Source organism: Martinezella lusitana (genome assembly GCF_010668395.1).
GTDB classification, from domain to species: domain Bacteria; phylum Pseudomonadota; class Alphaproteobacteria; order Rhizobiales; family Rhizobiaceae; genus Rhizobium; species Rhizobium lusitanum_A.
Genome location: NZ_WUEY01000013.1, coordinates 113,993 through 170,250, shown reverse-complemented (window position 1 = coordinate 170,250; position 56,258 = coordinate 113,993). Strand labels below are relative to the sequence as shown.

Sequence of the window (56,258 nt, the reverse complement as noted above, 5' to 3'; positions counted from 1 at the left end):
CTCCTTGTGTTTCCAAAAGAGGAGGCATCGGCCTTCGACCGAAGCCATGAACAATCAAGTAGGGCGGCAATACGGATGCTTGCAGAGCAGAAACTACTATTTGTGCTGGTAGAAAATAGCCTTTTTTAGGCTGGATGCATATATTTTCCGTTACATGCGGCTGTTCGATCCAAGGAGTGCCGCCGCTATTTCGGTTTCCGGCCTTTCGGTATGGCGGACATGCCGGTAAAGCCGCGCTCGCGAGCCCATATCACGGCAGCGGAACGCCGGTTCACGCCGATCTTTGCATAGAGCGACGCGACATGATTACGGATGGTGTTTCTGGAAAGATGCAGCGTCTCACTCATCTCGGCATCGCTTTGGCCACGGCAGATCAAGGCAAGAATTTCCCTCTCGCGGTCGCTGAGGTCGAGAAGCTGGGCGGACGGCACCTTGCCGTCGGATACCTGCCGCAAGGTCGCAAGCCGATCGACGATGGAACGACTGAACCACGAGGTATCGGCCATCACGCTCTCGATCGCTTCGACGAGCTCGGCCTCGCTGCGCATGCGCTCCGTGACATCCTGCAGTGACCATATGACACACTGCTGATCATTGATTTCGACGCGCTCGGCGGAGACGAGGCAATCCGCGTTCCCACCGTTCTTCTGCTTCATCCGCATGGCCTCATCGCGAAGCGGCGTATTGTCGATCAGCTTTCGTTCCATCGCTCGCCGGGCGGCGACATCGCCCCACAGCCGCAATTCGCTGGCTGTCTTTCCGACAATTTCTTCAAGGCTGTAGCCCGAAAGTACGACAAAGGCGTCATTGACCTCGGTAAAGACGAAATCATCCAGACGGGAAATGGCGGCTGGCGCCGGCGACAGCCGGAACGACTTGGAGAAGCGTTCCTCGCTTTGCCTGAGCGCATTCTGTGCCTTTCGCCGCGCATCGAGATCGGCAAAGGTAAAAAGCATACAAGGCTCCTCGCCGACGGCGATCGGCTCACCGGCGATGATGACGAGCCGGTCGCCACCGGCGGGAAGCGGAATCAGCGCCTCGCGCTGACGGATCAACCGACCTTCCGCGAGCTTTGCCAGCGCGTCTTCGCCGCTATCGCAATTGGCGAAAAGCCCTATGTCGTCGACGGTCTTTCCGATCACGTCTTCCTTGGCATAGTTCGTCATCTCGACGAAACCCTGATTGACCCGGATGAAGCGAAGGTCGTCGAGGCGGCAGATCAGACCGGGTGCAGGATTGGCGTTGAACGCCCGCTCGAAGCGCTCCTCGGCCTCAAATAGCGGCGTCTCGTCCCGAATGATGAGCGCAAGCACGTCCAGACGGGCGCCGGCATCGGCGATGATGAGGCTGCGAACGGTATGAACCCAGATGAGATCGAGATCGGCGGCGGGCGATATTTCGACCGTTACCTCATCGACGGTCTCGCCCTTCAGCAGGCGTTCGATGGGATACTCCCCTTCGGCGAGCAGATGGTTGTTGCGGTAACGAAGCGTGAAAGCCTGCCGATAGCCGGCGGCATCGCCCCCCAGCTCTTCGATCGTCGAAATCCGGTGCATCCGCAGCGCAGCGCTGTTCGCCCAGGAGATCGTGCCATCCGGATCGAGCAGGACGATACCGTCGCTCAGTCCTGAAACGAGCTCGCGCAAGACGTTCCGATTCACATTCAGCGGCTGTAACCCGTCACTCATATGCTGCCTCATTCAACCCTGGCAGCTTAGATAGGAGTGCGGGCCGAGAAAAGAAGCCATGCAACCGCCAGCGGAGCCGGCATCGGCAGGGATCAGAGCTCGCGGTTCAGTCTACACAGCTCAAAGGCGCGGCGTTCCGCAGAAGCAGCGGCAGGGAAAGAGAAGGGTTGGGTATGGTGAGTGCGTCGAGCGTCTCCGTCTGTTCGGGAGAAAGCTGAACCTGGAGCGCGCCGATATCTTCGTCAAGTTGCTCCAGCGTATGCACGCCAATGATCGTTGACGATACCGCCAGCCGCGCCATCGCCCAGGCAAGAGCCACGCGGGCAGTCGTCGTGCCAAGTTCGGCTGCGACGCGGAACAGGGCATCGACGATTTCGAGATCCTGCTCGTCTGGCCGTTGCGCCAGCTGCGCCGCATGACCGGCCCTGTTGTTGGCGCGCGTATATTGCCCGCTGATGAGGCCGCCGCTCAACGGCGAATGTGCGACGACGCCAAGCCCCAATCCTCGCGCCATCGGAACGAGTTCGACCTCGAAGAGCCGGGCCGCCAGGGAATATTCGATCTGCAGGCCGATGAACGGAGCCCAGCCATTGCATTGCGCAAGCATGTGCGCATGCGCGACCTTCCAGGCCGGCGTGTCGGCAATGCCGAAATAGCGCAGTTTTCCCGATTGGGTGAGATCGTGAAGGGCGCCCAGCACTTCTTCAAGGGGAGCCTGAATATCCCAGTTGTCCAGCCAGTAGACATCGAGATAATCGGTACGCAGGCGCCGCAGAGTCTGCTCGACATCGGCCGTCAAGGCACTGCGACTGAACTCCTGCCCATGCCGGTCGATGCCGAACTTGGCGGCGATCACAAGCCGATCGCGTTGATGGGACCGCTGCGCAAAATAGTTGCCGACAACCGTCTGCCCACCCGCTTTCAGGTCTCCACTGCCGGTATCGAGATAATTGCCGCCAAGTTCGAGATAGCGGTCCAGAATTGCCGCATGCCTGTTTTCACGCAAATACCAGCTGGAATCCGCATCGAAGGTCATCGTTCCGAGCGCAAGCGGACTGACGCGCAACTCCGAACGACCGAGTGCGGCATAGTCATCAAGGTGCATGCATGGTCCCCCGACCGGCTTACGTCCACATATATCCTATCTCATATGTAAGTTCGTCAAACAAAGGAATTAGGCGCGGATTCACGATTTTAGAATTCGTGATTTCGGATAATGGCTCCGTCACCGGCCAGCCTGACGCTTTCGATCGCATCCTGTCGCATACCATTCATGATGGACAGAGATGATGACGAACACGATTGCCTGTCTTAACGTTGCGGCCGGCGTCGGATAGATTCTCTCCCGATGATCAATCGGCGTGCAAGAGCGCTCCACGACATAAAAGGCGGACGAAACATGAAGACCATTGGCTATGCGTGCACCTCGGCGGAGACTCCGCTGGAGCCCTACTCTTTCGAACGGCGCGCACCGCGCCCGAACGACGTGGTGATGGAGATCGTCTATGCCGGAATCTGCCACTCGGACGTCCACATGGCGCACAACGATTGGGGTTTTTCGAGCTACCCCCTGGTCCCGGGCCATGAAATCGTCGGCCGAGTGATCGAGGTCGGCAGCGATGTCACCAAATTCAGGATCGGCGACCACGGTGCGGTCGGCTGCATGGTCGACAGCTGCCAGCATTGCGATCAGTGCCGGCGCGGCGAGGAGCAGTTCTGCCGCGAAGGCAATACGGGCACCTACAGCGTTCCCGATCGGATCGACGGATCGATCACGAAAGGCGGCTACTCGAAGCATATCGTCGTGCGCGAGGAGTTCGTCTGCACCGTGCCCGAGGGTATGGATCTCTCGCGCACCGCTCCGATCCTTTGCGCCGGCATCACCACTTATTCGCCGCTTCGCACCTGGAATGTCGGTCCGCATAGCCGCGTCGGCGTCATCGGTATGGGCGGCCTCGGTCACATGGCCGTCAAGCTGGCAGCTGCCATGGGCGCCAAAGTGACGATGATCTCGCGCTCGCCGGACAAGGAAAAGATTGCCCGCGAAATCGGCGCCGACGACTTCCTGATCTCAACCCATGCTGCGGCCATGAATGCCGCTGCCAACGCCTTCGACCTGATCATCGACACGGTTCCCGTCAAGCATGATCTCGATGCCTACATGCCTCTGCTGGATATCGACGGTACGCTGGTCGTGGTCGGGCAGGTCGGCCCCTGGGGCGAAGTGAACGGCCTTCCTTTCCTTATCGGCCGGCGCCGAGTTGCCGGATCGCCGATCGGCGGAATGCGCGAAACGCAGGAAGTGATCGATTTCTGCGCACGCAAGGGCATTCTTCCCGAATGCCGGATCATCCGCCCGGAAGAGATCAACGACGCTTTCGCGACACTGCAGCGCGCGGACATTCCCTATCGCTTCGTGATCGATATGGCCTCGCTTTCGGTGCCGGGAGCAGCCTGAGCGAGCAGGGAGGCGGCTTATCAAACCAAGCCTCTCACGGCGCTTCTTTGCCGCCGGCGGACGAGCAGGTTCGCCGTTCAGACAATTCGGGAGGGCCAGGGATTGCGACCCTCCCGCAGCCATGAAAGCGTATCGGTCCAGAAGCTGTCTGTGTAACGGTCGTGGAACAGGCCGAAATGGCCGATCGCACCACGGCCGAAATCAGCTGGGTGCAGCAGTACCGACGTGCGCTGCGCACCGGTATAGTAATCGAGCGCGCGACGAATGGCCGGCAGCGTGCCCAGTTCATCGTCGGAAACCGCGACTGCGAGAATGCGTGCCCTGGCAGCCGCCATGCGCCTCAGTGCGTCCTTCCTCTCGCTTCTCGGATGGCTGCGTTCAAACCGCGGCCCGCGAAAGCTCCATTCGTTCGCCACGCCGGACGGCAGATCTTCCAGCCAGCCGAGCCGGCGGCCCGGAAAATAGCCACAGGCCGCCGTCAGCGCCGGCATGGCGACATGCCATTTGAGAAACAAGGCAGCCCGCCGACGCGGCTTGTAGTCGCCCCACCAGGCATATTGAGCTCCGACCGTTAGCATCCTGTCGATCTCAGGCGCGCTTTCGGCCAGTCCCGGCAGGAAGCCGCCGATGCTATGGCCCACCACCATGAGCGGACCGCTACGCCGATCGGCCGCCAACCACCGTAACGCCGCCTCGAAATCCTGTTCGCCCCAATCCCGCCAGCGATATCCGGACCCGCGCAGCTGCTGCGGACGCGATCGGCCGATGCCGCGATAATCGAAGGTCAGGACGTCAAATCCATGTCGCGCCAGAAACTGCGCATAACGGTGATAGTAGCGCGCAAGAACGCCCGTAGCGGGATTGATGATCACACTGCCTTCCGGCCTCTTGGTCTCCGCCGGCCAAAGATGGCCGCCGAGAACGACGCCATCCCGGCAACGAATGGAAATCGCCAGGCTGCTTGTGTTCGAAGATGAAAAGGGTTGCTCGGTCATGGCCGACAAGATGAGACGACGGCCTCATTGTGTATACTCACTACCCGGTATACATTGAGCCATGAAAGACAGCTCGCAGCCGACACGCGAACGCATTCTCCAGGCCGCCGGAAAACTCTTCCGGCAGGATGGAATCCGCGCGATCAGCGTCGACGCCATCGCCGAAAAGGCAGGCCTCACCAAGCGGACCCTCTACTATCATTTCCGCAGCAAGGACGACCTGATCGCTGCCCATCTGCAAGCCCGCGACGAACCGAACCTCTCCCTCTTCAAGCGTTGGTTCGATGAGACGGAAGGCGATGCTGCCGAGAAAGTTGCCGGCATCTTTCGCCATCTGGCGCAATCGGCGCGGAACGCCAAATGGAAGGGCTGCGGCTTCCTGCGAACCTCGGTGGAACTCGTCAACCTTCCCGGCCATCCGGCCCTGGTCACAGCCCGAGCCCACAAGAAGCGTGTGGAAGACTGGCTGGGGTCGGTCTTCATGAAAGCGGGAGCGGATGGCGATGCCTCGTTACTTGCGCGCCAGGTCATGTTGCTTCTCGACGGCGCCTTTGCGGTCGTCCTGCTCCATCGCGACCCGAGCTATATGGAAACTGCAGCGGAAGCGGCGGCTGATCTTATTAGAGGCCGCCTCCCCGGCTCAAACGACCCTGGATCGAGAGCCGCAGGCCGGACGACCTGATCGCAGACAAGCCCGAATGTTCCCCAACCCACTGCACATGCGACAGATCGCGAGCTTTCACTCGCAATAGCAAGAGTGCCGGGACAGTTCAGCGTAGACCGGTGTGGGCTGCTGATCCCGCTTCGCTGGAAATTGCCTCTCGTACGGCCAACTCGGCCATGGCAAGAGCGGCCTCGCGCGTCCGGGCCGCGGCGATGAAACGGCCGTTGTGGCAAAAGCTTGCGCCCTCCACGCCACAAGCCGCCTCCAGATCGCCATTGGTCAGACCGGCCCAGGCCATTGGCAGATCGGCGCGAAGCTCAAACCCCTCCTCCGCGCGCCGGATGCCGGTCAGGCACCAATCCTTTTCGCGCGGATGAACGACAAACAGCAGGTGATCAGCGCCCGCCTTCATGATGGCGGGACGGAACGGCATTCCCATCGGCAGCTCCAGAACTCGCCCCTTGCCCGTCTCCACGATTGCCTGGTGTACAAGTGCCTCGGCCCGCAATTTTGCAGCGCTTTGCCCTATCCTTGCCTCGACGAAACTACGGGCGATGGCAAGCGCTGCGTGGAAACAGCGATCGTCGGCCTCAGGGTCCGTCTCATCGAAGACCGGTTTTAAGGTTTCCAGCAGCGCCGACAGCGTGAGCCCGGCCAGCGGCCCTGCAATCGAGGGACTAAGCGCACCATTGTCCACCAGATCGATTGGCAGCACAAAACTCGTGTCGAAAGAAACGTGAACCGTATCTATATGGGCTTCCGGAAGGCCGAGCGCGGCAAGATAATCACGACCATAATGTCTCCAGATCAATCCGAACGAGCTGTACGGCTGGCCATCGTCCCGTAGCGGCGCCCCGCGCTGATGGTGATCGAATATCCGCTCAGCTGCGTCATATTTCCCGCCGACATCATAGATGATCCGATCTGCGCCGGCCGTGATCCATTCCGGAGCCCTGCTGCGGACGAGGCGGGCCTGCGGGAAAAGCCGGGTCAGGATGACGCTCGACAGCAATTCGTCCGCATGGAAGCCACCGGAATGGGTGACGAGGAAATCTGGAATCATGACGGCATCACCTTTTTGTTCACGAAGAGCCCTCTTGGGCTCGGCACCCAGATAGCGGCTGATCGAACGTATCTCAACCCGCCATTCGTTTTGGGGCGAGTACCCGCAGCCTCAACGACCACCGCAGCCTTATGGACCGGAGATCTTCGACGATCCCGTCGGAACCGTGTAGGAATAGTGGCTGGCTATCCTTGGCCATACTTATACGGTTCGCGGACTGTGCCTTGGGATGAACCTCTGGTCACAGGCTCGGCTTCTTCACCGGCCGCCATTGCGCAATTTGACGACAGCGGACGCATCATTCCAAAGTCCCGGCCAACGTCGTGACGAGCAGCTCTTGCCGAAGCCGGTTTGTCAGAGCAGATTGCAACGACAACGGAGATGAACGCATGACTCAGGACGATACTTCGGGCGTTGGTGCGGGGGGTATCGCTCCTCGCTGGACATCCAGTGCGAAGAGCGGGGTGGGCACGGCGCTCTCGCCGGCGTGCCGCATTTGGTTCACACTCAGCCACGGCATCCTCAATGAAGTTTATTTTCCGCGCGTCGATTGCGCCTGCACACGCGACCTCGGTTTGATCGTTACCGGTCCGGATGGCTATTTTTCCGAGGAAAAGCGTGATGCCGAAAGCGTCGTCACAACCGTCGAAGATGGCGTTCCGGCCTATCGGCTCGTCAATACGGCAATCGACGGGCGCTACCGCATCATCAAGCGCATTATCGTCGATCCGGCGCGGAACAGCCTGCTTCAGCAAATATCGTTCGAAGCGCTGCACGGGTCGGTTCACGACTATCGGCTATATGTGCTGGCCGCTCCGCATCTGGTCAATGCCGGCAGCGGCAATACGGGCTGGGTCGGGGATTACAAAGGCACGCCGATGCTTTTTGCGACCGGCAAGGGTGGCATCTCGCTGGCGCTCGCCGTCAGCGGCGGATGGCGATCGGCCTCGGCTGGCTATGTCGGCATTTCCGATGGCTGGCGTCAGTTGCAGGATACCGGAGAATTGGACCCGCGCATCACCCATGCCGCCGACGGCAACGTCGCACTGACCGGTGAAATCGACCTTGCTGCCGGAAGCGACACCGTGCTTCTGTCGCTTGGCTTTGGAAACCGTCCCGAAGAGGCGGCCTACAACGCACTCGCCAGTCTGCAAGCCGGATACAAGGATGCCGAGCGCAGCTATGTCGCCGACTGGCGGAGATGGCAGAGCACTCTGCTGCCGCTGGATGAACCAAGGGCGCCGCCACCCGAACTCAATCGCTATCGGATATCGACGGCCGTTCTTGCAACGCACCGGCCTCTGTCCTTCGAGGGGCCGGCAGTCGCCTCGCTCTCCATTCCCTGGGGCTTTGCCAAGGGCGACGAGGATCTCGGAGGCTATCACCTGGTGTGGCCGCGCGATCTCGTCGAGACGGCTGGCGGATTTCTTGCGGCCGGCGCACCGCAGGACGCACTTCGCATTCTTGCCTATCTACGCGCGATCCAGGAGGCGGACGGACATTGGCCGCAGAACGCCTGGCTCGACGGCGAGCCCTACTGGACCGGCATACAGATGGACGAATGCGCCTTTCCCATCCTGCTTGCCGACGCACTCCGTCGCGAAGGAGCCCTCACCGGGGATGCGCTCTTGTCCTACGTTTCGATGATCGAGAGAGCGGCGTGCTATGTGGTTGTCAACGGCCCCGTCACCGGCGAGGACCGCTGGGAAGAGGATGGCGGCTTTTCTCCCTTCACGCTCGCCGTCGAGATCGCCGCGCTGCTCGCCGCCGCCGATATTCTGGAAATTGCCGGCCACGATCACAATGCCGACTATCTCAGGCAGACGGCGGATGCCTGGAACGACCAGATAGAGCGCTGGACCTATGTCGACGCCGATGCTGCCAGCGCCGACCTTGGGGTCAACGGCTATTATGTGCGCATCGCCCCGCCCGATATCGCCGATGGCGCATCACCCGCCGACGGTTTCGTGCCGATCAAGAACCGACCGCCTGCTGATTCCTATCTGCCGACGGCCCGCGTCGTCAGCCCGGATGCCCTGGCGCTGGTTCGGTTCGGATTGCGCGCCGCCAACGATCCGCGCATCGTCGACACGGTGAGAATCATCGACGCGCAGCTCAAATGCGACCTGCCGCAGGGGCCGCTCTGGTATCGCTATACGGGCGACGGATATGGCGAACATGAGGACGGCAGCGCATTCGACGGCACCGGCATCGGTCGGCCGTGGCCGCTGCTCGCCGGCGAACGGGCCCATTACGAACTTGCTGCCGGCAGGCCGAAAGCGGCCATGGCATTGCTCAATGCTCTTGAAGGATCGGCTGGCCCGGGTGGCCTTTTGCCCGAACAGGTCTGGGATAAGCCCGACATGCCGGAGCGGGGCCTTGTTTTCGGCGAGCCCTCCGGCAGCGCCATGCCGCTTGTCTGGGCCCATGCCGAACATATCAAGCTGCTGCGTTCGCTGAGAGACAATGCCGTTTTCGACATGCCTCCGCAGGGTGTCGAACGCTATATCAAAAACAAGACAACGGCGCCCTTCGTGCTCTGGCGCTTCAACAACAAGACTTCGCAGGTTCTCGTCGGCAAGCGTCTCAGGATCGAGGTAATGGCGAAGGCCGTCGTCCGCTGGAGCTCCGACGGGTGGACGAGCGAAAGCGATATCGAAACGCGCAAAAACGGCTTCGGCATCGACGTTGCGGAGCTTGCGACGGAACGGCTGCCCAAGGGGGCCTTGGTCACCTTCACATTTTATTGGCCCGATACCGACCATTGGGAGGGGGTAGATTTCTCCGTGGCCGTGGCCGACGGCGCTCGCTAGACCTTACTGACAACAGACGCACCTGGAGGAGAGATCCATCGTGAATACAAGGCCAAAAACTCCGAAGCAACCGACGTCCAAAGCGTCGAAAGATCTCGTGGTACTGGCAATCGATCTTGGCGGTTCGCACGTCAAAGTCCGCCTGAGTTCGGGCAGCGACCGGAGAGCAGCCGTCTCGGGCGTGGCGATGTCGGCCCAGCAGATGGTCGAAACGGTCAAAAAGCTTGCAGGCGACTGGCAGTACGACGTCATCGGCATGGGGTATCCCGGGCCAGTTGCCGGCAATAAGCCGGCGCTGGAACCGCACAACCTTGGCCCCGGCTGGAAAGACTTCGATTTTTCGGCCGCTTTCGGCAAGCCCGTCAGGCTTGTCAACGATGCCGTCATGCAGGCAATCGGCAGCTATAACGGCGGGAATATGTTGTTTCTCGGGCTCGGCACCGGGCTGGGTTCGGCAATGATCGTCAATCACGTATGTTTGCCGATGGAACTCGCGCATCTGCCCTACAAGAAGAATGAAACCTTCGAGGACTTCGTCGGCGAGCGCGGGCTCGACAAGTACGGGAAAAAGAAATGGCGCAAATCGGTCGAGAAGGTCGTGGGCAGGTTGCAAGCGGCGCTCCTGCCGCATGAAACCGTCATTGGTGGCGGCAACCTCGAAAAACTCGAGACGCTCCCTCAAGGCTGCCGCGCCGGTGACAACGAGAATGCCTTTCTCGGAGGTTTTCGCCTGTGGACGGATGAAAGCTTGAGTTTCTAGATGCAATGAACGGCCGGGCGATGGCGGCGGCGTGCCGCTCCCATCGCGATCCGGGCTATGTGGAAATTGCCGTGGATGCAGCGGCCGATCTTATCGGAGATGGCCTCGCCGGCCTACGCAAACTTGGGCCAAAAGGCTGCAGCTACTTGACTGGAGAGAGACCATAGAGGCCATCCGGCCCGACAATCGCTTGCGGACTCATCTTTGCGTCGCCGCCCTCGCCCTTGTCCATCTGCTGCTTGAGCGCGCGTGTCACCTTGTCATTGCGTTCGGGATCCCTGGCGCTGTTGATCACATCTTCCAGTGACAGACCGAGTTTATCCAGACCGAGATCGTGCTCAATCCTGTTGACCTCGGAAGGCTCCAGCTCGTGATAGGCCTTTTGCATGGCCTTCGCAAAATCGTGCACCGAACTGTAGTCTTCGTGATCGACGCCCAGCGCCTTGCCTGTGCGATAGATGAGATCGAGCTTCATCGCTGTGAGATCGGCTTTGCCGTCTGTGCCGAAAAATGCCTCGGAGACTTTCGATTGCGCCGGCGTCGGCTGCTTTGATGCTGCTATCTTGTCAGCCTGGCCGCTTGCCGCGGCAATAAGATTGTCGGCCCTGGATTTTGGTTGTTGCGGTGCTGCAGTGCTAATGGCATTCAGCCCCCGCAGGATGGTTAGCGCCACCGAAGATATGTTGGAAACGGATGTCATCGCGAATCCTCGCGCGCTTCGGCTTCTCTTTCATGAAAGCCTGACGCAAAGCTCTATGCCTCATGCGATAGTCGACACAAGATCACTACCAAGGGTTGGTTAAGGCTTATATAACTCAGGATATAAATGGCAAAGAAAACTTTGCCATAAGTTGCATCGCTTCGCCAAGGTCATTTAAGCCCCCGGTCGATGCCCAAGCCGACGGTCGGCGCATCAACGCTCAGCAAAAGCCCTGCGACAGGTTTACCACCCTCGCGATGCGATCAATGATATTTCAAACGCTCCCGCCCCAGGATGGCAGGGGCGTCGACACCGGCGATCGGCTGGGAAAGATCTCGCGAAATGTCGCCGGCAAGCTGCAAGTCGATATAGCGCGCGCAGCAGACACGCAGGAACGACGTGAAATTGCCGAGATCGTGGCCGGCGTCGATCGATTCATGGTGCAGCTTTGTAATCAGCTGCACCACGTTCATGCGGTCGCGCCGTGCGATTTCCTCCAGCTTCGACCAGAAAAAGTTCTCCAGCCTCACGCTGGTCACCATGCCGTCGATGCGCAGGGAACGCGTGGTGCTTTCCCAGAGCCTGGCATCGGCCTTGATGAACAATTCGCACATGCGCGTTCCCTTTCTTCTGGTTCAGGCGGCGTTTGCCTGCGACAACGCGTTGGCGTCAAGCACGGCCATGAACTGGCGCAACCATGACGGATGCGCCGGCCAGGCCGGTGCGGTTACGAGCTTGCCGTCCGCGACGGCGTCGTTGATGGCGATATCGGCGTAAGTGCCGCCTGCAAGCTCCACTTCGGGCCGGCAGGCGGGATAGGCCGAGCAGGTGCGCCCCTTGAGAACGCCCGCAGCGGCGAGCAATTGCGCGCCGTGGCAAATAGCGGCAACCGGCTTGTCCGCCTCGAAGAAATGCTGCACCGCCTTGATGACGTCGGGGTTCAGACGGAGATATTCCGGCGCACGGCCGCCCGGAACGACGAGCGCATCGTAATCCTCGGCACGGATGCTGGCAAACGTTGCGTTCAACGCAAAATTATGGCCGCGCTTTTCGGAATAGGTCTGGTCGCCTTCGAAGTCGTGAATGGCCGTCGCCACCGTCTCACCGGCATTCTTGCCGGGGCAAACGGCATGCACCGTATAGCCGCAGGCAAGCAGCGTCTGAAACGGCACCATGGTTTCGTAGTCTTCGGTGAAATCACCGGTAATCATCAGGATCTTTGCTGCTGGCATGTCTTCCTCCCTAAAAACCAACGTCTGCACTTTAGCAAAGCATCGCAACGCGCGGGTATTAGGCGAATACTACACGCCGTTTACAACGTGATTTATGGCGCCGGCGGCCGGCGAATATCCGGAACGGCACAAGCCTCGCCGCCGCCAAAGAGGCGGGAGCGGGTAAGAAAACGCTTCTCCCGCCCATTGTCGAGGGAAAACATGCCGCCGCGGCCGGGAACGACGTCGATGATAAGCTGGGTATGTTTCCAGGCCTCGAACTGGCTGCCGCTGATATAGACGGGCACGCCGCCGATCTCCCCGAGCTTGACGTCGTTGTCGCCGACCATGAATTCGTTCGTCGGATAGCACATCGGCGAAGAGCCGTCGCAGCAGCCGCCCGACTGGTGGAAAAGGATGTCGGGATGGTCCTGCTGTATCTCGCGGATCAGCTCGAGCGCCTTGTCGGTCGCCAACACCCGCGGCTCTAAGCCATTGTCGTCCATGACCATCCTCCAATCGTCTCAGTGCAAATGCTTGAAGGCCCCCAGCTTCCGCTGGGAGCCTCATTGGCTTTGTTGGGAGGTCTCAGAAGAAACCGAGCGCCTTCGGGCTGTAGCTCACCAGCATGTTCTTGGTCTGCTGGTAGTGATCGAGCATCATCTTGTGGTTCTCGCGACCGATGCCGGATTGCTTGTAGCCGCCGAAGGCCGCATGCGCCGGATAGGCATGGTAGCAATTGGTCCAGACACGGCCGGCCTGGATCTCGCGGCCGAAGCGATAGGCGCGGTTGCCGTCGCGGGTCCACACGCCGGCGCCGAGACCGTAAAGCGTGTCGTTGGCGATTTCGAGCGCTTCCTTCTCATCCTTGAAGGTCGTCACCGACACGACCGGGCCGAAGATCTCCTCCTGGAAGATGCGCATCTTGTTGTGGCCCTTGAAGATGGTCGGCTTGATGTAATAGCCGCTCGCCAGCTCCCCACCGAGATCGGCGCGTGCGCCGCCCGTCAGGACTTCGGCACCTTCCTGTCTGCCAATATCGAGATAGGAGAGGATCTTCTCCATCTGCTCGCTCGACGCCTGGGCGCCGATCATGGTCGCGGAATCCAGCGGGTTGCCCTGCTTGATCGCTTCCACGCGCTTGATGGCCCTTTCCATGAAGCGGTCGTAGACCGATTCCTGGATCAATGCGCGGCTGGGGCATGTGCAGACTTCGCCCTGGTTCAGCGCGAACATCGCAAAGCCTTCGAGTGCCTTGTCAAAGAAATCATCGTCCTCGGCCGCGACATCGGCAAAGAAGATGTTCGGCGACTTGCCGCCGAGCTCGAGCGTGACGGGGATAAGGTTCTGGCTGGCATACTGCATGATCAGCCGGCCAGTCGTCGTCTCGCCGGTAAACGCGATCTTGGCGATACGCGGGCTGGTCGCCAGCGGCTTGCCGGCCTCCAGGCCGAAGCCATTGACGATGTTGAGAACGCCCGGCGGCAAGAGATCACCAACCAGCTCGGCCCAGACCAGAAGCGAGGCCGGCGTCTGCTCGGCTGGCTTGATGACGACGCAATTGCCGGCGGCGAGTGCCGGGGCAAGTTTCCAGGCCGCCATCAGGATCGGGAAGTTCCACGGAATGATCTGGCCGACGACCCCGAGCGGCTCATGGAAGTGATAGGCGACGGTATCGTGGTCGATCTCGCCGATCGAACCTTCCTGGGCGCGGATGCAGGAAGCAAAATAACGGAAATGATCGATGGCCAGCGGAATGTCGGCAGCCATGGTTTCGCGGATCGGCTTGCCGTTGTCCCAGCTTTCCGCCTGCGCCAGCACCTCGAGCTTGTCTTCCATGCGCTGGGCGATCTTCATCAGGATGTTGGAGCGATCGGTCGTCGACGTCTTGCCCCACTTGTCCTTTGCCGCATGGGCGGCATCGAGAGCGGCATTGATATCCTTCTCGTCGGAGCGCGGAATTTCGCAGATCTTGCCGCCTGTGATCGGCGTCAGGTTGTCGAAATACTTGCCGCCGATCGGGTCGCGCCACTCGCCACCGATATAGTTGCCATATTTCAGCTTGAACGGAGATTCGACGATCTTCTGATGCAGCATGCCATCCTCCCTTGGTCGGCAGGTCCGGTAAATGAACCCAATGAGAGAAGTGTGCGTGCATATGCCTTCGGGCGGTAGGGTCGGCGCCTCATGCTGCAGCGCACAGTGTCGCAACCATGCGACATCTGCTCGACCGAATGTGTCCCTGGCGGCAATTCAGTGCAGATTGAGCCGCTTCATCTTCCGATGCAGCGTCGAACGGCTCATGCCGAGCGCGGTCGCTGCCTGAGAGACATTGCCGTTGGCGCGCGAAAGGGCCCGCAGCAGCGCCGCGCGTTCGACCTCGAGAAGATCCTCGCTCGCAGCCCCCTGCTCGCGCAGAACATCGGAAGCGGGAATTCCAGCGGCAATGCGATGATCGTCGAGCCTCAGCGCAAGACGAGCCGCTCGCGTTGCGCCGAGCACGAGGTCGTTGCGGTCGACTGCCAGCAGCGCGGAAGTGGACGCCGTATCCGTCGGAACCATGACGAAACGGGCACCGGCAAAGGCACTGCGGAACAGATTGAGCTCGATGCGCACCGCCGCGTCACGCACCGTCTGCGACAGGATCATCAATGTCGCGTCGTTGACATCCTCGCGGCAGGTGGAAATGTCGAGCGCGCCGGCAAGCTGGCCACGATGATCGCGGATCGGGGCCGTGGTGCAGCTCAGGTCGATATTGGAGCTGAAGAAATGCTGGTCGCGAAAGATCGCGACGGCCCGCTCGTCGGCAAGCGCGGTGCCGATACCATTGGTGCCGATGCTGGCTTCGGTCCACACCGAACCCGTCCACAGACCAAGGTCGTGAAACTCCTTGTCGTCGGCGATCGCGCCACGCCGCTCGAGCGCAATGCCGTCACGATCGGTCAGCAACAGGCAGCAGCCGGCCTTCCCGACCGCAAGGAACAGACGATCCAGCTCGTTCGAGGCTTCGGCAACCAGTCGTTGCGACCGTTCAAGCGCCGCCTGGAATTCCTGCCCCGTCAGCCGCATGGGCAAACGCTTGTCCTCCGGCGCAAGGCGATGCATCGTCATGCAGCGTCTCCACGAGGCGACGACGGGCGAACTTGCCGCCGCAGATTGCGCCGACGCATAGACCTGATCCGCATGCGCGGAATATTCGTGCATTAGGCTCCTCCCACGGAACGCTGCTGCAATTGTCGCTAAAAAAGCCGGCTGTGGCAATCCTCCCAGCGCCTTTCGCCCGAGAATACCGGATTCCGCCATTATCCCATTGGCGATAAAGTCTTTTTCGGCGCCGCCCATCCCACCGCTCCTGCCACAGCCGCAGCATTTCGGAAAATGAATCCGCGCCCACCAATGTCGAACGCCGCGGGCGGTGGAAATTGCGGGCGGGCCAACGCCAAAAATCGCCGGGTTTGCAGCCTTTCAGGCGGCTGTCAGCGAGTCGCTGTAGCAGCCTTGCCTCAAGGAAATGAAGAGAAAATCCGTGTTCGCAAACACCGGCTTCATGGATGAGTGATCGACGGCAACGGAAAGTCGGCTTTATGCGGGCATGGCGGCGAGGCCAAAGGGCTGTGAAAAAAGCGCTGGAGCGATCTGCCGACACCGGTTGCAGACGCGTGGTCGCCGGACTTCGCTGCGTCTTCAACGCGCCTGTGGTTGCGCCTCCGGCAAATCGCGCATTTCTCGAGCGGCCACTGGCCGTCATCGCCATTTTCCTCGTCCTGTCATTGTTCGTCATGTGGACAGCCGATTATCCGCTGGGCATCTGGATGACGTCGTTTCCTCAGCAGTTGCGTGGCATGGCCAAATGGATCAGCAGTCTCGGCACCGGGCTGCTTGAGCTCACATTCAGCGGCGCCCTGCTGATATTCGCCATCCTCGCACCGGCGCAAACGTTGCGGAAATCGATACGCACAGGCACGGATCTCATCGCTGCCGCAGCGGCGTTCATCTTCGTGGCGGTTGCCGGCGGCGGCATTGTCGATTCACTTGCCAAGAACGTCATCGGCCGCGCCAGGCCGGAGCTCCTGCAGACGAACGGCGCCTTCTCCTTTCGACCTTTCGCCTTTCACTCCGACTTCGCATCGTTTCCTTCCGGACATTCGGCCACGGCAGGCGCCATGGCCATGTCGCTGGCACTCGTCTTTCCCCGCCTCCGCCCGGTATTCATGCCCGTCGGTGTGTTGATCTGCCTGTCGCGTCAGTGGGTAGGCGCTCATTGGGCGAGCGACACGCTGATGGGCTGGGGCATCGGCGTGGCCTTCGCACTATGGCTGGCGCATATCTTTGCCGGGCGTCGCCTTCTCTTTGCCTATGGCGCCGACGGTCGCCTGTGCCCGGGAGAGCAATACAAAACGCTCCTGGCCGTTCTGCGTGCCTTGGCACGGGGCATGCCCAGGATGGGAAAAAAGTGGTACCCGCCGCCAAGGGATGCCCGGCAAAGGCCGGCCACACATCCGGGATTCTCGAAATTCGGTCCTGAGCTAGCCGGCAAGTGCTGTTTTCGGCTAAGCTTAAGGACGTGAGCGCCGCATAAGCCCGGCCTCCCCGATGTGATTCTGATGTGAATGCAAAATTGATCGAGACGCAGCGACGGATTTGCCGATCACGGCCGTTCAATCGCTGAAGGGACAACAGCCTAAGCTCTTCAAGGATGAATGAGGACATCATGAAAAAGATCATATTACTGGCTTTTGCTGCAACTGCTTGCTTTGCGACGATCTCCCCGGTCGAAGCGCGCGAGGGATGCGGCGTCGGCTTTCATCGTGGTCCCTATGGCCATTGCCGCCCGAACGAAGGACGGCCGGTCGTCGTTGTGCCGGCCGGACCGGCAGTCGGCGTCTTTTATCCGGGACGCGGATACTGGGATGGGCACCGCTATTGGGTGCACCGTGAGCGGTGGCATGGTGGCTGGCGCTACCGCTAAGCCTCTATCCTGATTGGGACGCGACCCGGTCCTGGAGATCGGGTCGCGCGCCGGCCGATAGCTCTGTCGCCTTGCCGGCTTCGATGCCCGTCTGCCTGGTCAAGGCAGAAGAAGCAATTTCCCCGTCGTTCTGCGGCTCTCCATATTCTCATGCGCACGCCGAGCGTCCGCCAGCGGGTAGACCCCGCCTATGGTGACCTTCAGTTTACCTTGCTCGATCCATTCGAAGAGCTGGGTCGAATGCGCCCTGAACAGCTCCGGCGTGTGAATATGGTCGGAGAAGACGGCGTAGCCGATCTTGATGCTGCGCGGCAGGCTCATGATATCGAGCGGACCGGGGCCGCCCAGCACCGGGCCGAACCAGCAGAAGGTCCCCGACCGACGAAGAGAATCCAGGGAGCCCTGAAACGTCGTCGGACCCGAGCCGTCATAGACCACATGGACACCCCCGCCGCCGGACAAGCGGATGGCCTCTTCGGCGAATTTGCCTTCCGCATCGACGATGACATGGTCGGCGCCCGCGGATTTCGCAACATCGACCTTGGCCTGACTGGAGACACGGCCGATCACATGGCCGCCGCGCAGTTTGATGATCTGCGTCAGCAGCAGGCCGACACCGCCTGCTGCTGCATGGACGAGCGCGATGTCGCCCGGTTGCACGGGATAGAAATCAGTCGCGAAATGGCTGGCCGTCAGCCCCTGCATGATGATCGCGGCGGCCGTGCGATCATCGATCGCGTCAGGCACCTTGACCAGGGAGGCTTCGGGCATGACGACGCGCTCGGCGTAACTTCCGGGCGCATAGACCCAGGCGACACGATCGCCAATCTTGACGCTTGCGACATCCTTGCCCAACGCAAGCACCCTTCCTGCGCCTTCGACGCCAAGCGTCTTGGGATTGGGCATATGCGTCCAGGCCATTCCCTGCCGGACGCCGATATCCATAAAATTCACACCGGCGGCATGGACCTGCACCAGAACCTCTCCCACGCCGGGAATCGGATCCGGTCGGTCGACATACTCCAGGACGTTCGAACCACCGACGGCGGTCATGACGATCGATTTCATCTGCATCTCCTTATTTGAATGATCGTTCCAGAATTAAGCAAAAAAATTCCTAACGCAGGCCGCGAAGAGCAAGGCGGGCAAGAGCGGAGAGATCCTCGGCCCTCGAACCGGCCCTGGCCGCCACGCGGATTGCGGCGATATTTGCCGTCAAGAACTGTGCTGCCTGCTCGGGGTCGATGACGGAAGCAATACTGCCCTCGCTCTGCGCGCTACGCACCCGTTCAAGGACGGCGGAATGCAGGCGCAAGCCTGCGGCTTCATGGATTTTCGTAAGTTCCGGCTGCGTGGTTCCGAATTCGCAGATCGAACCGACGCCGAGGCAGGTTTCCGAGGCCGTGGCCACGACCCGCATCAGCATGGCCTCGATACCATCGAGAGCCCGCGGCCCCGTTTTCAATGCAGCGAGATGCGCATCTGTCTCCTGTGCCGCATATCGACGCACGGCTTCGAGATACAGACGCCATTTGTCGCCGAACGTGTCGTAGAGGCTCTGGCGGCCGATATGAAGCGCGTCGACGAGCGTGGATGCCGAGGTCGCAGCATATCCCTTATCGCGGAAAACCCCGATCGCAGCATCCAGAGCCGTCATTTCATCGAATTCTTTTGGTCGTGCCATGACTACAAGATAGGAATTTCAGAACGACCGGTCAAGAACGAGACCATCATCTCACGTCTTTTGCCGGTTTGGCATGGCTGCCCCGGAAAACGTGCAATTGACGGCGGGAACTCAACCGGGCAAGTCTGTGGGGGTAGACCGGATCACAGAAAACGCCAGCATGAGCAAAAGCAACATCAGCGACTATCAAGGGCCGATCATCGTATTCGACGCCATGTGCGTGCTGTGTTCGGCCAATGCCCAGTTCGTATTGCGCCATGACCGCATCGGCCGCTTCCGTCTCGCTTCCATGCAGAATGAGACCGGCGCTGCTCTCTATCGTCGCTGCGGGATAGACCCTGCCAATCCCGACAGCCTGATTATCGTGGATGGTGCAGGCGTGCTGCGGGACAGCGACGCGGTGCTTGCCATCTATGGCGGTCTCGGCTGGCCCTGGAAGGTTATTTCCGCGCTGCGCTTCGTGCCCCGCATGCTGCGCGACCCGATCTATCGCTGGCTTGCCCGCAATCGCTATCGCATTTTCGGCAAGCGGGAGACTTGCTGGCTGCCGACACCCGATCAGGCGAGCCGCATCCTTTGAAGAGGGTTCTGGTTCTCGGCGGCTATGGCGGGTTTGGCGCGCGCTTGTCGCGGCGCCTTGCCGGCGATGGCTTCGAGGTTCTGGTTGCGGGACGCAACCTGGAAGCAGCCAAGACGCTGGCCTCACGATTGCCGAACGCGACTGCGCTGCAGGCCGATCGCAACGGCGATATCGCCGCGACCCTTGACGAACACAGACCCTTTTTGCTCATCGATGCGGCCGGCCCCTTCCAGCAAAGCGACGACCGGGTCGCGCGGGCCTGCATAAAGGCCGGCGTCCACTACATCGATCTTGCCGATGCGCGCGATTTCGTCGGCGCGATCGGTTCGCTCGACGGAGAGGCCAGGGCCGCCGGCGTCGCCGTCATCTCAGGCGCATCGAGCGTGCCGGCCCTGTCGAGCGCCGTCGTAGCGGAGCTTGGCGAGGGCATGCAGGACGTTCGTTCGATAGACATGTCGATCAGCGCTTCCAACCGCGCAACCGCGGGCGCCTCCGTCGCATCGGCGATCCTCAGCTATGTCGGCAAGCCGGTGCGGCTCTGGCGCGGCCGGCGGTGGCGGGACGCGATCGGCTGGCATATGGTGAAGCGTAAAACCTACGCAGTCTCAGGCCACCCTCCTCTGCACCGACTTGTAGCGCTTGCCGATGTGCCGGATCACGACCTGCTGGTCGACACGATTGCCGGACATCCGAGTGTCATCTTCCGGGCCGGACCCGAATTTGCCTTTCAGACGCTGGCTCTGTGGCTGCTATCCTGGCCGGTCGTCTGGGGCCGGCTGGCATCTCTGAAAAAGATAAGCCATCTTCTCCTGCCATTGCAGGGCCTGACGGCACGGCTCGGCACCGCCCGATCCGCCGTGGCAATCGTAGTGAAGGGAATCCAACACGGCGAAATGCGATCCCGGCGCTGGACGCTCATTGCCGAAAATGGCGACGGCGTGGAAATCCCGACCCTTCCGGCGCAATTGCTGGCGCGTGCGCTGCGCGAGGGACGATTTTCGTCCGGCGCCCGCCATGCCGGCGGCCTGCTGACCCTTGCGGATTTCCGAACATTGCTCCGCGATCTCACGGTCAGCGAGGAAACGGTGGAAGCAGCCTATGCGCCGCTCTATCAACGTGTGATGGGTTCCACATTCACGCAGTTGTCCAGGCCGGTGCGCGCCATGCACGAGGTCTTCGGCGATGGCGGTGCAAGCGGCGAGGCCGTTGTTACCCGCGGGCAGTCGCCTGCTGCCCGGCTGGTTGCCGGATTATTCGGTTTCCCTGCGGCGGGAAAGCACGAGCTGCATGTCTCCTTTGAGGAGCATGGCGGCATCGAACAATGGATCCGGGATTTTTCCGGCCAGCGCTTCTCCAGCCATTTGAGCGAGGAGCGGGGCCGCCTCGTCGAACGCTTCGGTCCCTTCCGCTTCGCATTCGATCTGCTTGTACGCGGTAGTGGGCTCAGCATGGAGATCAGGCAATGGTCGCTCCTGCGCATCCGCCTGCCGCTCGTCCTCGCACCGCGCAGTACCGCCTATGAATGGGCGGAGGATGAACACTTCCATTTCGACGTGTCGATCGCCCTGCCCGTCATCGGCCCCGTGGTTCATTATCGGGGCTGGCTGCGGCAGCTTGCTTGATGCGGCCGGCCATCTCTGTTCAACGCTCGTCGCTATCGGTCGAGACGCGGCCGATAGCGGGCGATGCGGCTAGTCGTCAATCGTGCGCGCTCGCCGCGCTGAGCACAGCTTTGACGGTTGCTGTCGCAACGTCGTCATCGATGCCGACGCCGAAGACCTGCGTACCGTCCGGCCGGACGCATTGCAGATAGGCGGCGGCTTTCGCATCGCTCCCGCGGCGGAGCGCATGCTCATGATAGTCGATGACGCCGAGCATCACACCGAATGCCTCTTCAATCGCGGCAAGCACGGCGGAGACGAGGCCATTGCCTCGGCCGGTGACGGTAACGTCTCGATCCCGATGACGAATGCGGCCGGTGAAGATGCGCTCCGCAGCCGGTCCCCTGCGCAAGCCGCCATCATAATCGACAAGCGCGAAGCATTCGATATCGCCGACATGATAGGCATGCGCGAACACCGTCCAGATATCCTCGGCCGTCAATTCCCTCTTGGTGCTGTCGGCGAGACGCTGGACGCGCTTGCTGAAATCGATCTGCATGGCGCGCGGCAATTTCAGACCTTTATCCTGCTCGATCACCCAGGCGACGCCACCCTTCCCCGACTGGCTGTTGACGCGGATGACCGCCTCGTAGCTTTCGCCGATATCGGCCGGATCGACCGGCAGGTAGGGCATTTCCCATATGCCGTCGTTGCGGCGCTCATGCGCGGCAAATCCCTTGCGGATGGCGTCCTGATGCGAACCGGAGAAGGCCGTATGCACCAGCTCGCCCGCATAAGGATGGCGCGGATGGATGGGTAGGCCATTGCAATATTCCACCGTCTTGACGACCTCGCGGATCGACGGGAAGGAGAGGCCGGGATCGATGCCCTGCGTGTAGAGGTTCAGGGCCAGCGTCACCAGATCGACATTGCCGGTGCGCTCGCCATTGCCGAAGAGGCAACCCTCGACGCGGTCGGCGCCTGCCAGCAGCGCCTGCTCGGCCGAGGCCACGGCCGTGCCGCGATCGTTGTGCGGATGGACGCTGATGATGACGGCTTCACGACGCGAAATATTGCGGCAGAACCATTCGATCTGGTCGGCATAGATATTCGGCATCGCGACCTCGACCGTCGCCGGCAGGTTGAGGATAGCGGGACGCTCCACGGTCGGCTGCCAGACGTCGAGCACCCGCTCGCAGATCTCGAGCGCAAAATCCGGCTCGGTGAAGCAGAAGGTTTCCGGCGAATATTCGAATGTCCAGTCCGTCTCCGGCCGCTTGACGCTTTCCTCCAGCATTGCCGTGACGCCACTGACGGCAAGATCGACGATCTGATGCCGATCCATGCCGAAGACGACGCGCCGGAAGAGCGGCGCCGTGGCATTGTAGAGATGGACGATCGCCTTGCGGGCGCCTGTCAGGGATTCAAAGGTACGGGCAATGAGATCGGCACGCGACTGGGTCAGCACCTGTATCGCCACATCCTCGGGGATGCGACCCTTCTCGATCAGCGCGCGCACGAAATCGAACTCGATCTGCGAGGCCGATGGAAAGGCAACCTCGATCTCCTTGAAGCCGGAGGCGAGGAGCATGTCGTAGAAGCGCAGTTTTCGCTCGACATCCATGGGATTGGCGAGCGCCTGGTTTCCGTCGCGCAGATCCGTGGAGAGCCACCGCGGTGCCTTGGCAAGCCGCCTGTTCGGCCATTGCCGATCCGGCAACTCGATGGGTGAGACAAAGGGGCGATATTTGGTTTCGGGATTCTTCAGCATGATCCGTTCCGTTGCACTCGGTCTAATCGGGAAAAAAAGCGGACAGTAGCCTACGGTCGCCGGGATGCCGTCAGGCCCGACGACCGCCGCTAAGTCGCAGTGCAACGGAAAGCCAAAGAGGAGCGCGGGTGCGGGATGCCGCCCTGGCGTCCGTCCGGACGCGCAACGATGCGACGGCGGCATGATGCGGCCGGTCTGATCGATGCGGCTTCTGGAATGGGACAAACACCTGGCGAGCTATCCTGCTTCAAAGGAGTTCTAGGATATTGCCGGAGGTTTTGATATTCTCACGCATATGGATCAATTATCGTCGCAAAAGGATCAAGTCTATCTGCAGCACGGCGCCGATGTCGCCGAGGGTATCGCCGTTATCGCCCATGACGACCGCCGCTTTACCAGCTCCCGGCATAGTCATAAGCAGGCACAGTTGCTCTACGCCGTCGATGGCGTGATATCGTTGACCACGGATAGCGGCACCTGGGTCGTTCCGCCAAGCCGCGCGGTCTGGCTGCCGCCGAACCTCGAGCATGTGACGGCGAGCCACGCGAGCGTTCGATTTCGCTCGCTGCTGATCAATGTCGGGAGCAATGACGCCCTGCCGACGGCATGCATGGTCGTCGAGGTCACGCCGCTTTTGCGCGAGCTTATCCTGAGGCTTGCCGGCCTTGTCGACAAACCCGATCGCACGGAAATGGCAGAGGCGGTCATTCGGCTGCTGCTTCTCGAACTCACCTTCCTGCCGGCACAGCCATTGAACCTGCCGCTGCCGAAGCACCCGGCTCTCTCCGCCTTCTGCGAGACGATGCTCGGCGATCTCGCCCATACAATTTCGATCGAAGAAGCGGCAAGCGCTCTTTATATGAGCCGGGCAACGCTTATGCGGCTGTTTCAACGCGAGACGGGATTGAGCTTCGGCCGCTGGCGGCAGCAGGCACGGATGCTGAAGGCACTGGCCTTGCTTGCGGAGGGCCGGAACATTCTCGATGTCGCACTGGACTGCGGCTATGACAGCCCAAGCGCCTTTTCAGCCATGTTCCGGCGCTCGCTTGGCCGTTCGCCACGGGACTATTTTCAATCAGCGCCGCCGCCCGACGAGACCAGCTAGGGTGTTGGCGAGAAACAATCTCTATCGATCATCAGCTAGGCAGCCGAACATCCGAAAATCATGGAAGGCTTCCTTGAACCGGGCTTTCTGTCGAAGCGTGCCCTCATACCGGAAACCCGCCTTTTCCAGAACCCGATCGGAAGCGGTGTTTCCCGGCAGCGTCCAGGCCTCGATGCGGTTCAACGAAAATTCCTCGAAGCCGCATTGGACGACGGCTCTCGCCGCTTCGCTCATCAGCCCCTTGCCCCAGGCCGAGGGATGCAGTTCATACCCTACCTCGGCACATCTGGCGCGCCGGTCGATCCAGTTGAAGCGGATACCGCCGAGCAACTGGCCGGAGACCCGATCCTCGATGATCCAGGCACAGCCCGTTCCCTTGGAGAAGATCTTGTCCATCCATTTCAAGTAACGCTGCATCTGTGTCTTTTTCGGCGCGTCGGGCCAGTTCGTAAAGCGCGTGACGTCGGGAATAGAAATCAACGCCTGGAAGGCGTCGCAATCATCCATGCTCGCTTCCCGAAGCCGCAGCCGGTCGGTCAATAGCGCGGGAAACTTGTGTCTTGGCGGCGCCAATTTCAGGCTCTCAGGAAATTGGCAAGGATGATCTCGCGCCAGACGCGGTTGGGCGTTATCCAGGCATCCCATGAATTATACTTGCCGGAATAGATGACGGCGGCGATATCCGCATCGGGCATGAGCCAGAGCCTCTGCCCGCCGTTTCCGAACCCGGCATACCACGGACGCGAATTGGCGAATGCCGGTGCCGGCGCATCTCCGCAAAACCACAGCCTGCCATAGCTCAGACCATCTTCAGTCGAAATCGCCGGCGTCAAGGATTGGCTGATCCAATCCTCCGAAACGATCCTATGGCCGTTCCACACGCCCTTCCGAAGCAGAAGCATGCCGATCTTCAGCAGGTCGGGAGCAGTCAGTCGCAAGCCGGATGCTGCCGAAGCCACGCCGTCATATCCGGCCGTCCAATGAAACTGTGCGATACCCAGCGGCTCGAAGAGAACATTCCGCGCAAAATCGGGTAGCCGCTTGCCGCTGCCTCGCTCGATGATGGCCCCCACGAGCGCAACGCTGCCACCGGAATAAATCCAGCGCGTCCCAGGCTCGGCGATCACCGGCTGCTCCAGAACGAAGCGATAGCGATCCGGCGCATTCTCCATGGCAATCTCGCTGTTTTGCGGGTCGGTATAGGGACGGTTCTCGTCCCACTCCATCCCCAGCGTCATGGTCAGTGCATGGCCGACGGTGATCTTGGCGCGCTCGGCATCTTTGGCGAGATCGTCGTATTCCGGAAATTGCTCGAAGAGAGGCGCATTCGGCGGAGGGACCAATCCCTGGTCGAGCGCGATGCCATATAGAAGGCCGACGATGCTCTTTGTGACCGAGCGAAGATCATGCAGCGTGTGCGCGTCGAAAGCGACCTCGCCGAGCGGAGTGCCCCAGTTTTCATCGATACCGACGGCATAATGCTCCAGGAATGCATGCTGGGATCGCGCAGCAAGCACCACATGCAAGTCGCGTAACAGGCCAGCTTCGATACTGGCTTCAAGCTTGCGCCGAAGCGTCGGATCGAAGCCCACAGCCTGCAATGTTTCGCCATCCGGCGACAAGGGGGAAGCGTTCTGTCCGATGCCCATGAAACCTCCGCCTGCGTTAAGTCGCTCTTACCTCAAGCTACAATCAAAGCGCGTACCCGGCAAGGCGATCAAACGGCAATTTCGCCGACTTCAAATCAGGCCTGCCCCATCTTCGCTTCTTCTTCCGCCTCCAAAGCAAACGCCGCTACCGTCCTGTTTCTCCCGTTCAGCTTAGCCTTCAGCAAAGCTCCGTCCGCGCGGTTGATCAAGGTCGTGGTCGGGCCCGAAACCGGAGACGAGGCGATCCCCACGGAAACGGACAGCGGCCCGACGATGCGCGCGCGATAGGAAAATGGCGTGGCGAAGACGCGCATGCGAAGCTTCTCGGCAAGCGCAAAGCCTGCCTCGTCGGCCATGTCGGTGGCAATGACGGTCAGCTCCTCCCCGCCGAAGCGATAGACCGTGCCGGCTTCGCCGACCGTATCGGCGACAATCTGCCCGACATGCCGCAACACCTCGTCGCCGGCGTCATGGCCGAACTCGTCGTTGAAGCGCTTGAAGTGATCGATGTCGATCATCATGCAGATGACCGTGCGGGCGGATTGATCCCTGTGGAGATTGTTGAGCGTCTCGTCCAGGGAGCGCCTGTTGAGCAGACCGGTCAGCGCATCGCGCACGGCAAGATTGATGAGCCTGTCACGCAATTGCAGGTTGGCGATGGCAAGGCCGATATTTTCTGCGATCAGCTCCAGATAGAGCCGTGGCGCATCGGCAGCGGTCGCGTCCTTCGAGCGGTCCTCGAAATAAAGCAGGCCGATGGCCTCGCCGAGCGCGGTCAGGGGAACGCAGAGGCCGGGTACGCCGGAGTCATCCAGATGCTGGCAGGGAATATCGTTGTTCGCCACATGGCTGACATGCGGTCGCCCCCGGCGCAGGCCCCAGCAGGCGGACGCCGCAAAAGAAGGCTCGGTATGGGTGGGATCCAGCCATCGGCTGACTTCCGTCAACGCCGTCCTGCTCTCGTTCATCGTATAAAGACATCCCGCGATGCCGGGAAAGATCTGCGGCACGAAAAGCGCGACCACTTCGGCAAGCTCGCCCTGTGCGTAGCAGGCCTGCAGACGGTGCATCATCTGCAGGATGAGATCCTTGGTCTCCAGGTCGCGCTTGCGCTCGGCATCCAGCCGGTTGCGCTCCAGGCCGTTCTCGCGAAAAATCTGTATGGCGTCGTTCATTTCGCCGATCTCGTCGCGACGGCGATCGGTCGGCACTTCGACGGCATAGTCCTGCTTTGCCAGCCGGTTGACGATTCCCGTCATGCGGACCAGCGGCAGCGCAACCCGGCGCCGCAATATGAAGTAGAGCACGCCGAGGAAAATCGCCGCAGTCAATGCGAGCATCACCTTGGCGACATCGGCCCAGAGATCGCTGCGCGCCTGTGCCGAGCGGACGGCGGCCTCGGTGCGAGCCGTCGCCAATGCGCGAAACTGGCTGACGCTGTTGAGAAGCGTCGTCTGCACGCGTTCGTGCTCCGGGCCGAACAGGGCGTCCCGCGCACCGGCCTGATTGCCGCCGGTATAGGCGGCGACCGCGGCTTCTTCCACCTTGTCCAGCGCTTGCGCGTTCACCGCCACGTCTTCGACCACCTGAAGCTCCGCATCCGGTATGCCGATGCCGCGCAGGTTGTTGATCGCCGTATCGCGACGACGCTCTTCGCCTTCATCGACGGTGAAAGCATCGAGATGCCTCTCCTCTCCGCGCATCACGTAGAGACGGGCTTCATCGGTCGTTTCCTCGGCACCGAGGGCAAGCTCCTCGCCCATGCTGTTCAGCAGCAGATGCTGTTCGACGGCCTGCCTTTCCTGCACAGCACTCCGAGCCGAGAGAATGAACGCCACGGCGGACAGCACGGTCAGGACCACGGTGATGCCGTAGGCCCAATTCGTAATTGTCGTAATTCTCATATGCCGTCCTCTGCGCCTCGCTCATGCATTTCTGAAGTCCTTGTCAGGCGAGTCTTCAGTTATGACACTTGCTCGTAGGATAAAGCCTGAACAAGCGGCATGGAAAGCTGATTGCCGGCTTATTTGACGCTTATCCTCCGGCGATCGCCAATCCGCGAAGCTCGCAAGGCGCCGGATCCCGATATCCCGATGCTTCCAAGCCGCCGCTTGCTTCGTTCGGGGTATGCCCGATGACATCGGTTTTCTCTGACGGGAATCTCAGTTGCAGCTGAAGGGCCGCCGCCGAGACTCCCGGCTGTCGTCAGGGGTGAGTACGACAGCACGGACAACAAATCGATTTTCAAACCAGCAATCCATAGGGTGACTGGAAGCTGGAAAACACAAGCTTAAGTTCCACAAGTGACTGCCCCATTTCGGCACGTCTATCGCTCAAAGTTCAAATTTATCCTGGCCAAGATTAGCGTCACCTGAAGCAATTGCTGTTCAGATCTCGCACAATGCCCAAGAGGCCGACTTTCCAACTTCACCAATTTTCCTGAACAGCTGCTCGTGCTCTGCACAGTTTCTGCAAAGCCCGGCGTCATCGTCGCACCATGAGCAACACATCCGAGACACCAAGCACTCCATCCGTTCGCCTGCCACATAGCCTCCTTAGGGAAGGCTGGTGGCTGGCGGACAATCGTCACTCTCAGGCCGATTTGCCGGCTCAGCCTGCCACCATCATACCCTTTGCCGCCATCGAACGCCGCGCGGGGAGCCGATGCCGATGAGCATATCCGATGCCCCTATCCTTCACGCCAAACCAACAAGCAACTCCAACCGCAAATTCCTGATACTTTTCGCTCTTGTAATATTTGCCGACTTTCTTCTTTTCGACAGGGAGCCCGGCCTCAACCTCTTCGTTTTCGCCAATGCCGTCGCAGCAGGTCTACTGATCTGCTCCAGAAAATCCCTGTCCTTTTCGAAAGCCGCTGGGCTCCTGTTATGCGGTCTCATCGCATCGGTCCCTCTTATCGAGACCCCATCCTGGATGGGTATTACGATCTGCTTGCTCGGCCTTTCCTGCGTCTCGCTTGGCGCCGGCGGGCTGTTGCCCCGGCAATGGACCCGCCTGCCGCTCGTGCTTCTCCGCTTCGTCCTGGACTTGCCGGCGCGGCCTTTCCGACGTGTGAGCTATCGTTGGTTGCAACGCCTGCAAAAGCCATCGGCGCGAGGCGTTCGCCATCACCTTCGTGGCTGGATCATGCCGCTGACGTTTGCCGCCGGCTTTCTTGCGCTCTTCGCGGCGGCCAATCCGCTGATCGACAGGACACTGCGCAGCATCGACCTCACTTTCCTGCTGCAATTGTTGAGCATGTGGCGCATCGGCTTCTGGCTTGTTGTCGCAGCCGTCCTTTCCGTGCTGTTGCGCCCAGGCCTGATGCGGCGCCGCCGTCATCGGCGCGGGGCCGCGGAAGTCGTCACGAGCGTTGAGGATGGGCTGTTCGGCCATGCCGCGTTGCTACGTTCGCTGATCGTGTTCAACGCACTGTTCGCCGTGCAGACGCTGCTCGATCTTGCCTATCTCTGGGGCGGAGCGAGCCTGCCCGATGGCATGAGCCATGCCGAATATGCTCATCGCGGCGCCTATCCGCTGATGGTCACCGCGCTTCTTGCCGCCATCTTCGTGCTTGTTGCCATGCGCCCCGGCGGTCCGGGAGACAAAAGCGTCCTTGTTCGCGGCCTGGTGCATCTGTGGATCGCCCAGAATATCCTGCTCTGCCTCTCCTCGATTCTACGCCTGGATCTCTACGTCGAAGTCTATTCGCTGACGGAGCTACGCGTTGCGGCCGGCATATGGATGGGCCTCGTGGCGGTCGGCCTTTTCTTCATCCTGCTGCGCATTCTGCTTCGCCGCTCCAACGAATGGCTGATCGCACTCAGCTCCGCGACGCTGGCCATGACGCTTTACGCCGCCGCAGTGGCCGATATCCCCGCCCTCATTGCCCGCTTCAATGTCGCCCATAGTCGCGAAATATCGGGTGAAGGCATCGTGCTTGACCTTGATTATCTCGCAGCGCTCGGCCCATCGGCCATACCGGCACTCGATACCTATCTGGTATCGCTTCCTGCCGACAGCGACGTCCGCAGGGTTCGGGACGCGCTTCTACGGCAGCAGGAGGGCCGCTCGCCCGATTGGCGAAGTTGGACATATCGCGCCGCGCGCCTCGACGACGACCTCAGACACGAGGCAGCACTTGCAAGATGAGGCCGAAACGAAGAAAACGGGCGGGTGAACCGGGACGCATCTCACATGGCACAGCGCATCCTCGTCGTCGACGACGAGCCCAATATACGCGACGTGATCTGCTTCGCGCTCGATCGCGCCGGCATGAAGACGACGACAGCCCGTAATGGCACCGAGGCCATGATGGCCTTTCACAGGGGCGACCTCGATCTGCTCGTGCTCGATATCGGCATGCCTGAAATGGATGGGCTGGAAGTCTGCCGGCGCGTCCGGAAGACCTCGAATGTTCCAATCCTCTTCCTCTCGGCCCGCGACGAGGAAATCGACAGGATCGTCGGCCTGGAAATAGGCGGCGACGATTATGTGACAAAACCCTTCAGCCCACGCGAACTGGTCGCGCGGGTTCGGGCCATCCTCAAGCGAAGCGGGCACGGTTCGGAGCCGGACACGAACAACCACTCCATTTCCATGGGGTCGTTGCGGCTCAATCGAGGTGGCCGTACCGCCAGTTTCGCCGATATGCCGCTCGCCTTGACGGCGCTGGAATTCGCGATCCTCGACACGCTATTGTCGCGGCCGGAGATCGTGTTCAGCCGCGATCAGCTTATGGAGGCCGCTTACGGCACCGATATGCAGGTCGCCGATCGCACCATCGATAGCCATATCCGCAATATCCGCGCCAAGCTTGCGGCGGCCGGCGGCAAGGGCATCATCGCCACCGTCCACGGTATCGGCTTCAAGCTGACATCGGGCATGGAAGGAAGCGCCTGATGCGCGCGCCACGGGTGAAACCGAAATGGCGACCGCCGCTCGCCCTCATCGTCTATGCCGTGCTTCTGACGGTGATGACGCTTCCGGTGCTGACCCTCATCTGGTTCCGCGTCGTGCGCGCGGCCTCCGGCGCCATCGCGCCGGCCGAAATCGCAACCCTTGCCGTCGTCCTCATCCTGACCTTGGGCGTCGCCTATGTACTGACACGCACCCTGACCGTGCCGATCAACGCATTGATCGCCCGCGCGGACGAGATCGCTCGCGGTGGACGCTCTGCGATCCGGCCGCTCGAAATCTATGGTACGCGCGAGGTCGCAAGCCTCTCGCAGAGCTTTCTCGACCTCGCCGGCAAACTGGTCGACCACTCCGACTACGTGCGATCCTTTGCCACCCATGTCTCCCACGAGCTGAAATCGCCGCTCACCTCGATCAAGGGCGCGGCGGAGCTGCTGCGCGACGATGACGACAGCAATCCGATGAGCCCGGAGCAGCGCGAGCGATTCCTTGCCAACATCATCGCCGATACCGAACGGCTGGACCGGCTGTTGTCGCGCCTGCGGGAGCTGGCGAAAGCCGAACTGCCGTCCGAGCAGGGTACAAGCAGCCTTAGCGACATTATCGCCCAGCTCAAAATGCAGTTTCGCCAACTGGCTATCAGCAACGAAGGCGCCGACGACGACGAGATGCTGACTCTGCCAGTCGAAGCAGCCGGCATTGTCTTCTCCAATCTTGCGGAAAATGCCTTTCAGAACGGCGCCACAACCCTTGCAATCATGGCAAGCGACGAAGAGCGGAAAATGACGATCCAGGTGCGCGACAATGGGCGCGGCGTTGCCGATGGCAATCGGGATCACATCTTCGAACCCTTCTTCTCGACACGACGCGAGGATGGCGGCACGGGCATGGGCCTCGGCATCATCAGAGCGATGCTCGCAGCGCATGGCGGCAGCATTGAGCTGCTTGAGAGCAGCAAGGACGGCACGACCTTTCAGATCATATTGCCTCGCATTTCCTGAAGCGGGACCGATTCGACCTGGTATGTCCAGGTTTCGCCAGCAAAAAGCGGCCGGAGGATAGAACCACCGGCCGCTTTGGCGCTCACCTGCAGAGTTCTACGCCGCCTGCGATTGCGCCTGAGCTTCCAAAGCCATGGCGCGCGCCGTCACGAAGTCGACTTTGCCGGAACCGAGGACAGGAACCTTGCCAACGGTGACTTCGGCGGGAACCATCATTTCCGTGGCGCCCTTCGATTTGGCGAATGCCAGGAAATCGCTTCGCGTGGCCTCCGGCGCATCGGTCAGGAGCACGAGACGCTCACCCTTCTTCTGGTCGGGCACCGCCGAGACGACGCTGAGAGCACCCGGCCAAAGCTGCGCCGCAAGGGTCTCCACCGCGGCCAGCGAAATCATTTCGCCGCCGATCTTGGCGAAGCGCTTGGCGCGGCCGCGGATCTTGACGAAACCGTCTTCATCGATGGTGACGATGTCACCGGTATCGTGCCAGCCCTCCGGCAGCGGCTCGAGGATACCCGGATTGTCGGCCCGCAGGTAGCCGGCCATGACATTGGCGCCGCGGATGTGGAGACGGCCGCCCTCGTCGATGCCGGGAACCGGCTCGAGTTTCCATTCCATGCCGGGCATGATCTTGCCGACCGTTCCCGTGCGGTTGTACATCGGCGTGTTCAGCGAGATGACCGGGGCTGCCTCGGTAACGCCATAGCCCTCCAGGATGCGCAGGCCGAATTTCTCCATATAGACCTCGCGGGTCGAGGCCTTCACCGGCTCTGCGCCGGAGAAGATATAGCGGATCGACCTCAGGTCGTAGGGGTGAGCGCTGCGCGCATAGCCGTTCAGGAACGTATCCGTGCCGAAGACAATGGTCGCGTTCGAGACGTAAATCAGCTCCGGCACGATGCGATAGTGCAACGGTGACGGATAGAGGAAGATCGGCACACCCGAGACCAGCGGCAGGATGGTGCCGGCCGTCAGGCCGAAGGAGTGGAACATCGGCAGGATGTTGAACACCTTGTCGCCGGGATGGAAGTCGATACGCGAAGCCGCCTGGGCGGCGTTCGACAGGATATTGCGATGGCTCAGCACCACACCCTTCGGCGCACCTTCGGAACCGGAGGTGAAAAGGATGACTGCCGGATCATCGGCGCTGCGCTTGACCAGCGGTCGATATTTACGGATGAGACCGACGATCTTGTTGAGGAAAGTGACCTGCGTGCGCAGCTCGTCCAGCCAGACGAACGCCACCTGCTTTTCGAGTTCCTCGACCACCGGGCCGAGCTTGGCCTGCGTGATGAAGGCGCGCGAGCTGAGAACGTGCTTAACCTCGGCGGTCCGGCAGGCGGACAGGATATTGGTCGCACCCGCCGTAAAATTCAGCATGGCCGGAACCTTGCCTGCCGACATGACGCCGAGGACCGTAGCCGCCGTGCCGTTTGCATTCGGCAGCATGACGCCGAGCGTCTTCTCCTCAGGGAACATCCTCCTGAACTTCGCACCGAGCACCGCGGCGCCGGTCAGAAGCTTGGCATAGGAAAGCTTGCCGGCAATCGGATCCTCGACCGCGAGTTTCTTGCCGCCGTACTCATGGGCGCTTTCGATGACGCGGCCGAGGACCGTGTTGTTCGTATCGGCGGTGCGGAACATCAGCGTCGACATGATCTGATAGAGGGCGGCACCGGCAGCAATGCGGCGCTTCCTGCCCTTCAGCTCCGCCGGGACGTCAAGCTTGACCGGCTCCAGGATCGTGACCTTGACCTTGGGGAAAAGACGGCGGCGAACATGGCTCGACGTCAGATAGGAGGCATAGCTCTTTTCAAGGCCGTCGATGCGAACGGGCACGATCATCGCGCCGGTCTTGTCTGCGACCATGGCGGCGCCGTCGTAGACCTTCATCAGCGTGCCTGTCACGGTCAGCCGCCCCTCGGGAAAGATGCCGACGGGGCTGCCGTCCTGGATCACCTTGATCAGCGAACGCGTCGCCATCGGCTTCGTCGGGTCGAGCGGCAGGAACTTGCACTTTGTCAGCAGTGGCCGCACCCACCATTTCTTGGCGAAGGCATAGTCGATGGCGAAGACGGGCTCTTCCTCGGTGATGGCGAGCGCCAGCGCGCCATCGAGCAGGCTCACATGATTAAGCGCGATGATCGGAGCGGAACCCGCCTTGCGGATATTTTCCAGTCCCTCGACTTCCAACCGCATGAAGGCGCGGAAAATGATGGAGATGAGGTCGCGGAAGGCGTTGGTGGGCAGCATCTTCAGCATGACCCAGGCGATCGCGATGTTGAGCACGGAGATGCTGAGAATAATGACCGGAACCGACAGGCCGACGGCCTGCAGGACGGCCACAAGCGCCAGGCCGACCGCGATGAAGAGAGCGGACAGCACGTTCGCCGCACCGATGACGCGGGCGCGGCGATCCTCGTTTGCCCAGCTCTGCATGGCCGCAAAGGTCGGGACGGCAAGGAAAGCGCCGCCGATTGCCATGCCGGCAAGATCGATGGCGACGCGGATCGTCTTCGGCCCCTCAAAGAAGGCGAGAATGGTTTCGGCATGGGCGGTCGACTGCAGACCCCAGAGGTTCCAGGCGAGATCGAGACCGAAAAGAGCGACGATCAGCATGCCGACGGGCGCCGGCAGAAGCACGATGCGGCCGGCAGCCATCCAGCCGGCGATAGCCGAGCCGATGGCCACGGACACGGCAAAGATTGCCAGATAGGCGGGAACGACGATTTCCGAGCCGCCAAGAATGTCGGTCACCATGACCGGCAGCATCGACATGATGAAGGCGCCGACGAACCAGAACCAGCAGTTCATCAGCGATGCGCGCCAGATGCGGCTGTCGGCGCGAAGCTCGTTGACCAGCCTGTAGCTTGAACGGACGACATTGGTATCGACGATGAGATCCGGCGCCTTGGAGCCGGTCGAGGGGATCATGCGGGCGGAAAACCAGCAAAGGATCGAAAGCCCCATCATCATCGGGCCGAAGATCCAGACATTCTCGCCCTCGCGAAAGGCGACCGCGGCGACCATGGTGCCGGTGAGAATGGCGATGAAGGTGCCGCCCTCGATCCAGGCGTTGGCCCTCGGGAGATCCCTGTTTTCCAGGTGATCCGGCAGGATGCCGTATTTGATCGGCCCGAAAAGAGAGGAAATGACGCCGAAGCCGAAGAGGGCAAGCATCAGGATCCAGATCGAGGAGAAGGCGATGCCGACGACGGAAATGGCTGCGACCCCAAGCTCGCAGCGCTTCAGAAGCTCCGCCATCTTGGCCTTGTCGTATTTGTCGGCAAGCTCGCCGGCAATCGCCGACAACAGCAGGAACGGCACGATGAAGATGCCGCCGGCAAGTGTCACCAGCGCCGCACCTTCCGTCGCCATCTGCGCGAGAATGACGAAAACCAGTGTCTGCTTGAGAAAGTTATCGTTGAAGGCGGTGAGGAACTGCGTCCAGAACAGCGGCGCGAATTTCCTCGATTTCATCAGGTGGTTTTGCATGACGTACCCCTCGTTCAGCCAACAAGACGCCACAGAGTTATTACGCAAAGGTTGAGCGCCAATGCAACTCTGCGGCGTCGTTAACAAAGTTTAGTCCTGACCGTCACGATTGAACTTAACGAGCAGCTTCTCCGTGCGGGCATCCTCCACCTTGCGGATCAGCTTGTCAGCCTCGCTGTTGTCGCGGATCGTCTTGGTGACATTGACCGCCGTCTGCACCAGCATCAGGATGCCCATGGCGAGATAGCCTTTGCCCCACAGATCGATCGGCATCATGTAAAGGCCGACGAAAAGCATGAAGGCGGCGGCGCCAAAGGAAATATAGGAAAAGCTGACCCAAGCCTGCGAGTGTTTCTGGAAGCTGTCGTTCATGGTCGTGTCCTCTCTTATGAGTTTGGTGTGTTCGGGTTCAGGCTGCTGAATTCATGCGCGCGCGAAGGCGGGCGAGCACGTCGTCCGCCGAAGGGCCAAGCGGTGCGCCAAAGCCGGCATTGGCAAGCTTTTCGACGATGGCCGTCTGCCGGCTCGCCGCGTCCATTTCCTTCATGGTCGAGGCCGCAATCTCGCAGCGCCCCTGGTAGGCCCGAAGGCGGGCCAAGGTTTCCTCGGCCTCGTCCAGGGTTGCCAGGCCGGAATTATCGTCACAGACGGCATTCAGCTTCTGCGTCTGCGCCGTGGCGCGCGCCAGCCGCTCGCCGCGCTGCAACTCCTGCAGACGCGCTTCCGATGCTTGGACCGTGGCCTTGAGCCTGCCGATTGTCTGGGTAAATTGCGCCTGCGCCTTCTCGGAAGCGTCGCGCTCGGCCTCAAGCTGGGCGATTGCCTCGGCCGCCTGCCGGGCAAGTTCGTCACTGCCCTTCTGCAAGGCGGCAACGGCCCGGCTTTCCAGATCCGCGATGCGGCCGGCAACCGCCGCGTGCTGGCTCTTTTCCTGTTCGTTCTGCGCGACGGCGATTGCCACCGCGCGGCGCGCCGACTGAATGGCGCTTGCCGCGTCGCGGATCTGCTGCGCCAGCAGCGGCACGGCGTTGCGATCGATGAACGCCTGCTCCGCATCGAAGGCCCGACCGCGAATGAGCGTCAGAATTACATTGAACATTTGTCGTCTCCCGTTTATGAACGATGTTCATGAAACGAGATATGCCAGAATCATGAACGTTGTTCAAGAACAATTTTGAACAACGTTCAAAAAATTGGATTGGAATTGACAATGGCGAGAAAAACGCTGGAAAAGCGCGAGGATCTGAAGCTGCGGCTGATCGAGGCGGCGCGCAATCGCATAGCGGCCGATGGGCTTTCCAACCTGCGGGCGCGCGACGTCACGCAGGACGTCGGCTGTGCGCTCGGCGGTCTCTATACGGTCTTTACCGATCTCGACGATCTCATCATCCACGTCAATTCGGCAACGCTGAAGGCGCTGGAGGCTTCCCTGACACTCGCGGAAGTCAAGAATCACACGCCGGCCGACCAGCTGCGCAACCTCGCACGCGGCTATTTGCGGTTTGCGGTCACCCACCGCAACCTATGGAAGGCGCTCTTCGACCATCGACCGCCGGACGACCGCCCGAGCCCCGAATGGCATCTGGAAGAACACATGTTCCTGATGGGCGTCATTGCCGCGCCGCTCGCCGAGTTGCAGCCCACGATGTCCGAGACGGCACGGGCCATTCGCGCGAGAACCTTGTTCGGTGCCGTGCACGGCGTCGTCAGCATTAGCCTCGAAGGTCGATTCGTCGGCCTGCCGATCGAGAGCCTGGAACTTGAGCTGGATGACTTTATCCTGACGATTGCAGCGGGCGCCGCGGCGAGACAGGCGTAGGCAAGTTCGCGCCCGTCAAGGGGTCGACGAGGCGTAGCTTCTGATATCGCCGAAGGCATAACCGCGCTCCTTCAGCCTGCGGATGAGGGCTTGCAGATTTTCCTGGCCGTCGAACTGGTCCTGAAACATCTGATCGTGCATCAGCAGGATCATCTTTCCCCGTTGGGTGAAACGGCCATATTGAAATAGGTGATCGATCTCGTTGACCAGGTGATCGACCGATTGAACCGGCTTGCCATCATCGCGATGCACCCATTCGAAATCCCAGCCATAGAGATAGAAGCCTGCTTCGGCGACGAGTTCATAGTCCAGCCACTCGCGCTCCCATTGGGCGACATTGATGGACAGATCCTCTCGCGATACCGTCGGAAGCCGGAAGACGTCCCTGCCCGGCAGCCGCGCATTCACGGTCGGCGTCAACCCAAGCACCTGATTGGCGTGCAACATGTCCGCCACCACAGCCTGCGTATTGGAGTAATATCGCCTGTAGCGGTTGTTGGCGTGGCTGTAGCTGTGATTGCCGACGGTCACCAGTGGCATTGCCTTGGCTTCCGCCAGCAGGTCCCGTCCCCCAGGGCTGGTTTCCACATGCAACCCGACCATGAACATGACGGCCGGCACATTCTCCTGGCGCAGCACCGAAAGAACATTCTGCGTTCCCGGCAACGGACCATCGTCAAATGTGAGATAGATCGTTCTGTCCGCCGCCTGGCCGGCGATGGCGGAGACCGCAACAAGGATAGCGGTCAACAACAATCTGCCCAGTGCATTCTCCAGACTGTTCAATCCGCCCAAGCCAGCCGCCTCCCGCATGAATAAGGCAAACTGGCATATCGCATCGGACAAGGAAAGCGCCGCGAACGCGACAAAAGCAAAGGGCGCTCTACCCGTTTCCGGGGAGCGCCCTTGCTTTTTAACCCGGACAGCAAACGCCGGCTCGACACGAAAATGCCGGCCCGGCAGGCCATCGATACAGGTGATGGAGCGCAGATAATAGCGAATCGCACCCTTTGCAAGGGCTAACTTCGAAAAACTTCAAAGCTCCGCCACATGGCAGAGCCATTTGGCATTATTCGCACATATCTGCCGCCCCCGATTTGCGTCAGGCGGCCTGCAAGGTCGCATCGCGCGGGATCTCGACATCGATCTCCAGCATGGAGACATCCTTGTCGCGATCCATCTTCACCTGCACCTTGTCACGATCGACCTGGACATGCTTGGCGATGACGGCGAGAATTTCCTCTCTCAGCACGGATACGAGATCCGAACCCACCGAGGCGCGCTCGTGGGCAAGGAGGATCTGCAGGCGCTCGCGCGCCATCGGTGCAGATCTCTGCTTGCGAAACAGTCCGAAAATGCTCATGCGGCCCTCCTTGCGAAGATTTTGCCGAAGATACCCCGCTTCTCGCCGGGGATGGTGATCGGCAGCTGCTCGCCGGCAAGACGGCGTGCTGCTTCGAAATAGGCTACAGACGGCGCGCAACGGGCATCGGCAAGCGTAACTGGCGAACCGAGGTTGGAGGCGCGCAGCACGTCCGTGCTCTCCGGGATGATGCCGAGCAGCGGGATGGAGAGGATCTCCAGCACGTCGTCGACCTTCAGCATGTCGCCGCGTTCGGCGCGGGCGGCATCGAAGCGGGTCAGCAGGAGGTGCTTTTCCATGCGCTCGCCGCGCTCCGCCTTGAGCGTCTTTGCATCCAGCAGGCCGATGATGCGATCGGAATCGCGCACCGAGGAGACTTCCGGGTTGGTGACGACGACGGCAACATCGGCATGGCGCATGGCAAGCGTTGCGCCGCGCTCGATGCCGGCCGGGCTGTCGCAGATGACCCAGTCGAAATAGCTCCTGAGCTCATTGATGACGCGCTCGACACCCTCGGGCGTCAGATTGTCCTTGTCACGCGTCTGCGAAGCCGGCAGGAGGAAGAGCGTCTCCAGCCGCTTGTCGCGGATCAGGGCCTGCGGCAGCTTGGCATCGCCATGGATGACGTTGACGAGGTCGTAGACAACGCGGCGTTCCGCACCCATGACCAGATCGAGATTGCGCAGACCGACGTCGAAATCGACCACGACGACCTTCTCGTTTCTCTGCGCCAGAGCCGCCCCCAGTGCGGCCGTGGAAGTTGTCTTTCCAACTCCGCCCTTGCCTGATGTGACGACGATTACCTTGCCCATCTCGCTCTCCTGTTTTGGCCGGCTTCGGCTCAGATTAGTTTCTCGGCCATGATCGTCTCACCATCCAGCCAGAGCTGGACGGCTTGCCCCCTGAGGCCGGGTGATACGTCTTCCGCCATCTTGTAGATTCCATCGATCGCCAGCAGCTCGGCCTCGAGCTTGCGGCAAAAGATTCGCGCCGAAGCGTTGCCGATCGAACCCGCCATGGCACGCCCCCGCAGGGCGCCGTAAATGTGGACGGATCCACCCGCGATCACTTCCGCGCCCGATGCCACCGAACCGATGATGGTGACATCGCCCTCGGGGAAGATCACCGACTGGCCCGAACGCACCGGCTCGCGAATAATCAATGACTGCGTCACCGGCCGGATTTCCGGCGGCGGCGACTTGGGCTCGCTGTTGCGACGCTCCACCACGGGCTCCGCCTCGGCGACTTCGAAGTCGGCAGCCGGACGTCCACCCTTCAGGATTGGCGGCATCCCAGGCCCAGCGATCGACGGACGTCCGCCCTCGATGCCCATGATGCTGACATTGCGGGCCGTAAGCTCGCCGATCAGCTCCTTGAGCTGAGGGCGATCGATCGGCAGGTCGGTGATGTCAAGCACGACCGGCCGCCCCAGAAAGAAGCCGGCCGAACGGGCTGCCAGATCATCAAGCCGGATCAACCACTGTTCCAGCGGAAGATCCGGCGAAAGTACGACCGCCAGAAAGGAGCGGCCCTTGATACGGATCGAACGAGCGTCTGTTAGCACTTTGGTCATCTATGTAAATAAATCGTTGACCGTTTGTAGCGCTCATATGGTTAACAAGTGGTTAACGCGAGCTCTCGTTGGAGCCGGAACCGCCCCACAAAACGGCAATGCTCGCGAGCGCAGAAGGCTCGTTGGAACCGGGGTCGTAGACGCATGGAGCGGCAAAAATCGCAGCTCCCGCAAGGAAAAGAATGATCGGTCTCATGAGATCCTCCGGGCGCGAGGCGTACGCCGCCTTGCTGGATATCCGATGCAGAAAAATTAACGATTCTGCGCGCCCCACCCTCCGGTACGGCGCGCAATATCGAGACGTGAACGATTCTCAGGCGAGCTTCAGCTCGACATCGATGTTGCCGCGAGTCGCCTTCGAGTAGGGGCAGGTCTGGTGCGCTTCCTCGACCAGCACCCGCGCCAGCTCAGGCTCGATGCCGGGCATGCTGATGGTGAGGCGAGCCTGCAGGAAGTAGGCGCCGTCCGTGGTGCCCAGATCCACTTCGGCATCGACGGCGAGAGCGGCGGGCAGCTTGACCTTGCGCTTGCCGGCGGCCAGACCCATTGCGCCGATGAAGCAAGCCGACCAGCCGGCCGCGAAGAGCTGCTCGGGATTGGTGCCGGCGTGAGCGCTGCCGGGAGGCGAGAGCTTGACCTCCAGTTGGCCGTCATCGCTGCGGGCCGAGCCGTCGCGGCCGCCGATGGTGTGTGTTCTGCCGGTGTAGAGAACCTTGTCGATCTTGGTCATGGAACACTCCGTTGTTGCGTTACCCGCTCTGTTGTGTGGTGAGGGGCGACGTCCGTTGACGGAGCTGTTTTTGCTGGATCGAGGTATCCGGCATGTTTCCGGAATCGCCGGAAGTGTTACAAAACGTAGGCCCGAACAGGTCGGATACAAATGCTTACAAAGATCCTGAGGATCGTAAGCAGGTCAAAATGGGCGGAAAAGACTCGCATGGAGGCATGTCGGGTTGTTTCCAAGGAGAATGCCAAGCGCAGCGCCAGAGAGCGATTCCTGACCTGGCTGGCGCTCGCCCTCGTTCCTTTGCTGCTCGCCTGGCTGCTTGGATGGATTTGACCGCCATCCAGGCGACCGGAAGACCCACTCCTCAAAAATCCTCTCCGAGAGCGCTCAGGAGATGACCACTTCGGCGGCCAGACCGCCGCCTTGGCGGTTATAGAGCCGGACGGAACCGCCGAGCGTCTGGGCGAGCTGGTGGGCGATCGCGAGCCCAAGTCCGGTGCCGCCGGTGTTGCGGTTGCGCGATTGCTCCAGCCGGAAAAAAGGCTGCATGGCCGCCTCGATCTGGTCCCGGGGAATACCCGGCCCGCGATCCAGCACCGTTATCGCAATCTCGCCCGCGTCCCTGCGTTCCACAGCAATTTCAGCGGCGCCGGCAAATTTCAGGGCATTGTCGATGAAGTTGGTAAGGATGCGGCGAAGGGCATGCGGCTTTGTCGTCGCCGTTCCGCGAATGAGGCCGAGAATCTCGACCGATTTTCCGGTATCCTGATAGTCGTAGCTGATGCTCTCGATGAAGGAAGCAAGATCGATTCGCGAACTCTTCTCGCCATTGCTATGGGCGCTGCGCGCATAGGCGATCCCATCCTGCACGAGGCGCTCGATTTCTCCGAGATCCTGCAGAAGCTTGGCCTTTTCGGGTGAATCGTCGGCGATATCGGCGCGCAGGCGCATGCGCGTGATCGGCGTCTGGAGATCGTGCGAAATGGCTGCGAGAATCTGCACCCGCTCCTCGAGATAGTGCGCTATGCGATCCCGCATTGCATTGAAGGCCTTGGCGGCGTGCGCCACCTCGCTCGGGCCCCCGTCGCTCAAAGCCGCCCCCTTCTTGTTGGGATCGAGGGCGTCAGCGGCGGCGGCAAGTTCGGCGAGCGGCCGGATCGCCTGGCGAACCGCAAACCAGGTGCACAGGACAATCACCAGCATCTGGACGACGAAGACGTAAGGCAGCCACGCCGCGATCGGCATGATTCCCCTCGGCGTGACATCGATCGTCAGCGGACTGCCGTCGCTCAAGTTCAGATGCGCCTGCAGTCGCGAGATCGGGCCGGGTATCGATTCCATGCGGATCGGAAAGCGATGGCCGACGGCATCCTCAATCTTGGCGGCGATCTCCGCGCCATGGGTGGAGGTATCGGGCACGCCCGGCAGGCCGGCCCCCAGCTCGAAGTTATAATTGCCGCGGCTCAGCCAATCGACGAAATTCGCCCTTTCATCCGCCGGCAGGCGATCGAGCACCGCGATCGAGGTCGCGACGTCGTTTTCCAGCGTACCGAGCATGACGGCCTTTGCCGACATGTAACGCTCGATGTAGAGCACGCTGAAGGACAGACCGTAGGCAATCGCAAGCCCGGCAAGCAGGATCAGGGAAATCCGCGAGCGCAGCGTACTGGGCCACCAGGGCCATCGGACTGGGAGGCCCGCCATCGTCATGGGCGCAGCTCCGCAATTTCCACCGGCACGGAGAAGACATAGCCTTCGCTGCGAACCGTCTTGATGTAGATCGGCTCACGCGCGTCGTCCCCCAGACGCTGGCGCAGCCGGCTGACGAGCAGATCGATGGAGCGGTCGAAAAGATCGGCGTCGCGGCCCTGTGTCAGGTTCAGCAATTGATCGCGATTGAGCACCCGCTGCGGGTGGTCGATGAAGACGCGCAGCAGGCGGTATTCGGCACCGCTGAGCGCGATCTCGGTTCCGTCCCGGTCGAGAAGATGACGTCCGACCGTGTCCAGCCGCCAATCCCCGAAGACCAGTATTTGGCCGGCTTCGCTGATCTGCAGGTTGGGCGGCAACATGCGCGTGCGCCGGAGAACCGCCTTGATGCGGGCAAGCAGCTCACGGGCGGCGAAGGGCTTTGCCAGATAATCGTCGGCGCCCATTTCCAGGCCGAGAATCCGGTCCATCTCGTCGTCGCGCGCCGTCAGCATCAGGACCGGCGTCGCCTTGTGCTTTCCGGCGCGAAGCTCGCGACACAGCACCAGGCCGTCGTCGCCCGGCATCATCACGTCGAGCACGATCAGATCGACCGAGTTGGCCTCGAGGAAACTGCGCATCTGCCGGCCGTCGGCAGCCGTCGTCGCCCGCAAGCCGTTCTTCTTCAGATAGCTCGACACCAGCTCACGGATTTCCCGATCGTCATCCACGATCAGGATATGGTCGACATGGTCCATTTTGATTTCCCACCCATCATCGCAAGCATCGACCTACGAATATTCATCCTCTTGCCGTGCCAACGGCGGAGGGCGCCAGCATATGCCGGCGCCCGCACGCACACTATCGCCGTGCTAGAATCGATCAACATCTATCACGGCCTGAGCGAAGGCTTGCGGCGCTTCCTGGGGCAGATTGTGGCCGATGCCGCCGGTGATGGTGCGATGCTCGTACTTGCCCGAGAATTTGCCGCGATAGGCCGACGGCTCCGGGTGCGGCGCCCCGTTTGCGTCGCCTTCCATGGTGATCGTCGGTATGGCAACCGCCGGCCCTGCGGCCAGCGTCTTCTCGTAGGCATCGAACTTTGTCTCGCCTTCGACCAGACCGAGGCGCCAGCGGTAATTGTGGATGACGATATCGACATGGTCTGGATTGTCGAAGGCCGCGGCCGACCGATCGTAGGTGGCATCGTCGAAGGCCCATTGCGGCGAGGCGGTGTGCCAGATCAGCTTTGCGAAATCATGCCGATTTTCCTCATAGCCGAGACGTCCGCGCTCGGTGGCGAAATAGAACTGATACCACCAGGCAAGTTCGGCTTTCGGCGGCAAGGGCTTGCGGTTGATCTCCTGGCTGCCGATCAGATAGCCGCTGACCGAAACCATCGCCTTGCAACGCTCGGGCCAGAGCGCCGCCATGACGTTGGCGGTGCGGCCGCCCCAGTCGTAACCGGCAACAACGGCCTTTTCGATCTTCAGCGCATCGAGAAGCGCGATCATATCGGCCGCCAGCGCTGCCTGCTGGCCGTTGCGCGGGGTTTCCTTCGAAAGGAAGCGAGTGGTCCCGTATCCGCGCAGATAGGGAATGACGACACGGTAGCCGGCACCGGCCAAGAGCGGCGCGACATCGACGAAGCTATGGATATCGTAGGGCCAGCCGTGCAGCAGCAGCACGACCGGGCCATCGGCCGGACCGGCTTCGGCGTAACCGATGTTGAGCACGCCAGCATCGATCTGCTTCAGCGCGTCGAAGGACGTATGGCTTCCGGCCTTGACGGCAGGCAGGCTCGAAGCGGAAGCCTTCGGTTGGGCGGCGCCGGCCATGGCCGGCAGGCCGAATTCGGCGGCTGCGACGGCGACGGCGGCAAGACCGAAAAAGCGGCGGCGGCTGTGATTGAGTTCCTCGGACATCTGTCTCTCCTGTCGATTGGATCGTGAGATCGAGAAAACCAGCCGCTTGTATCGTCGATGTGTCGCATGCGGCGGCCTTTTGAATGCCTTTGTAGCTTCAGGCCGTACAGATACAGTCTGATACAATCCGATTCCTTTGATCGGCCAAGGCCTGGCAGCGCCCGAAACGCCGGCAAGATCACACGCGCATCCGCCAATTTGTATCGCATTGTATCGAGGCCGACGACATCGACGTTTCGGTACATTCTCCCGTCCAGCCCGACACATTCGAGATACGTCGCCAGCGGCAGGTGGCCTCACCGCTGAGCACGGCACGTCGCCGTTGGCAGCCGGTCAATCGCTTCCAAAGGAGCAAGACGATGACGCTTCTCATCATAGCCTATCTCGGCGGCGCGCTGACGATCCTCAGTCCGTGTATCCTGCCCATCCTCCCCTTCGTCTTCGCCCGCGCCGGACAGCCCTTCGTCAGGAGCACGCTGCCTATGCTTGCGGGCATGGCGCTCACCTTCGCATGTGTCGCAACCCTTGCCGCGATCGGTGGCGCCTGGGCCATCCGCGCCAATGAATACGGCCGCCTCGCGGCAATCGTCCTGCTCGGGCTCTTCGGCCTGGGCCTGATTTCGCCGCGTATCGCCAGCGCCCTGTCCCGGCCGGCCGTCGATCTCGGCAACAATCTCCTGAACGCCGCCGGCGCGCATCGTGCGAGCGCAAGCGTCAAAAGCTCCTTCGTGCTCGGCATTGCGACCGGCCTGCTTTGGGCGCCCTGCGCCGGCCCGATCCTCGGGCTTGTGCTGACGGGCGCGGCGTTGAAGGGCGCCAACCTGCAGACGACGTTCCTGCTGCTGGCTTATGGCGCCGGTGCCGCGACCTCGCTCGCCGTCGCGCTGTTTGCCGGCGGCAGGATCTTTGCCGGCATGAAGCGATCTCTGGGCGTCAGCGAACGCATCCGCCAGCTCGCAGGCGCCGCTGTTCTCGCCGGCGTCGCAGCCATCGCCCTTGGCCTCGATACCGGCCTGCTCGCCCGCCTTTCCTATGCAAGCACCGGCTCCTTCGAGCAGGCATTGCTGGAAAAGCTGCACGCGAAAGCGCCAGGTCCGGAGACCGAAATTGCCAGCAACGGCGCAATGAAGATTGCCAGCGAAGCGGCACACCCGTTCCACAGCGATCTTCCGATCGAAGGCCCAGCCCCTTCCCTCGACGGCGCCGTCACATGGCTGAATTCCGAGCCGCTGACGTCAGCCGAGCTTCGCGGCAAGGTCGTGCTCGTCGATTTCTGGACCTATTCCTGCATCAACTGCATCCGCACCATACCCTATGTTCGCGCCTGGGCGGAAAAGTATAGGGATCGGGGCCTTGTCGTGATCGGCGTCCACGCTCCCGAATTCGCCTTCGAGAAGAATGTCGATAACGTCAGGAAGGCAATCGCCGACTTCAAGATCGGCTATCCCGTCGCGATCGACAACGACTATCGCATCTGGCGCGCCTTCGAGAACAACTACTGGCCCGCCCATTACCTGATCGATGCCAAGGGGCAGGTCCGCTACCAGCATTTCGGCGAAGGCAACTATCGCCAGACCGAACAGGCGATCCAGGATCTTCTACACGAGGCAGGCAGCGACATGGCCCAAAGCGGCCCGGTCGTTCCGGATGCAAAGGGTGCCGAAGCGAGCCCCGATCTCGGCCATATCCGCTCGGGCGAGACCTACGTCGGCTACAAACAGGCGACCGGCTTCGTCTCTCCCGAGGGCCTGAAGGCCGATACCCCTGCCAACTATTCGATTGCCAATCCCGACCTGAACCAATGGGGGCTGGCCGGAACATGGACCGTCGGCCCGGAACAGGCTTCGCTCGACACGGCAGGCGGCGGCATAAGCTATCGTTTCAGCGCCCGCGACCTGCATCTCGTCCTCGGGCCGTCCGCCGATGGAAAGCCGATCCGCTTCCAGGTGACGGTGGACGGAAAGGCCCCTGGCTCCAACCACGGCTCCGATACCGATGCCGCCGGAAACGGCGCCGTTACGGAAACCAGGCTCTACCAGCTCGTCCGCCAGTCCGGCGATGTCGCCGCACGCAACTTCGAGATCCGTTTCCTCGACCCCGGGGTACAGGCCTACGCCTTCACCTTCGGCTGAAATTCCCCTCTTACCCCACACAAGAACCAAACCCGACAGGAGTCATAGCTATGAACACGCGTTTTCTCTCCACCATCGCCCTTGGCCTTGCTGCAAGCACCATGGCGTTTGCGGCACACGCCGCCGAGATCAGGAATATCGTCATCGTCCACGGCGCGCTTGCCGACGGTTCGGGATGGCGCAAGACCAGCGAGATCCTCGAGAAGGACGGCTTCAAGGTCTCGATCGTTCAGGAGCCGATCACCTCGCTCGCCGACGATGTCGCCGCGACCAACCGCGTGCTCGACCTGCAGGACGGGCCGAGCCTGCTCGTCGGCCACAGCTACGGCGGCATGGTCATCACCGAGGCGGGAAACAGGCCCGATGTCGCCGGTCTCGTCTATGTCGCCGCGTTTCAGCCCGATAAGGGCGAAAGCCTGATCAGCCTCGCCAGCTCCAAGCCCGCCGGCGGCATGAACATCCGCGAAACAAAGGATGGCCAATACCTCTATCTGGATCCGGCAGCCTTCGCCGCCGACTTTGCCGCCGACCTGCCGAAGGACGAGGCCGATTTCCTGGCCAGATCGCAGGTGTTCGCTTCGAAGGCAGCCTTTACAGCCAAGGTCGGCGATCCGGCATGGCGGACGAAGACGAGCTGGGTCGTCGTTGCAAGCGATGACCGCTCCATCAATCCGGCCCTCGAGCGGGACATGGCAAAGCGCGCCGGCAGCGACGTGACCGAAATCAAGGCAAGCCACGCCGTCTTCGCCTCGCAGCCGGAAAAGGTCGCGGCCGTTATCGAAAAGGCAGCGAAAGACGCCGGCAAATAAGGGAAAACGGCGGCGGCCGCATGAATGGCCGCCGCCTGTTTCCTACACGGGATCGTAGCGGCTGACTTCGATCCCGGAGCCGACGGGCAACAGAACGGACGTGATGCCCGGCTTGGCGCGAACAGCCTCGCCGTAGCGCTTCACGTCCTCGTTGCCGGGCATGAACATGTTGTCGGCAACGATGATCGCGCCCGGATTGAGCTTCGGATAGAAGGCGTCCAGGCAGGGAATGTAGAGATCCTTCCACAGATCGACGAGGACGAAGTCGACGCCGATCGGAAGCGCCTTGATCATCTCGACAGCATCGCCGATCTGGAAGTCGATATGCTCCGACAACCCCGCCTTCCCGGCCATCTCCCGGGCAAACTCGGTCTTGTAGGCGTGCAGTTCCATGGAGATCAGCCTTCCGCCACTGGCGCGCGCGGCCTCCGCAAGCCAGATGCCGGAATAGCCGAAGGATGTACCGAGCTCCAGAATGGCGGGAGACGTCAGACTTTTCGCCAGAATATTGAGCAGCTGACCGGTTTCGGGCCCAACAGCCCTCAAGCGACGATCCTGGCCGCCATCGCGCCCGCCGGGCGGCATCTCTTTCGGCTTGCTATGCTCCTCGCGGATAAGTTCGTGATAGGCTTCAAGAACGGCTTCGATCTTCTCGTCCATGGCAAACTCACCTTCCAGGCAATCATCATGGGAATGTCCCAGGCGATATGGCTACATCGCGATATGGCGCGGCTCAAGCGCTATCCGGGAGCATGTCTGAAACTTGATCTTTTACCGGCGTTGTGCGGGACGCATTCTGCTCGCGAATAAGCTCGATCAGCGCGCGCAGCCGCGCGGGCATCTGGCGCCGCTGGGCAAAATAGAGGCTTAGTCCCGGATAGGGCGGGCTCCAATCCTCCAGCACCGAAATCAGATTGCCCGCAGCCATGTGATCGGCAACGGACGCTTCGCTGATATAGGCAAGCCCCGCCCCGTCGAGGGCGGCGTTCAGCATCAGGTCGGAGGCATCGAGAATGAGGCTTCCCGGTGCGTCGATGAGGATGGACTGACCATGCCGCTCGAATTCCCAGCGATAAAGCCTGCCGCTTGCCATGCGGGCTCGGATGCAGCGATGCTGCAGGAGATCGCCCGGAACAAGCGGGCGCGGCCTCTGGCGGAAGTAGGCGGGTGAGCCGACCACAAGCGAGCGTATGGTCGGAATGATCGGTACTGCGACCATATCCGTCGGCACGGCCTCGGCGAGGCGCACGCCGGCATCGAAGCCCTTGCCGATGACATCGACGAGGGCGTTATCGGTGACGATCTCGATCTCGACCTCCGGATAGCGCCGGCCATATTCGAGGATGAGCGGCTTGAGAAGCATGCGCGCGGCGCCGGGCGCCATGTTGAGCCGAAGCGTGCCCGACACCGAGCCGGAAGACATGCCGGCATTTTCGATGGCCCTGTCGAGCGCGGCAAGCGCCGGCACCACGTCCGCCACCAGCCGCTCGCCCGCATCCGAGAGTGTCACGCTGCGCGTCGTCCTGTTGAATATCCGCACGGAGAGGCGCTCCTCCAGCGCCGCAACCGCATGGCTGAGGGCGGACGACGACATGCCGAGCTCTCGTGCGGCCGCGCGAAAGCCGCCGTGACGCGCGACGGCCGCAATCGCCTCCAGCTCAGCCAGGCTTGCCTTCATTGCGCGATTTTCCTCATCAGACTGTGCAAACTTGTCCTTCTAGCCCGCGCAGATAGCGCATCTTACCTCTATCCGGAAGACAAAGGAGACGCCCATGCGCACCATAGACACCATCTACATCAACGGCAGCTTCGTTCAGCCCCATGGCAAGGAAGAAGCCGCTCTTTTCAACCCGGCCACCGAAGAGCAGATCGGCATCGTCCGCCTCGGCGACGAGCAGGACGTCGACAAGGCGGTAAGCGCAGCCAAGGCCGCATTCGCAATCCTGTCGCAAAGCTCCAAGGCCGAGCGTATCGCCATGCTGCATAGCCTGCACGATGCCGTGTCGGCTCGAGCCGCGGACCTGACCGACGCCATGCGCGAGGAATATGGCGCACCGGCATCCTTCATCGGCTTCTCGGTGCCGCATGCCGCCACGTCATTTCTCCATATGGCCAGCACGCTTGAAACCTATGAGTTCCGTCGCCGTATCGGCCACGCCGAAGTCGAGATGCGCCCCGCCGGCGTGGCAGCCGCAATCACGCCTTGGAACAGCAATTACGGCTTTATCTGCGGCAAGCTTGCCACAGCGATCGCGGCCGGCACGACCATGGTCGTCAAGCCCTCCGAAATGAGCGCGATCCAGACGCAGCTCCTCACCGAATGCCTGCACGCGGCCGGTCTGCCGAATGGCGTCTTCAACATCGTCAACGGCTATGGCCATGTGGTCGGCGCCGCGCTCAGCGCCCACCGCGATATCGCAAAGATCAGTTTTACCGGTTCGACAGTGACGGGACGGGCAATCCTTCAGGCCGCATCTGCGACCTTCAAGCGCGTAACGCTTGAACTCGGCGGCAAGAGCCCGAACGTCATTCTGGACGATGCCGATCTCGATACCGTCATACCCCAGGTCCTGGCGGCCGGCTTTGCCAATAGCGGTCAGGCCTGCATCGCCGGCACCCGCGTTCTCGCGCCCGAAAGCCGGCTGGCGGAAATCCATGATCGCCTTGCCGGCGCGGTAGCCACGCTCAAGGTGGGCGATGCAAGCGATCCCGAAGTCAGCATCGGCCCGATGGTCAGCCAGAAGCAATGGGATCGCGTGCAATCCTATATCCGTCTCGGCCAGGAGGAAGGCGCTCGGCTGATCATCGGCGGGGAAGGGCGTCCCGAAGGGCTCAATCGCGGCTGGTTCGTTCGCCCGACGATCTTCTCCGACGTCAGCAACGATATGAGGATCGCCCGCGAGGAGATTTTCGGCCCGGTACTGTGCGTCATTCCCTATCGCGATGAAGCGCACGCGCTCGAAATCGCCAATGATACGGTCTACGGCTTGCAGGCTTATGTCTTTTCCTCCGATCTCGCCCGGGCAAAGCGGGTCGCCGAACGGATCGACGCCGGCCGTGTCGTCATCAATGGCGCACCGCACGAGCCGCTGGCTCCCTTCGGCGGGTTCAAGCAATCGGGCATCGGCCGCGAATTCGGGACATATGGCCTGGAATCCTTCCTGGAGCCTCGCGCCGTCCTGAGCTGAGCAGCACCCGAAATTTCTCCTATCTTCATTATTGACCAATCATTCCAAAAAATCTAAAGATGCCTTCGCCGGCGGTTGTCGTTCCGACATTCGGATGCCAGCCGCCGGCAAAGTCGCGGTGACGCAATCCGGTCGCCCGGCATCCGTGGTGGTGATCGAATGGAGATGCAGCGATGAGCCTTGGAGAGAGTGAACGTAAAGCCGCCATCGTGTTCGGAGGATCCCGCGGCATCGGCGCGGCTATCGTCAAACGCTTGGCTCAGGATGGGTTTCAGGTTGCCCTGACCTATCTCTCCAGCCCGGACAGGGCGCAGCAGCTCGTCGAAGAGATCGGCGCGCTCGGCGGAAAAAGCATTGCGATCCGTGCCGACAGCGCCGACGCCAAGGAAGTCGACGCGGCCGTGACGCGGACGGTCGAGACCTTCGGCCGGCTCGATGTCGCCGTCGTGAATGCCGGCGTCCTGCGCATAGGCCCGGTCGACGCCGTCAGCATCGAGGATCTCGATCTTTCCCTTTCGATCAATGTGCGCGGCGTTTTCCTGGCCGTGCAGGCGGCGGCAAGACAAATGGCCGACGGAGGTCGTATCATCACCATCGGCAGCAACACCGCAATCAGAACCGGCTCCCCCGGCAGCAGTGTCTATGCGATGACCAAGGCGGCGGTCGCGGCCATGGCAAAGGGCGTTGCCCTCGATCTGGCGCCGCGGAGGATCACGGTGAACAATATCCAGCCCGGCCCGACCGAGACGGACATGACCTCGAGCATGATCGACCGCCTGAAGGACATCGTCCCGCTGCGGCGCGTTGGGCGCCCGGATGAAATCGCCGGCCTTGCCTCCTATCTCGCAGGCCCGCAATCAGGCTACATGACCGGGTCCAGCCTGACGATCGACGGCGGCTACGTGCTCTAGGTCCGTTGCTTCCCTGCCGGCGGTCACCAATCGACTATGCGATGCGATCAGGCGTAGCGGAAAAGGGCCAGCCGCATTCAGGTTCCCGTTAGGATCATGCTCTAGTTTTAGAGCAATTCTAATATGGGAGCCCTTATGCCCGCGAGATTCCGCTATTCCGTTCCACAACGCATCCTTCACTGGCTCGTGGCAATGCTGGTCTTCTTCAATCTCCTGTTTCCCGACGGGATGAATGCGTGGCGGCATCTGGTCCGTAACGGCCAGACGCCATCGCCGGCCAACATTGCGAGCGCCAACATTCACGCCTATGCCGGCATTGCGATCCTGCTGCTCGCCATCGTGCGCCTCGCCGTCAGGTTTTCATCCGACGCGCCCGCCATGCCGGCCGGTCAGCCCGCCTTCCTGCATTATATGGCGCGGGTGACACACGGCCTGCTCTATGTGCTGATCTTTGCGATGCCGCTTACGGGACTGGCGGCCTACTATCTCGGCATCGATACCGCTGCCTTCGTCCATGGCGGACCGATCAAATCCCTGCTCTGGATCGTCGTCGTCCTTCACATTCTCGGCGCGCTCGTTCAGCACTTCTATTTCCGATCGGACGTATTGCGCCGCATGACGATCGGCTAGAAACGGCCGTGCGTTTGGCGGCTAGGCCGATTGGCGGCCAAAATGCCTTTCGAAGGAGAACAGCGCCGTCGGCAACCGACTTCCCCCTTCAAGCGCCAAATCGGCCAGGATCTCGCCGACAACGCTGGTGAACTTGAAGCCGTGGCCGGAGCAAGCCGAAGACATGACCACGTTCGGCTGGCCCGGCACCGTGTCGATCAGAAAATCCTCGCTCGGCAGCATGGTATAGCGACAGGTCGTCGCCCGCACGCGAAACGACGCCGCATCCGGCAGGCGCTTGCGGGCAAAGCCGTCGAGCAAATCGGTATCCGTGTCGTTGACCGGCGGATTGGGCAGGGTGGGATCGATGGGTTCCCGGAAATGGGCGTGGCGGCCGATTTTCACGCCGTCGACGCCGATTGCCGGAAAGCCGAAATAGGAGCCTTCATCTCCCTCGTCACGCAGGAAGCAGGGCATGCGCTGCGGTTCCGCAACGAAACCGTCCTTCGGCTGATACCAGGCGACCACCTGCCGGATCGGCTGCGCATGCGCCTTCAGCTGCGGCACGAGCTCGGCAATCCATGCGCCGGTAGCAACGATCACCTTGCGGGCGCGATATCTGCCCGTGGTCGAAACGACGGTTACGCCCGTTTCGTCCGGATCGATGGAGACGACACGCTCACCGAAATGCAGGACCGCCCCATCTTCCGCCGCAAGCTTCAGATAGCCCATGATCGCAGCTTCGGGACGCACATAGCCACCCTGCGGATCGAGCAGGCCGATTTCGCCCTCTTCCAGCGCAAAAGCGGGGAAACGGCGCTTCATGGCATCCCGGTCGAGGATCTCATGCGGCAATCCATGCATGTCACACGAGGCGCGCGTGCCGCTGACGATCTTGCTGTCGGATGCCCCGATCTGCAGAACGCCTGTCACCGTCAGGATCTCGGCGCGCAGCCTCGCCTCCAGCGAGCGCCAATTGTGATAGGCCCGCTTCAGCAGGGGTACGTAGGATGGATCCTCGAAGTAGCCGAGGCGGATCAGGCGGCTGTCGCCGTGCGAGGAGCTGAGGGCATGCGCCGGGAAATGGGCCTCGATCCCGATTGCCTTTGCGCCGCGGGCCGCGGCAAAGGACACAGCGGCACTTCCCATCGCGCCGAGCCCAATGACGGCAACGTCGAATTCCGCAGACATATTATGCTCCAGTTTCATTGTCGGCCGGCGGCGCGACATCCGCGATCATGGCCCGCAAGGCTTCGATATCCGCATTCAAGGGCCGGTCGTCGCCATAAAGGGGCACGCGTGAGCGAACCGCCGCGTAGACGCGTTCCGTTCCCCGCGCCCGCGCTCCCTTGGAGACGAGGAAGTCCTGCGCCTGCGCCGCCGCCATCAGCTCGATTGCCAGGATATATTCGGCATTGTCGAGGATCGCGAGCAGCTTGCCGGCTGCCGCCGTCGGATGGGCGAGAAAATCCTCCTGAAGGCCGGAGGTCAGACCGCCGTCAAGCGATGCGGGAGCGGCGAGCCGCCTATTGTCATTGCTCAGCGCCGCAGCCGTATACTGCGCGATCATGAAGCCGGAATGGCTACCGGCATCGCTTGCCAGGAAAGGCGGCAAGCCGCTGACCAGCGGATTGACGAGACGATCCATCCGACGCTCGCTCATGGCTGATATCTGGGCAATCGCAATCGCCAGACTGTCGGCCGCCTGGCCAAGAGCGGGTGCAACCGCATGGGCTTCGGAGGAGACGACCGGCAGCTCGGGCGTGCCCGAGACGGCAGGGTTGTCCGTTACCGAGGCCAGTTCCTGATCGACGATGCGAGCCGTCTGCTCGAAGACATCCCACGCGGCGCCATGAGCATGGGGAACCGATCTCAGGCTCAGCGCATCCTGCGTCCGCCGCCCGAGGGCTGCGGCGACAAGACCGCTTCCCTGCAGCCGGCTGCGCAATCTGCGCCCGACCTTGGCGATGCCGGCCGACGGGCGGAGCGCCAATACGCTCTCATCGAATGCCGCCATCTGGCAACCGGCGGCCTCGAGCGTCAACGCGGCGATGGCGTCGGCCCAGTCCAGCAGGCGTTCGGCACGAGAAACCGCAAGCGCCGATAGTCCAGTGGCGCAGGCCGTGCCATTGACGAGGCTCAAGCCTTCCTTGGCGCCGAGCACCAGAGGGGTCAAGCCGATCGCCGCAAGCGCCTCGGCGCCGCTCATGGATACGCCCCTCACGGTCGCCCGTCCCTCGCCGATCAGCACCAGGGCGCTGTGGGCATTATGGGTGAGATAGCCGGCGGACCCCTTGGAGGGGACTTCCGGAATGCAACCATGCTCGAGAAATGCCGCCAGATGCCGGATGACTTCGGGCCGCACACCGGAATGGCCATGGGCGAAATTGGCGATCTGTGCCGCGATGATGGAGCGCACCTCGCGCACCGGCAAAAGCGGGCCGACGCCGCAGGCGTGGCTGAGGATGATGTTGCGCGAGAGCCGGCTCTGGGATTGGCGATCGACCACCGTATCGGACAAGGCACCGACCCCGGTATTGACGCCATAGGCGCGCACGCCGGTTTCAACGATACGCTCGACGATGCGGCTTGCTTCGGCAACACGCTCCCACGCCGCATCGGATAGAGCCAAAGGCTCCCCGGCACCGATGCGCGCAACCTCGCGCCAGGATAAAGGCCTATCGATCGTGACGGTCATTGCCCGTTTCCGAAATGACCGATGAACTGACGGAAGGCAGGCGAAGCGCCGCCGCCGAACATCTCGTCCGGCGTGCCGGTGCTTTCAACGAGCCCTTCCTTCATGAAGACGACGCGATTGGAGACATTGCGCGCAAAGCTCATTTCGTGCGTAACGACGAGCATGGTCATGCCTTCTTCGGCAAGCGCGCGCATGACACGCAACACTTCGCCGACAAGTTCAGGATCGAGCGCCGAGGTCGGCTCGTCGAACAGCATGACCTTCGGCTTCATGGCAAGGGCGCGGGCGATGGCCGCACGCTGCTGCTGGCCGCCGGAGAGATGCGCGGGATAGGCGTGGCGCTTGTCGGCAATGCCGACCTTTTCCAGAAGCGTCTCGGCCTCGGCGATGCACTCGGCGCGCGGGCGCTTCAGGACATGGACCGGTCCCTCGATCACATTCTGCAGGATCGTCATGTGGGACCAGAGATTGAAGCTCTGGAACACCATGCCGAGTTCGGAGCGGATATGATCCACCTGCTTGTGGCTCGCCGGGCGGCTTTTGCCATTCTTGTGGATCATTCGGATCTGCTCGCCATCCACCCAGATCTCGCCATCCGTGGCGATCTCGAGGAGGTTGATGCAGCGAAGAAACGTCGATTTGCCCGAGCCGGAGGCGCCAAGCAGCGAAATCACATCGCCGTCCTGGGCATCGAGCGATATACCGCGAAGCACTTCATGATTGCCGAAGCTCTTGCGGATGTTGCGGACTGAAAGTCGGGTGACACCTGGCATGATTTGCCTGCTCCAGTAAGCTTTAGGCCTTCAACGCCGGCGGAATGGCGCGGCGATGGCGGGACAAGGAATATTCCAGCAGGGCCATGGCCTGCAGAATGACGAAATTCAGCACGAGGTAAATGATCGCGGCACAGAGAAAGACCTCCATCGTGCGATAGGTCTGCGAGATCAGACGCTGGGCGACGCCGGTGACTTCCCAGACCGTGACGAGGCTCGCAAGCGCGGTCGATTTCATCATCAGGACGATCTCGGTCGAATAGGCCGGCAGGGCGTGCCTGAAGGCGATCGGCGCGATGATGCGGCGCACGAGCAGGAAGCCGGACATGCCGATCGAACGCGCCGCCTCGATCTCCTTCGGCGAAACGGCGCGGATGCCGCCACGGAAGATCTCGGCCGAATAGCCGGCGGTGCAGAGCGCCAGCGACAGGATCGCGCAGACGACCGGCTCTCGCAGGAACGGCCAGAGGAACGAGTAGCGAATGATCGAGAACTGCGCCAATCCATAGAAGATCAGGAACATCTGGATCAACAGCGGAGAGCCGCGGAAGACGAAGATGTAGCCCTTGGCGAAGCCGGACAGGATCGGATTGCCGCTGACGCGCATGGCGACGATGACGAGCGCCAGAAGGCCGCCGCAGACGATGGACAAGAAGAACAGCAGAAGCGTCGTCGGCACGGCCTTCAGCAGGGTAATCATCGTGCTCGAAAGAAAGTCGATATCCATGTCTTCTTCCTCAAGCCTGGCCGATCGTCGCAGCCGGCATGCTCCGGTTGGCGCGTCGTTCGGCCCTGTTGAACACGCGATCCGACAGGCTGGTCAGGATCAGATAGAGCAAACCGCCGACAATGAAGAAGAGGAAATACTGGCGGGTCGAGCCGGCGGCGACCTGGCTGGTGCGCATCAATTCGGCAAGGCCG

Annotated in this window: 53 protein-coding genes (1 of these 53 cut by a window edge); 18 read left to right on the top strand and 35 right to left on the bottom strand. The window is 61.5% G+C overall.

Annotated elements, in window-relative coordinates:
• Window positions 1–185 precede the first annotated feature (185 nt).
• Together GR212_RS24545 and GR212_RS24540 are read right to left on the bottom strand one after the other, a co-directional pair.
• Window positions 186–1,688 (bottom strand): helix-turn-helix transcriptional regulator, encoded by a 1,503-nt coding sequence (locus GR212_RS24545; RefSeq protein WP_163990432.1) that lies wholly within the window; start codon window positions 1,686–1,688, stop codon window positions 186–188.
• A 106-nt stretch (window positions 1,689–1,794) separates the two neighbouring features.
• Window positions 1,795–2,793: an aldo/keto reductase gene (locus GR212_RS24540; RefSeq protein WP_163990431.1), complete on the bottom strand. Its 999-nt coding sequence runs from the start codon at window positions 2,791–2,793 to the stop codon at window positions 1,795–1,797.
• Between the two features lie 294 nt (window positions 2,794–3,087).
• On the opposite strand from GR212_RS24540, the gene GR212_RS24535 reads away from it, so the two are divergent.
• Window positions 3,088–4,146 carry an NAD(P)-dependent alcohol dehydrogenase gene (locus GR212_RS24535; RefSeq protein ID WP_163990429.1) on the top strand — a complete coding sequence of 353 codons (1,059 nt, stop codon included), beginning with the start codon at window positions 3,088–3,090 and terminating at the stop codon, window positions 4,144–4,146.
• Between the two features lie 77 nt (window positions 4,147–4,223).
• On the opposite strand, the gene GR212_RS24530 is transcribed toward GR212_RS24535, so the two are convergent.
• The gene (locus tag GR212_RS24530) at window positions 4,224–5,141 is read right to left on the bottom strand and encodes an alpha/beta hydrolase family protein (RefSeq protein WP_163990427.1); all 918 of its coding nucleotides are present in this window, start codon (window positions 5,139–5,141) and stop codon (window positions 4,224–4,226) included.
• A 61-nt stretch (window positions 5,142–5,202) separates the two neighbouring features.
• Here GR212_RS24530 and GR212_RS24525 point away from each other — a divergent pair, with 61 nt between their 5' ends.
• Window positions 5,203–5,823 (top strand): TetR/AcrR family transcriptional regulator, encoded by a 621-nt coding sequence (locus GR212_RS24525; RefSeq protein WP_163990426.1) that lies wholly within the window; start codon window positions 5,203–5,205, stop codon window positions 5,821–5,823.
• An 88-nt stretch (window positions 5,824–5,911) separates the two neighbouring features.
• Here the strand turns inward: GR212_RS24525 and GR212_RS24520 are convergent, their stop codons facing one another.
• The gene (locus tag GR212_RS24520) at window positions 5,912–6,868 is read right to left on the bottom strand and encodes an MYG1 family protein (protein WP_163990424.1); all 957 of its coding nucleotides are present in this window, start codon (window positions 6,866–6,868) and stop codon (window positions 5,912–5,914) included.
• 389 nt (window positions 6,869–7,257) lie between these two features.
• Here GR212_RS24520 and GR212_RS24515 point away from each other — a divergent pair, with 389 nt between their 5' ends.
• Window positions 7,258–9,681, top strand: a complete 2,424-nt coding sequence (locus tag GR212_RS24515; RefSeq protein WP_163990422.1) for a glucan 1,4-alpha-glucosidase — start codon at window positions 7,258–7,260, stop codon at window positions 9,679–9,681.
• A 40-nt stretch (window positions 9,682–9,721) separates the two neighbouring features.
• Window positions 9,722–10,441: an ROK family protein gene (locus GR212_RS24510; RefSeq protein ID WP_163990421.1), complete on the top strand. Its 720-nt coding sequence runs from the start codon at window positions 9,722–9,724 to the stop codon at window positions 10,439–10,441.
• A 142-nt stretch (window positions 10,442–10,583) separates the two neighbouring features.
• Here GR212_RS24510 and GR212_RS24505 read toward each other — a convergent pair whose 3' ends face one another.
• The 6 genes from GR212_RS24505 to GR212_RS24480 form a co-directional block, all read right to left on the bottom strand.
• A complete protein-coding gene (locus GR212_RS24505) occupies window positions 10,584–11,141 on the bottom strand; it encodes a hypothetical protein (protein WP_163990419.1) in 558 nt (185 codons plus the stop codon).
• Between the two features lie 263 nt (window positions 11,142–11,404).
• Window positions 11,405–11,755: a ribbon-helix-helix domain-containing protein gene (locus tag GR212_RS24500; RefSeq protein WP_163990417.1), complete on the bottom strand. Its 351-nt coding sequence runs from the start codon at window positions 11,753–11,755 to the stop codon at window positions 11,405–11,407.
• A gap of 21 nt (window positions 11,756–11,776) precedes the next feature.
• Complete coding sequence (locus GR212_RS24495) at window positions 11,777–12,373, bottom strand: DJ-1/PfpI family protein (protein WP_163990415.1); 597 nt, start codon at window positions 12,371–12,373, stop codon at window positions 11,777–11,779.
• 92 nt (window positions 12,374–12,465) lie between these two features.
• Complete coding sequence (locus tag GR212_RS24490) at window positions 12,466–12,858, bottom strand: DUF779 domain-containing protein (RefSeq protein ID WP_204326737.1); 393 nt, start codon at window positions 12,856–12,858, stop codon at window positions 12,466–12,468.
• An 82-nt stretch (window positions 12,859–12,940) separates the two neighbouring features.
• Window positions 12,941–14,449: an aldehyde dehydrogenase gene (gene adh, locus GR212_RS24485; RefSeq protein ID WP_163990411.1), complete on the bottom strand. Its 1,509-nt coding sequence runs from the start codon at window positions 14,447–14,449 to the stop codon at window positions 12,941–12,943.
• Window positions 14,450–14,605: 156 nt separating this feature from the next.
• Window positions 14,606–15,556, bottom strand: a complete 951-nt coding sequence (locus GR212_RS24480; RefSeq protein WP_163990409.1) for a helix-turn-helix domain-containing protein — start codon at window positions 15,554–15,556, stop codon at window positions 14,606–14,608.
• 455 nt (window positions 15,557–16,011) lie between these two features.
• On the opposite strand from GR212_RS24480, the gene GR212_RS24475 reads away from it, so the two are divergent.
• Window positions 16,012–16,920 carry a phosphatase PAP2 family protein gene (locus tag GR212_RS24475; RefSeq protein ID WP_348643519.1) on the top strand — a complete coding sequence of 303 codons (909 nt, stop codon included), beginning with the start codon at window positions 16,012–16,014 and terminating at the stop codon, window positions 16,918–16,920.
• Between the two features lie 143 nt (window positions 16,921–17,063).
• Entirely contained in the window at window positions 17,064–17,321 is a 258-nt protein-coding gene (locus GR212_RS24470) for a GCG_CRPN prefix-to-repeats domain-containing protein (RefSeq protein ID WP_163990405.1), read from the top strand.
• Between the two features lie 99 nt (window positions 17,322–17,420).
• Here GR212_RS24470 and GR212_RS24465 read toward each other — a convergent pair whose 3' ends face one another.
• Entirely contained in the window at window positions 17,421–18,389 is a 969-nt protein-coding gene (locus GR212_RS24465; protein ID WP_163990404.1) for a quinone oxidoreductase family protein, read from the bottom strand.
• A gap of 49 nt (window positions 18,390–18,438) precedes the next feature.
• A complete protein-coding gene (locus GR212_RS24460; RefSeq protein ID WP_163990402.1) occupies window positions 18,439–19,005 on the bottom strand; it encodes a TetR/AcrR family transcriptional regulator in 567 nt (188 codons plus the stop codon).
• Between the two features lie 160 nt (window positions 19,006–19,165).
• Here GR212_RS24460 and GR212_RS24455 point away from each other — a divergent pair, with 160 nt between their 5' ends.
• Together GR212_RS24455 and GR212_RS24450 are read left to right on the top strand one after the other, a co-directional pair.
• Window positions 19,166–19,585: a thiol-disulfide oxidoreductase DCC family protein gene (locus GR212_RS24455; protein WP_163990400.1), complete on the top strand. Its 420-nt coding sequence runs from the start codon at window positions 19,166–19,168 to the stop codon at window positions 19,583–19,585.
• Entirely contained in the window at window positions 19,543–21,207 is a 1,665-nt protein-coding gene (locus tag GR212_RS24450) for an SDR family oxidoreductase (RefSeq protein ID WP_163990398.1), read from the top strand. Before GR212_RS24455 ends, GR212_RS24450 begins: the two co-directional genes overlap by 43 nt.
• A gap of 76 nt (window positions 21,208–21,283) precedes the next feature.
• Here the strand turns inward: GR212_RS24450 and leuA are convergent, their stop codons facing one another.
• Entirely contained in the window at window positions 21,284–22,957 is a 1,674-nt protein-coding gene (gene leuA / locus GR212_RS24445) for a 2-isopropylmalate synthase (RefSeq protein WP_163990396.1), read from the bottom strand.
• A gap of 295 nt (window positions 22,958–23,252) precedes the next feature.
• On the opposite strand from leuA, the gene GR212_RS24440 reads away from it, so the two are divergent.
• Window positions 23,253–24,062: an AraC family transcriptional regulator gene (locus tag GR212_RS24440; RefSeq protein ID WP_163990394.1), complete on the top strand. Its 810-nt coding sequence runs from the start codon at window positions 23,253–23,255 to the stop codon at window positions 24,060–24,062.
• A gap of 21 nt (window positions 24,063–24,083) precedes the next feature.
• On the opposite strand, the gene GR212_RS24435 is transcribed toward GR212_RS24440, so the two are convergent.
• The 3 genes from GR212_RS24435 to GR212_RS24425 all read right to left on the bottom strand — a co-directional run bounded on the left by GR212_RS24435 (window position 24,084) and on the right by GR212_RS24425 (window position 27,615).
• Window positions 24,084–24,602 (bottom strand): GNAT family N-acetyltransferase, encoded by a 519-nt coding sequence (locus tag GR212_RS24435; protein ID WP_281411075.1) that lies wholly within the window; start codon window positions 24,600–24,602, stop codon window positions 24,084–24,086.
• 35 nt (window positions 24,603–24,637) lie between these two features.
• Window positions 24,638–25,711, bottom strand: a complete 1,074-nt coding sequence (locus GR212_RS24430; RefSeq protein WP_163990390.1) for a serine hydrolase domain-containing protein — start codon at window positions 25,709–25,711, stop codon at window positions 24,638–24,640.
• Window positions 25,712–25,806: 95 nt separating this feature from the next.
• Entirely contained in the window at window positions 25,807–27,615 is a 1,809-nt protein-coding gene (locus GR212_RS24425) for a diguanylate cyclase (protein WP_163990389.1), read from the bottom strand.
• 766 nt (window positions 27,616–28,381) lie between these two features.
• On the opposite strand from GR212_RS24425, the gene GR212_RS24420 reads away from it, so the two are divergent.
• The 3 genes from GR212_RS24420 to GR212_RS24410 are packed head-to-tail and all read left to right on the top strand — an operon-like array spanning window position 28,382 to window position 31,629.
• Window positions 28,382–29,863, top strand: coding sequence for a DUF4153 domain-containing protein (locus GR212_RS24420; protein WP_163990386.1), 1,482 nt, complete (start codon window positions 28,382–28,384; stop codon window positions 29,861–29,863).
• A 45-nt stretch (window positions 29,864–29,908) separates the two neighbouring features.
• Window positions 29,909–30,613: a response regulator transcription factor gene (locus GR212_RS24415; protein ID WP_163990378.1), complete on the top strand. Its 705-nt coding sequence runs from the start codon at window positions 29,909–29,911 to the stop codon at window positions 30,611–30,613.
• Window positions 30,613–31,629, top strand: a complete 1,017-nt coding sequence (locus GR212_RS24410; protein ID WP_163990376.1) for a sensor histidine kinase — start codon at window positions 30,613–30,615, stop codon at window positions 31,627–31,629. The genes GR212_RS24415 and GR212_RS24410 overlap by 1 nt, the downstream gene beginning before the upstream one ends.
• A 96-nt stretch (window positions 31,630–31,725) precedes the next feature.
• Here the strand turns inward: GR212_RS24410 and GR212_RS24405 are convergent, their stop codons facing one another.
• The 3 genes from GR212_RS24405 to GR212_RS24395 all read right to left on the bottom strand — a co-directional run bounded on the left by GR212_RS24405 (window position 31,726) and on the right by GR212_RS24395 (window position 36,220).
• Entirely contained in the window at window positions 31,726–35,121 is a 3,396-nt protein-coding gene (locus tag GR212_RS24405) for an acyl-[ACP]--phospholipid O-acyltransferase (protein ID WP_163990374.1), read from the bottom strand.
• Window positions 35,122–35,211: 90 nt separating this feature from the next.
• On the bottom strand, window positions 35,212–35,493 hold the full coding sequence (locus GR212_RS24400) for a YiaA/YiaB family inner membrane protein (RefSeq protein ID WP_112798622.1): 282 nt from the start codon (window positions 35,491–35,493) through the stop codon (window positions 35,212–35,214).
• Between the two features lie 37 nt (window positions 35,494–35,530).
• Window positions 35,531–36,220 carry a PspA/IM30 family protein gene (locus tag GR212_RS24395; protein WP_163990372.1) on the bottom strand — a complete coding sequence of 230 codons (690 nt, stop codon included), beginning with the start codon at window positions 36,218–36,220 and terminating at the stop codon, window positions 35,531–35,533.
• A 111-nt stretch (window positions 36,221–36,331) separates the two neighbouring features.
• Here GR212_RS24395 and GR212_RS24390 point away from each other — a divergent pair, with 111 nt between their 5' ends.
• A complete protein-coding gene (locus GR212_RS24390; protein WP_163990370.1) occupies window positions 36,332–36,940 on the top strand; it encodes a TetR/AcrR family transcriptional regulator in 609 nt (202 codons plus the stop codon).
• A 15-nt stretch (window positions 36,941–36,955) separates the two neighbouring features.
• Here the strand turns inward: GR212_RS24390 and GR212_RS24385 are convergent, their stop codons facing one another.
• The 9 genes from GR212_RS24385 to GR212_RS24345 all read right to left on the bottom strand — a co-directional run bounded on the left by GR212_RS24385 (window position 36,956) and on the right by GR212_RS24345 (window position 44,217).
• On the bottom strand, window positions 36,956–37,690 hold the full coding sequence (locus GR212_RS24385; RefSeq protein WP_246725931.1) for a polysaccharide deacetylase family protein: 735 nt from the start codon (window positions 37,688–37,690) through the stop codon (window positions 36,956–36,958).
• A 352-nt stretch (window positions 37,691–38,042) separates the two neighbouring features.
• The gene (gene minE, locus GR212_RS24380; protein WP_163990369.1) at window positions 38,043–38,303 is read right to left on the bottom strand and encodes a cell division topological specificity factor MinE; all 261 of its coding nucleotides are present in this window, start codon (window positions 38,301–38,303) and stop codon (window positions 38,043–38,045) included.
• Complete coding sequence (gene minD / locus GR212_RS24375; protein WP_163990367.1) at window positions 38,300–39,115, bottom strand: septum site-determining protein MinD; 816 nt, start codon at window positions 39,113–39,115, stop codon at window positions 38,300–38,302. The genes minE and minD overlap by 4 nt, the downstream gene beginning before the upstream one ends.
• Before the next feature lie 29 nt (window positions 39,116–39,144).
• Window positions 39,145–39,876 carry a septum site-determining protein MinC gene (minC, locus tag GR212_RS24370; protein ID WP_163990364.1) on the bottom strand — a complete coding sequence of 244 codons (732 nt, stop codon included), beginning with the start codon at window positions 39,874–39,876 and terminating at the stop codon, window positions 39,145–39,147.
• Between the two features lie 52 nt (window positions 39,877–39,928).
• Complete coding sequence (locus GR212_RS24365) at window positions 39,929–40,072, bottom strand: hypothetical protein (RefSeq protein WP_204326735.1); 144 nt, start codon at window positions 40,070–40,072, stop codon at window positions 39,929–39,931.
• A gap of 117 nt (window positions 40,073–40,189) precedes the next feature.
• Window positions 40,190–40,606, bottom strand: coding sequence for an organic hydroperoxide resistance protein (locus tag GR212_RS24360; RefSeq protein WP_163990362.1), 417 nt, complete (start codon window positions 40,604–40,606; stop codon window positions 40,190–40,192).
• Between the two features lie 384 nt (window positions 40,607–40,990).
• On the bottom strand, window positions 40,991–42,313 hold the full coding sequence (locus tag GR212_RS24355) for a sensor histidine kinase (RefSeq protein WP_163990360.1): 1,323 nt from the start codon (window positions 42,311–42,313) through the stop codon (window positions 40,991–40,993).
• Window positions 42,310–43,050, bottom strand: a complete 741-nt coding sequence (locus GR212_RS24350; protein WP_163990358.1) for a response regulator — start codon at window positions 43,048–43,050, stop codon at window positions 42,310–42,312. Before GR212_RS24350 ends, GR212_RS24355 begins: the two co-directional genes overlap by 4 nt.
• A gap of 114 nt (window positions 43,051–43,164) precedes the next feature.
• Window positions 43,165–44,217, bottom strand: coding sequence for an alpha/beta fold hydrolase (locus tag GR212_RS24345; protein WP_163990356.1), 1,053 nt, complete (start codon window positions 44,215–44,217; stop codon window positions 43,165–43,167).
• Window positions 44,218–44,576: 359 nt separating this feature from the next.
• Between GR212_RS24345 and GR212_RS24340 the strand changes: the two genes are divergently transcribed.
• Both GR212_RS24340 and GR212_RS24335 read left to right on the top strand, forming a co-directional pair.
• A complete protein-coding gene (locus GR212_RS24340) occupies window positions 44,577–46,349 on the top strand; it encodes a cytochrome c biogenesis protein DipZ (protein ID WP_163990354.1) in 1,773 nt (590 codons plus the stop codon).
• Between the two features lie 50 nt (window positions 46,350–46,399).
• A complete protein-coding gene (locus tag GR212_RS24335) occupies window positions 46,400–47,158 on the top strand; it encodes an alpha/beta fold hydrolase (RefSeq protein WP_163990352.1) in 759 nt (252 codons plus the stop codon).
• A gap of 42 nt (window positions 47,159–47,200) precedes the next feature.
• Here the strand turns inward: GR212_RS24335 and GR212_RS24330 are convergent, their stop codons facing one another.
• The gene (locus GR212_RS24330) at window positions 47,201–47,818 is read right to left on the bottom strand and encodes an O-methyltransferase (protein ID WP_163990350.1); all 618 of its coding nucleotides are present in this window, start codon (window positions 47,816–47,818) and stop codon (window positions 47,201–47,203) included.
• Window positions 47,819–47,891: 73 nt separating this feature from the next.
• On the bottom strand, window positions 47,892–48,836 hold the full coding sequence (locus GR212_RS24325) for a LysR family transcriptional regulator (protein ID WP_163990348.1): 945 nt from the start codon (window positions 48,834–48,836) through the stop codon (window positions 47,892–47,894).
• Window positions 48,837–48,930: 94 nt separating this feature from the next.
• Between GR212_RS24325 and GR212_RS24320 the strand changes: the two genes are divergently transcribed.
• From GR212_RS24320 to GR212_RS24310, 3 genes are all read left to right on the top strand, one after another.
• Complete coding sequence (locus GR212_RS24320; protein WP_163990346.1) at window positions 48,931–50,346, top strand: aldehyde dehydrogenase family protein; 1,416 nt, start codon at window positions 48,931–48,933, stop codon at window positions 50,344–50,346.
• 173 nt (window positions 50,347–50,519) lie between these two features.
• Window positions 50,520–51,257: a 3-oxoacyl-ACP reductase family protein gene (locus tag GR212_RS24315; RefSeq protein ID WP_204326734.1), complete on the top strand. Its 738-nt coding sequence runs from the start codon at window positions 50,520–50,522 to the stop codon at window positions 51,255–51,257.
• 135 nt (window positions 51,258–51,392) lie between these two features.
• Window positions 51,393–51,887, top strand: coding sequence for a cytochrome b (locus GR212_RS24310; RefSeq protein ID WP_163990344.1), 495 nt, complete (start codon window positions 51,393–51,395; stop codon window positions 51,885–51,887).
• A 21-nt stretch (window positions 51,888–51,908) separates the two neighbouring features.
• Here GR212_RS24310 and solA read toward each other — a convergent pair whose 3' ends face one another.
• The 5 genes in view from solA to GR212_RS24285 are tightly spaced (at most 22 nt apart) and all read right to left on the bottom strand, a layout consistent with a single transcriptional unit that may run on beyond the window.
• Window positions 51,909–53,057 carry an N-methyl-L-tryptophan oxidase gene (solA, locus tag GR212_RS24305; protein ID WP_163990342.1) on the bottom strand — a complete coding sequence of 383 codons (1,149 nt, stop codon included), beginning with the start codon at window positions 53,055–53,057 and terminating at the stop codon, window positions 51,909–51,911.
• A gap of 1 nt (window position 53,058) precedes the next feature.
• Window positions 53,059–54,564 (bottom strand): HAL/PAL/TAL family ammonia-lyase, encoded by a 1,506-nt coding sequence (locus GR212_RS24300; RefSeq protein ID WP_163990340.1) that lies wholly within the window; start codon window positions 54,562–54,564, stop codon window positions 53,059–53,061.
• Complete coding sequence (locus GR212_RS24295) at window positions 54,561–55,337, bottom strand: ABC transporter ATP-binding protein (RefSeq protein WP_163990338.1); 777 nt, start codon at window positions 55,335–55,337, stop codon at window positions 54,561–54,563. Before GR212_RS24295 ends, GR212_RS24300 begins: the two co-directional genes overlap by 4 nt.
• A gap of 22 nt (window positions 55,338–55,359) precedes the next feature.
• Window positions 55,360–56,064 carry an ABC transporter permease gene (locus GR212_RS24290; protein WP_163990336.1) on the bottom strand — a complete coding sequence of 235 codons (705 nt, stop codon included), beginning with the start codon at window positions 56,062–56,064 and terminating at the stop codon, window positions 55,360–55,362.
• Between the two features lie 10 nt (window positions 56,065–56,074).
• Window positions 56,075–56,258, bottom strand: partial view of an ABC transporter permease gene (locus GR212_RS24285; protein ID WP_163990334.1) — the 3' end only. 542 nt of this gene lie beyond the right edge of the window; only the last 184 of its 726 coding nucleotides appear in the window; its start codon lies beyond the right edge, outside the window; the stop codon is at window positions 56,075–56,077.

Excerpts from the sequence above, each read along its gene's own strand:
- GR212_RS24545 (WP_163990432.1), bottom strand. The coding sequence starts at position 1,688 with ATGAGTGACGGGTTACAGCCGCTGAATGTGAATCGGAACGTCTTGCGC.
- GR212_RS24540 (WP_163990431.1), bottom strand. The coding sequence starts at position 2,793 with ATGCACCTTGATGACTATGCCGCACTCGGTCGTTCGGAGTTGCGCGTC.
- GR212_RS24535 (WP_163990429.1), top strand. The coding sequence starts at position 3,088 with ATGAAGACCATTGGCTATGCGTGCACCTCGGCGGAGACTCCGCTGGAG.
- GR212_RS24530 (WP_163990427.1), bottom strand. The coding sequence starts at position 5,141 with ATGACCGAGCAACCCTTTTCATCTTCGAACACAAGCAGCCTGGCGATT.
- GR212_RS24525 (WP_163990426.1), top strand. The coding sequence starts at position 5,203 with ATGAAAGACAGCTCGCAGCCGACACGCGAACGCATTCTCCAGGCCGCC.
- GR212_RS24520 (WP_163990424.1), bottom strand. The coding sequence starts at position 6,868 with ATGATTCCAGATTTCCTCGTCACCCATTCCGGTGGCTTCCATGCGGAC.
- GR212_RS24515 (WP_163990422.1), top strand. The coding sequence starts at position 7,258 with ATGACTCAGGACGATACTTCGGGCGTTGGTGCGGGGGGTATCGCTCCT.
- GR212_RS24505 (WP_163990419.1), bottom strand. The coding sequence starts at position 11,141 with ATGACATCCGTTTCCAACATATCTTCGGTGGCGCTAACCATCCTGCGG.
- GR212_RS24500 (WP_163990417.1), bottom strand. The coding sequence starts at position 11,755 with ATGTGCGAATTGTTCATCAAGGCCGATGCCAGGCTCTGGGAAAGCACC.
- GR212_RS24495 (WP_163990415.1), bottom strand. The coding sequence starts at position 12,373 with ATGCCAGCAGCAAAGATCCTGATGATTACCGGTGATTTCACCGAAGAC.
- GR212_RS24490 (WP_204326737.1), bottom strand. The coding sequence starts at position 12,858 with ATGGACGACAATGGCTTAGAGCCGCGGGTGTTGGCGACCGACAAGGCG.
- adh (WP_163990411.1), bottom strand. The coding sequence starts at position 14,449 with ATGCTGCATCAGAAGATCGTCGAATCTCCGTTCAAGCTGAAATATGGC.
- GR212_RS24480 (WP_163990409.1), bottom strand. The coding sequence starts at position 15,556 with ATGCACGAATATTCCGCGCATGCGGATCAGGTCTATGCGTCGGCGCAA.
- GR212_RS24470 (WP_163990405.1), top strand. The coding sequence starts at position 17,064 with ATGAAAAAGATCATATTACTGGCTTTTGCTGCAACTGCTTGCTTTGCG.
- GR212_RS24465 (WP_163990404.1), bottom strand. The coding sequence starts at position 18,389 with ATGAAATCGATCGTCATGACCGCCGTCGGTGGTTCGAACGTCCTGGAG.
- GR212_RS24460 (WP_163990402.1), bottom strand. The coding sequence starts at position 19,005 with ATGGCACGACCAAAAGAATTCGATGAAATGACGGCTCTGGATGCTGCG.
- GR212_RS24455 (WP_163990400.1), top strand. The coding sequence starts at position 19,166 with ATGAGCAAAAGCAACATCAGCGACTATCAAGGGCCGATCATCGTATTC.
- leuA (WP_163990396.1), bottom strand. The coding sequence starts at position 22,957 with ATGCTGAAGAATCCCGAAACCAAATATCGCCCCTTTGTCTCACCCATC.
- GR212_RS24440 (WP_163990394.1), top strand. The coding sequence starts at position 23,253 with ATGGATCAATTATCGTCGCAAAAGGATCAAGTCTATCTGCAGCACGGC.
- GR212_RS24430 (WP_163990390.1), bottom strand. The coding sequence starts at position 25,711 with ATGGGCATCGGACAGAACGCTTCCCCCTTGTCGCCGGATGGCGAAACA.
- GR212_RS24425 (WP_163990389.1), bottom strand. The coding sequence starts at position 27,615 with ATGAGAATTACGACAATTACGAATTGGGCCTACGGCATCACCGTGGTC.
- GR212_RS24420 (WP_163990386.1), top strand. The coding sequence starts at position 28,382 with ATGAGCATATCCGATGCCCCTATCCTTCACGCCAAACCAACAAGCAAC.
- GR212_RS24415 (WP_163990378.1), top strand. The coding sequence starts at position 29,909 with ATGGCACAGCGCATCCTCGTCGTCGACGACGAGCCCAATATACGCGAC.
- GR212_RS24410 (WP_163990376.1), top strand. The coding sequence starts at position 30,613 with ATGCGCGCGCCACGGGTGAAACCGAAATGGCGACCGCCGCTCGCCCTC.
- GR212_RS24405 (WP_163990374.1), bottom strand. The coding sequence starts at position 35,121 with ATGCAAAACCACCTGATGAAATCGAGGAAATTCGCGCCGCTGTTCTGG.
- GR212_RS24400 (WP_112798622.1), bottom strand. The coding sequence starts at position 35,493 with ATGAACGACAGCTTCCAGAAACACTCGCAGGCTTGGGTCAGCTTTTCC.
- GR212_RS24395 (WP_163990372.1), bottom strand. The coding sequence starts at position 36,220 with ATGTTCAATGTAATTCTGACGCTCATTCGCGGTCGGGCCTTCGATGCG.
- GR212_RS24390 (WP_163990370.1), top strand. The coding sequence starts at position 36,332 with ATGGCGAGAAAAACGCTGGAAAAGCGCGAGGATCTGAAGCTGCGGCTG.
- minE (WP_163990369.1), bottom strand. The coding sequence starts at position 38,303 with ATGAGCATTTTCGGACTGTTTCGCAAGCAGAGATCTGCACCGATGGCG.
- minD (WP_163990367.1), bottom strand. The coding sequence starts at position 39,115 with ATGGGCAAGGTAATCGTCGTCACATCAGGCAAGGGCGGAGTTGGAAAG.
- minC (WP_163990364.1), bottom strand. The coding sequence starts at position 39,876 with ATGACCAAAGTGCTAACAGACGCTCGTTCGATCCGTATCAAGGGCCGC.
- GR212_RS24365 (WP_204326735.1), bottom strand. The coding sequence starts at position 40,072 with ATGAGACCGATCATTCTTTTCCTTGCGGGAGCTGCGATTTTTGCCGCT.
- GR212_RS24360 (WP_163990362.1), bottom strand. The coding sequence starts at position 40,606 with ATGACCAAGATCGACAAGGTTCTCTACACCGGCAGAACACACACCATC.
- GR212_RS24355 (WP_163990360.1), bottom strand. The coding sequence starts at position 42,313 with ATGACGATGGCGGGCCTCCCAGTCCGATGGCCCTGGTGGCCCAGTACG.
- GR212_RS24350 (WP_163990358.1), bottom strand. The coding sequence starts at position 43,050 with ATGGACCATGTCGACCATATCCTGATCGTGGATGACGATCGGGAAATC.
- GR212_RS24345 (WP_163990356.1), bottom strand. The coding sequence starts at position 44,217 with ATGTCCGAGGAACTCAATCACAGCCGCCGCCGCTTTTTCGGTCTTGCC.
- GR212_RS24340 (WP_163990354.1), top strand. The coding sequence starts at position 44,577 with ATGACGCTTCTCATCATAGCCTATCTCGGCGGCGCGCTGACGATCCTC.
- GR212_RS24335 (WP_163990352.1), top strand. The coding sequence starts at position 46,400 with ATGAACACGCGTTTTCTCTCCACCATCGCCCTTGGCCTTGCTGCAAGC.
- GR212_RS24330 (WP_163990350.1), bottom strand. The coding sequence starts at position 47,818 with ATGGACGAGAAGATCGAAGCCGTTCTTGAAGCCTATCACGAACTTATC.
- GR212_RS24325 (WP_163990348.1), bottom strand. The coding sequence starts at position 48,836 with ATGAAGGCAAGCCTGGCTGAGCTGGAGGCGATTGCGGCCGTCGCGCGT.
- GR212_RS24320 (WP_163990346.1), top strand. The coding sequence starts at position 48,931 with ATGCGCACCATAGACACCATCTACATCAACGGCAGCTTCGTTCAGCCC.
- GR212_RS24315 (WP_204326734.1), top strand. The coding sequence starts at position 50,520 with ATGAGCCTTGGAGAGAGTGAACGTAAAGCCGCCATCGTGTTCGGAGGA.
- GR212_RS24310 (WP_163990344.1), top strand. The coding sequence starts at position 51,393 with ATGCCCGCGAGATTCCGCTATTCCGTTCCACAACGCATCCTTCACTGG.
- solA (WP_163990342.1), bottom strand. The coding sequence starts at position 53,057 with ATGTCTGCGGAATTCGACGTTGCCGTCATTGGGCTCGGCGCGATGGGA.
- GR212_RS24300 (WP_163990340.1), bottom strand. The coding sequence starts at position 54,564 with ATGACCGTCACGATCGATAGGCCTTTATCCTGGCGCGAGGTTGCGCGC.
- GR212_RS24295 (WP_163990338.1), bottom strand. The coding sequence starts at position 55,337 with ATGCCAGGTGTCACCCGACTTTCAGTCCGCAACATCCGCAAGAGCTTC.
- GR212_RS24290 (WP_163990336.1), bottom strand. The coding sequence starts at position 56,064 with ATGGATATCGACTTTCTTTCGAGCACGATGATTACCCTGCTGAAGGCC.